The 54911-nt window shown below is 68.0% G+C and carries 66 protein-coding genes (2 of these 66 running past the window's edge); 10 read left to right on the top strand and 56 right to left on the bottom strand.

Features of this window, described 5'->3' with window-relative positions:
* Positions 1-1306 carry the 5' portion of a glutamine--fructose-6-phosphate transaminase (isomerizing) gene (gene glmS, locus ACLJPX_RS33875; protein WP_410604455.1) on the bottom strand. It extends 557 nt beyond the left edge of the window, so only the first 1306 of its 1863 coding nucleotides appear in the window; the start codon lies at positions 1304-1306; its stop codon lies off the left edge, out of view.
* 128 nt (positions 1307-1434) lie between these two features.
* Between glmS and ACLJPX_RS33870 the strand changes: the two genes are divergently transcribed.
* Positions 1435-2259, top strand: coding sequence for a dienelactone hydrolase family protein (locus ACLJPX_RS33870; RefSeq protein WP_410604454.1), 825 nt, complete (start codon positions 1435-1437; stop codon positions 2257-2259).
* Positions 2260-2551: 292 nt separating this feature from the next.
* Here the strand turns inward: ACLJPX_RS33870 and ACLJPX_RS33865 are convergent, their stop codons facing one another.
* The 5 genes from ACLJPX_RS33865 to ACLJPX_RS33845 form a co-directional block, all read right to left on the bottom strand.
* Entirely contained in the window at positions 2552-3094 is a 543-nt protein-coding gene (locus ACLJPX_RS33865) for a hypothetical protein (protein ID WP_410604453.1), read from the bottom strand.
* Between the two features lie 28 nt (positions 3095-3122).
* On the bottom strand, positions 3123-5528 hold the full coding sequence (locus ACLJPX_RS33860) for a hypothetical protein (RefSeq protein WP_410604452.1): 2406 nt from the start codon (positions 5526-5528) through the stop codon (positions 3123-3125).
* Positions 5528-5842, bottom strand: coding sequence for a hypothetical protein (locus ACLJPX_RS33855; protein WP_410604451.1), 315 nt, complete (start codon positions 5840-5842; stop codon positions 5528-5530). Before ACLJPX_RS33855 ends, ACLJPX_RS33860 begins: the two co-directional genes overlap by 1 nt.
* A 140-nt stretch (positions 5843-5982) precedes the next feature.
* Positions 5983-6288 (bottom strand): acyl carrier protein, encoded by a 306-nt coding sequence (locus tag ACLJPX_RS33850; protein WP_020633351.1) that lies wholly within the window; start codon positions 6286-6288, stop codon positions 5983-5985.
* Entirely contained in the window at positions 6278-8011 is a 1734-nt protein-coding gene (locus tag ACLJPX_RS33845) for a fatty acyl-AMP ligase (RefSeq protein WP_410604611.1), read from the bottom strand. Before ACLJPX_RS33845 ends, ACLJPX_RS33850 begins: the two co-directional genes overlap by 11 nt.
* Before the next feature lie 15 nt (positions 8012-8026).
* On the opposite strand from ACLJPX_RS33845, the gene ACLJPX_RS33840 reads away from it, so the two are divergent.
* Positions 8027-8959: a cytochrome P450 gene (locus ACLJPX_RS33840; protein ID WP_410604450.1), complete on the top strand. Its 933-nt coding sequence runs from the start codon at positions 8027-8029 to the stop codon at positions 8957-8959.
* A 4-nt stretch (positions 8960-8963) separates the two neighbouring features.
* Here ACLJPX_RS33840 and ACLJPX_RS33835 read toward each other — a convergent pair whose 3' ends face one another.
* The 6 genes from ACLJPX_RS33835 to rplM all read right to left on the bottom strand — a co-directional run bounded on the left by ACLJPX_RS33835 (position 8964) and on the right by rplM (position 14877).
* A complete protein-coding gene (locus ACLJPX_RS33835) occupies positions 8964-9443 on the bottom strand; it encodes a hypothetical protein (RefSeq protein ID WP_410604449.1) in 480 nt (159 codons plus the stop codon).
* 19 nt (positions 9444-9462) lie between these two features.
* Complete coding sequence (locus ACLJPX_RS33830; protein WP_410604448.1) at positions 9463-11919, bottom strand: hypothetical protein; 2457 nt, start codon at positions 11917-11919, stop codon at positions 9463-9465.
* Positions 11919-12227 carry a type VII secretion target gene (locus ACLJPX_RS33825; protein WP_101612197.1) on the bottom strand — a complete coding sequence of 103 codons (309 nt, stop codon included), beginning with the start codon at positions 12225-12227 and terminating at the stop codon, positions 11919-11921. The genes ACLJPX_RS33830 and ACLJPX_RS33825 overlap by 1 nt, the downstream gene beginning before the upstream one ends.
* Before the next feature lie 137 nt (positions 12228-12364).
* Positions 12365-13699 carry a phosphoglucosamine mutase gene (glmM, locus tag ACLJPX_RS33820; RefSeq protein WP_410604447.1) on the bottom strand — a complete coding sequence of 445 codons (1335 nt, stop codon included), beginning with the start codon at positions 13697-13699 and terminating at the stop codon, positions 12365-12367.
* Between the two features lie 198 nt (positions 13700-13897).
* Positions 13898-14410 (bottom strand): 30S ribosomal protein S9, encoded by a 513-nt coding sequence (rpsI, locus tag ACLJPX_RS33815; protein ID WP_409489769.1) that lies wholly within the window; start codon positions 14408-14410, stop codon positions 13898-13900.
* Between the two features lie 14 nt (positions 14411-14424).
* Positions 14425-14877 carry a 50S ribosomal protein L13 gene (rplM, locus tag ACLJPX_RS33810; protein ID WP_101612195.1) on the bottom strand — a complete coding sequence of 151 codons (453 nt, stop codon included), beginning with the start codon at positions 14875-14877 and terminating at the stop codon, positions 14425-14427.
* Between the two features lie 275 nt (positions 14878-15152).
* On the opposite strand from rplM, the gene ACLJPX_RS33805 reads away from it, so the two are divergent.
* Both ACLJPX_RS33805 and ACLJPX_RS33800 read left to right on the top strand, forming a co-directional pair.
* Positions 15153-16043: a hypothetical protein gene (locus ACLJPX_RS33805; RefSeq protein ID WP_410604446.1), complete on the top strand. Its 891-nt coding sequence runs from the start codon at positions 15153-15155 to the stop codon at positions 16041-16043.
* Positions 16044-16046: 3 nt separating this feature from the next.
* A complete protein-coding gene (locus tag ACLJPX_RS33800) occupies positions 16047-16805 on the top strand; it encodes a DUF4333 domain-containing protein (RefSeq protein ID WP_410604445.1) in 759 nt (252 codons plus the stop codon).
* 126 nt (positions 16806-16931) lie between these two features.
* Here ACLJPX_RS33800 and ACLJPX_RS33795 read toward each other — a convergent pair whose 3' ends face one another.
* The 5 genes from ACLJPX_RS33795 to eccCa form a co-directional block, all read right to left on the bottom strand.
* The gene (locus tag ACLJPX_RS33795; protein ID WP_410604444.1) at positions 16932-17216 is read right to left on the bottom strand and encodes a WXG100 family type VII secretion target; all 285 of its coding nucleotides are present in this window, start codon (positions 17214-17216) and stop codon (positions 16932-16934) included.
* A gap of 55 nt (positions 17217-17271) precedes the next feature.
* Positions 17272-17592, bottom strand: a complete 321-nt coding sequence (locus tag ACLJPX_RS33790; RefSeq protein ID WP_005166828.1) for a WXG100 family type VII secretion target — start codon at positions 17590-17592, stop codon at positions 17272-17274.
* Between the two features lie 231 nt (positions 17593-17823).
* Positions 17824-18186 carry a hypothetical protein gene (locus ACLJPX_RS33785; protein WP_101612191.1) on the bottom strand — a complete coding sequence of 121 codons (363 nt, stop codon included), beginning with the start codon at positions 18184-18186 and terminating at the stop codon, positions 17824-17826.
* Between the two features lie 12 nt (positions 18187-18198).
* Positions 18199-20139, bottom strand: coding sequence for a type VII secretion-associated protein (locus ACLJPX_RS33780; RefSeq protein ID WP_410604443.1), 1941 nt, complete (start codon positions 20137-20139; stop codon positions 18199-18201).
* Positions 20140-20207: 68 nt separating this feature from the next.
* Entirely contained in the window at positions 20208-24215 is a 4008-nt protein-coding gene (eccCa, locus tag ACLJPX_RS33775; protein WP_410604442.1) for a type VII secretion protein EccCa, read from the bottom strand.
* Between the two features lie 493 nt (positions 24216-24708).
* Here eccCa and eccD point away from each other — a divergent pair, with 493 nt between their 5' ends.
* Together eccD and mycP are read left to right on the top strand one after the other, a co-directional pair.
* A complete protein-coding gene (gene eccD / locus ACLJPX_RS33770; protein WP_410604441.1) occupies positions 24709-26073 on the top strand; it encodes a type VII secretion integral membrane protein EccD in 1365 nt (454 codons plus the stop codon).
* A 23-nt stretch (positions 26074-26096) separates the two neighbouring features.
* Positions 26097-27746 carry a type VII secretion-associated serine protease mycosin gene (mycP, locus tag ACLJPX_RS33765; protein WP_410604440.1) on the top strand — a complete coding sequence of 550 codons (1650 nt, stop codon included), beginning with the start codon at positions 26097-26099 and terminating at the stop codon, positions 27744-27746.
* Between the two features lie 99 nt (positions 27747-27845).
* On the opposite strand, the gene ACLJPX_RS33760 is transcribed toward mycP, so the two are convergent.
* The 3 genes from ACLJPX_RS33760 to eccB all read right to left on the bottom strand — a co-directional run bounded on the left by ACLJPX_RS33760 (position 27846) and on the right by eccB (position 31017).
* Positions 27846-29003 (bottom strand): WXG100 family type VII secretion target, encoded by a 1158-nt coding sequence (locus ACLJPX_RS33760; RefSeq protein WP_410604439.1) that lies wholly within the window; start codon positions 29001-29003, stop codon positions 27846-27848.
* A gap of 5 nt (positions 29004-29008) precedes the next feature.
* Entirely contained in the window at positions 29009-29323 is a 315-nt protein-coding gene (locus ACLJPX_RS33755) for a hypothetical protein (RefSeq protein ID WP_410604438.1), read from the bottom strand.
* A gap of 68 nt (positions 29324-29391) precedes the next feature.
* Complete coding sequence (gene eccB, locus ACLJPX_RS33750; RefSeq protein WP_410604437.1) at positions 29392-31017, bottom strand: type VII secretion protein EccB; 1626 nt, start codon at positions 31015-31017, stop codon at positions 29392-29394.
* A gap of 289 nt (positions 31018-31306) precedes the next feature.
* Here eccB and ACLJPX_RS33745 point away from each other — a divergent pair, with 289 nt between their 5' ends.
* The 4 genes from ACLJPX_RS33745 to ACLJPX_RS33730 all read left to right on the top strand — a co-directional run bounded on the left by ACLJPX_RS33745 (position 31307) and on the right by ACLJPX_RS33730 (position 34641).
* Positions 31307-31480, top strand: a complete 174-nt coding sequence (locus ACLJPX_RS33745; protein WP_410604436.1) for a hypothetical protein — start codon at positions 31307-31309, stop codon at positions 31478-31480.
* A 59-nt stretch (positions 31481-31539) separates the two neighbouring features.
* Positions 31540-32721 carry a type VII secretion protein EccE gene (gene eccE / locus ACLJPX_RS33740; RefSeq protein ID WP_410604610.1) on the top strand — a complete coding sequence of 394 codons (1182 nt, stop codon included), beginning with the start codon at positions 31540-31542 and terminating at the stop codon, positions 32719-32721.
* On the top strand, positions 32718-33440 hold the full coding sequence (locus ACLJPX_RS33735) for a hypothetical protein (RefSeq protein WP_076163018.1): 723 nt from the start codon (positions 32718-32720) through the stop codon (positions 33438-33440). The genes eccE and ACLJPX_RS33735 overlap by 4 nt, the downstream gene beginning before the upstream one ends.
* 241 nt (positions 33441-33681) lie before the next feature.
* Positions 33682-34641: an endonuclease domain-containing protein gene (locus ACLJPX_RS33730; RefSeq protein WP_410604435.1), complete on the top strand. Its 960-nt coding sequence runs from the start codon at positions 33682-33684 to the stop codon at positions 34639-34641.
* Here the strand turns inward: ACLJPX_RS33730 and truA are convergent.
* The 36 genes from truA to tuf all read right to left on the bottom strand — a co-directional run.
* Positions 34611-35444, bottom strand: a complete 834-nt coding sequence (gene truA, locus ACLJPX_RS33725; protein ID WP_410604609.1) for a tRNA pseudouridine(38-40) synthase TruA — start codon at positions 35442-35444, stop codon at positions 34611-34613. The genes ACLJPX_RS33730 and truA overlap by 31 nt on opposite strands.
* Positions 35445-35517: 73 nt before the next feature.
* The gene (gene rplQ / locus ACLJPX_RS33720) at positions 35518-36081 is read right to left on the bottom strand and encodes a 50S ribosomal protein L17 (protein WP_101612181.1); all 564 of its coding nucleotides are present in this window, start codon (positions 36079-36081) and stop codon (positions 35518-35520) included.
* Positions 36082-36156: 75 nt separating this feature from the next.
* Complete coding sequence (locus ACLJPX_RS33715; protein WP_005166811.1) at positions 36157-37230, bottom strand: DNA-directed RNA polymerase subunit alpha; 1074 nt, start codon at positions 37228-37230, stop codon at positions 36157-36159.
* A gap of 127 nt (positions 37231-37357) precedes the next feature.
* The gene (rpsD, locus tag ACLJPX_RS33710; RefSeq protein ID WP_101612180.1) at positions 37358-37963 is read right to left on the bottom strand and encodes a 30S ribosomal protein S4; all 606 of its coding nucleotides are present in this window, start codon (positions 37961-37963) and stop codon (positions 37358-37360) included.
* A 23-nt stretch (positions 37964-37986) separates the two neighbouring features.
* On the bottom strand, positions 37987-38394 hold the full coding sequence (gene rpsK / locus ACLJPX_RS33705; RefSeq protein WP_004558885.1) for a 30S ribosomal protein S11: 408 nt from the start codon (positions 38392-38394) through the stop codon (positions 37987-37989).
* An 18-nt stretch (positions 38395-38412) separates the two neighbouring features.
* Entirely contained in the window at positions 38413-38598 is a 186-nt protein-coding gene (locus ACLJPX_RS33700; RefSeq protein ID WP_034304268.1) for a hypothetical protein, read from the bottom strand.
* Positions 38595-38975 carry a 30S ribosomal protein S13 gene (gene rpsM / locus ACLJPX_RS33695; RefSeq protein ID WP_101612179.1) on the bottom strand — a complete coding sequence of 127 codons (381 nt, stop codon included), beginning with the start codon at positions 38973-38975 and terminating at the stop codon, positions 38595-38597. The genes ACLJPX_RS33700 and rpsM overlap by 4 nt, the downstream gene beginning before the upstream one ends.
* 205 nt (positions 38976-39180) lie before the next feature.
* Positions 39181-39294 (bottom strand): 50S ribosomal protein L36, encoded by a 114-nt coding sequence (gene rpmJ, locus ACLJPX_RS33690; protein WP_004558882.1) that lies wholly within the window; start codon positions 39292-39294, stop codon positions 39181-39183.
* A gap of 36 nt (positions 39295-39330) precedes the next feature.
* Positions 39331-39552, bottom strand: a complete 222-nt coding sequence (gene infA, locus ACLJPX_RS33685; RefSeq protein ID WP_005166804.1) for a translation initiation factor IF-1 — start codon at positions 39550-39552, stop codon at positions 39331-39333.
* Positions 39553-40020: 468 nt separating this feature from the next.
* The gene (map, locus tag ACLJPX_RS33680) at positions 40021-40797 is read right to left on the bottom strand and encodes a type I methionyl aminopeptidase (RefSeq protein WP_101612178.1); all 777 of its coding nucleotides are present in this window, start codon (positions 40795-40797) and stop codon (positions 40021-40023) included.
* 44 nt (positions 40798-40841) lie between these two features.
* Positions 40842-41396: an adenylate kinase gene (locus tag ACLJPX_RS33675; protein ID WP_101612177.1), complete on the bottom strand. Its 555-nt coding sequence runs from the start codon at positions 41394-41396 to the stop codon at positions 40842-40844.
* A complete protein-coding gene (secY, locus tag ACLJPX_RS33670; RefSeq protein WP_101612176.1) occupies positions 41393-42700 on the bottom strand; it encodes a preprotein translocase subunit SecY in 1308 nt (435 codons plus the stop codon). The genes ACLJPX_RS33675 and secY overlap by 4 nt, the downstream gene beginning before the upstream one ends.
* 322 nt (positions 42701-43022) lie before the next feature.
* Positions 43023-43655: a LysE family translocator gene (locus ACLJPX_RS33665; RefSeq protein ID WP_410604434.1), complete on the bottom strand. Its 633-nt coding sequence runs from the start codon at positions 43653-43655 to the stop codon at positions 43023-43025.
* 50 nt (positions 43656-43705) lie between these two features.
* Positions 43706-44479 (bottom strand): hypothetical protein, encoded by a 774-nt coding sequence (locus ACLJPX_RS33660; RefSeq protein WP_410604433.1) that lies wholly within the window; start codon positions 44477-44479, stop codon positions 43706-43708.
* 218 nt (positions 44480-44697) lie between these two features.
* Entirely contained in the window at positions 44698-45144 is a 447-nt protein-coding gene (gene rplO / locus ACLJPX_RS33655; RefSeq protein ID WP_005166797.1) for a 50S ribosomal protein L15, read from the bottom strand.
* Positions 45141-45326 carry a 50S ribosomal protein L30 gene (rpmD, locus tag ACLJPX_RS33650; RefSeq protein WP_076163011.1) on the bottom strand — a complete coding sequence of 62 codons (186 nt, stop codon included), beginning with the start codon at positions 45324-45326 and terminating at the stop codon, positions 45141-45143. The genes rplO and rpmD overlap by 4 nt, the downstream gene beginning before the upstream one ends.
* Before the next feature lies 1 nt (position 45327).
* Positions 45328-45975, bottom strand: coding sequence for a 30S ribosomal protein S5 (rpsE, locus tag ACLJPX_RS33645; RefSeq protein ID WP_076163010.1), 648 nt, complete (start codon positions 45973-45975; stop codon positions 45328-45330).
* 31 nt (positions 45976-46006) lie between these two features.
* The gene (gene rplR, locus ACLJPX_RS33640) at positions 46007-46405 is read right to left on the bottom strand and encodes a 50S ribosomal protein L18 (protein WP_076163415.1); all 399 of its coding nucleotides are present in this window, start codon (positions 46403-46405) and stop codon (positions 46007-46009) included.
* 2 nt (positions 46406-46407) lie between these two features.
* The gene (gene rplF / locus ACLJPX_RS33635; RefSeq protein WP_410604432.1) at positions 46408-46944 is read right to left on the bottom strand and encodes a 50S ribosomal protein L6; all 537 of its coding nucleotides are present in this window, start codon (positions 46942-46944) and stop codon (positions 46408-46410) included.
* A gap of 16 nt (positions 46945-46960) precedes the next feature.
* Positions 46961-47359: a 30S ribosomal protein S8 gene (rpsH, locus tag ACLJPX_RS33630; RefSeq protein WP_101612172.1), complete on the bottom strand. Its 399-nt coding sequence runs from the start codon at positions 47357-47359 to the stop codon at positions 46961-46963.
* A gap of 182 nt (positions 47360-47541) precedes the next feature.
* The gene (locus ACLJPX_RS33625; RefSeq protein WP_005166789.1) at positions 47542-47727 is read right to left on the bottom strand and encodes a type Z 30S ribosomal protein S14; all 186 of its coding nucleotides are present in this window, start codon (positions 47725-47727) and stop codon (positions 47542-47544) included.
* A 4-nt stretch (positions 47728-47731) separates the two neighbouring features.
* Entirely contained in the window at positions 47732-48295 is a 564-nt protein-coding gene (rplE, locus tag ACLJPX_RS33620) for a 50S ribosomal protein L5 (RefSeq protein ID WP_410604431.1), read from the bottom strand.
* A gap of 2 nt (positions 48296-48297) precedes the next feature.
* Entirely contained in the window at positions 48298-48612 is a 315-nt protein-coding gene (gene rplX, locus ACLJPX_RS33615; protein WP_076163007.1) for a 50S ribosomal protein L24, read from the bottom strand.
* Positions 48613-48615: 3 nt separating this feature from the next.
* Positions 48616-48984 carry a 50S ribosomal protein L14 gene (gene rplN / locus ACLJPX_RS33610; protein WP_005166785.1) on the bottom strand — a complete coding sequence of 123 codons (369 nt, stop codon included), beginning with the start codon at positions 48982-48984 and terminating at the stop codon, positions 48616-48618.
* Between the two features lie 79 nt (positions 48985-49063).
* Positions 49064-49342 (bottom strand): 30S ribosomal protein S17, encoded by a 279-nt coding sequence (gene rpsQ, locus ACLJPX_RS33605; RefSeq protein ID WP_101612170.1) that lies wholly within the window; start codon positions 49340-49342, stop codon positions 49064-49066.
* Entirely contained in the window at positions 49339-49587 is a 249-nt protein-coding gene (rpmC, locus tag ACLJPX_RS33600; RefSeq protein WP_076163005.1) for a 50S ribosomal protein L29, read from the bottom strand. Before rpmC ends, rpsQ begins: the two co-directional genes overlap by 4 nt.
* Positions 49587-50006: a 50S ribosomal protein L16 gene (gene rplP, locus ACLJPX_RS33595; RefSeq protein WP_004558864.1), complete on the bottom strand. Its 420-nt coding sequence runs from the start codon at positions 50004-50006 to the stop codon at positions 49587-49589. The genes rpmC and rplP overlap by 1 nt, the downstream gene beginning before the upstream one ends.
* A 3-nt stretch (positions 50007-50009) precedes the next feature.
* Positions 50010-50861 (bottom strand): 30S ribosomal protein S3, encoded by an 852-nt coding sequence (gene rpsC / locus ACLJPX_RS33590; protein ID WP_101612169.1) that lies wholly within the window; start codon positions 50859-50861, stop codon positions 50010-50012.
* A complete protein-coding gene (gene rplV / locus ACLJPX_RS33585) occupies positions 50861-51277 on the bottom strand; it encodes a 50S ribosomal protein L22 (RefSeq protein ID WP_005166780.1) in 417 nt (138 codons plus the stop codon). The genes rpsC and rplV overlap by 1 nt, the downstream gene beginning before the upstream one ends.
* A gap of 29 nt (positions 51278-51306) precedes the next feature.
* Positions 51307-51588, bottom strand: coding sequence for a 30S ribosomal protein S19 (rpsS, locus tag ACLJPX_RS33580; protein WP_026468892.1), 282 nt, complete (start codon positions 51586-51588; stop codon positions 51307-51309).
* A gap of 18 nt (positions 51589-51606) precedes the next feature.
* On the bottom strand, positions 51607-52440 hold the full coding sequence (gene rplB / locus ACLJPX_RS33575) for a 50S ribosomal protein L2 (protein WP_410604430.1): 834 nt from the start codon (positions 52438-52440) through the stop codon (positions 51607-51609).
* Between the two features lie 16 nt (positions 52441-52456).
* Positions 52457-52768 (bottom strand): 50S ribosomal protein L23, encoded by a 312-nt coding sequence (gene rplW / locus ACLJPX_RS33570; protein ID WP_101612167.1) that lies wholly within the window; start codon positions 52766-52768, stop codon positions 52457-52459.
* Positions 52765-53451 carry a 50S ribosomal protein L4 gene (rplD, locus tag ACLJPX_RS33565; protein WP_410604429.1) on the bottom strand — a complete coding sequence of 229 codons (687 nt, stop codon included), beginning with the start codon at positions 53449-53451 and terminating at the stop codon, positions 52765-52767. Before rplD ends, rplW begins: the two co-directional genes overlap by 4 nt.
* A 2-nt stretch (positions 53452-53453) precedes the next feature.
* Positions 53454-54104 carry a 50S ribosomal protein L3 gene (gene rplC, locus ACLJPX_RS33560; protein ID WP_061979959.1) on the bottom strand — a complete coding sequence of 217 codons (651 nt, stop codon included), beginning with the start codon at positions 54102-54104 and terminating at the stop codon, positions 53454-53456.
* A gap of 31 nt (positions 54105-54135) precedes the next feature.
* Positions 54136-54441, bottom strand: coding sequence for a 30S ribosomal protein S10 (rpsJ, locus tag ACLJPX_RS33555; protein ID WP_003102098.1), 306 nt, complete (start codon positions 54439-54441; stop codon positions 54136-54138).
* Positions 54442-54835: 394 nt separating this feature from the next.
* Positions 54836-54911: the 3' end of an elongation factor Tu gene (tuf, locus tag ACLJPX_RS33550; protein ID WP_101612165.1), read on the bottom strand. 1118 nt of this gene lie beyond the right edge of the window; only the last 76 of its 1194 coding nucleotides appear in the window; the start codon falls outside the window, past its right edge; its stop codon occupies positions 54836-54838.

Raw genomic sequence — 54911 nt, 5'->3', positions numbered from 1 at the left:
CCGGGTACTTCGTGCCACGGGCCTGCGCGAGCGCCAAGCCGACCAGGTAGTTGGCCGCGATCTGCGCGAGGAACGCCTTCGTCGAGGCGACACCGATCTCCGGACCGGCGTGCGTGTAGAGGACGGCGTCCGACTCACGCGGGATCTGCGCGCCGTTGGTGTTGCAGACGGCCAGCACTCGGGCCTTCTGCTCGCGGGCGTGGCGGACGGCTTCGAGGGTGTCCGCGGTCTCGCCCGACTGAGAGACTGCGACGACCAGCGTCGCGCGGTCCAGCACCGGGTCGCGGTAGCGGAACTCGCTGGCCAGCTCGACCTCGACGGGGAGGCGGGTCCAGTGCTCGATGGCGTACTTGGCGACGAGGCCGGAGTGGTACGCGGAACCACAGGCGACGACGAAGACCTTGTCGACGTCACGCAGGTCCTGGTCGGAGATGCGCTGCTCGTCGAGGATGATCCGGCCGCCGTCGAAGTGGCCGCGCAGCGTGTTCGCCAGCGCCTCGGGCTGCTCCTCGATCTCCTTGAGCATGAAGTACTCGTGGCCGCCCTTTTCCGCGGCCGAGAGGTCCCAGTCGACGGTGAACGGCTTGGCCTGCGCGGCGTCGCCGTGGAAGTCGGTGACCTCGTAGCCGTCGCGGGTGATCACGACCAGCTGGTCCTGGCCGAGCTCGACGGCCTCGCGGGTGTGCTCGATGAACGCGGCGACGTCGGAAGCGACGAAGTGCTCACCTTCGCCGACGCCGACGACCAGCGGCGAGGAGCGGCGGGCGGCGACGATGGTGTCCGGCTGGTCGGCGATGGTCACGACCAGGGTGAACGCGCCTTCGAGGCGACGGCAGACCGCGGCGACGCTGGCCGGGAAGTCGCCCTTCGTGTCGCCCTCGGTGTACGCGCGGGAGATGAGGTGCGCGGCGGTCTCGGAGTCGGTGTCGCTCGCCATCTCGACGCCGTCGGCCTCGAGCTCGGAGCGCAGGGCGGCGAAGTTCTCGATGATGCCGTTGTGCACGACGGCGACGCGCTGGGAGGCGTCGCGGTGCGGGTGCGAGTTGCGGTCCACCGGGGCGCCGTGGGTGGCCCAGCGGGTGTGGCCCATCCCGGCGGTGCCGGTGAAGGCGTCCCTGCCGACGGTTTCGAGCTGGGTCTCCAGGTTGGCCAGGCGGCCCGCCTTGCGCTCGACGTTCAGCGCACCGGCGCCGTCGAGAACCGCGACGCCTGCCGAGTCATAGCCGCGGTACTCCATCCTGCGCAGGCCGCCGATGACGACGTCCAGGGCCGGGCGGTGTCCTACGTATCCCACGATTCCACACACGGCCACCACCCTAACGACGGAAATCCGGCCGTTTCGCGCGGGCGCCCGCACTCGCGTTTAGCGGGCTAAACGCGATCCGCGGGGCGGCGCGCGGGCCGGACGGGGGTGCGGGCAGTAAGGTCACGAACATGGCCAGCAAGCCCAAACAGCTGCTCGCGGAGCTGTCCCACCCAGGTCCGCACGAGGTGCTGCGCGGCAACCTCGCCCTGGTCGGGCTCCCCGGCGTCGTGTTCACCCCCCGCTCGGGGCTCGGTCTGCCCGCCATCGCGTTCGGGCACGGATGGCTGCAGCCGACCGGGAGCTACCGGCATCTGCTCCGGCACCTCGCGAGCTGGGGCATCGTCGCGGCGGCTCCGGCCACCCAGCGCGGCCCGCTGCCGTCGCATCGGCTGCTGGCCGGAGACCTGCTGACCACGCTCGACCTGATCACGACGGTCCGCCTCGGACCGGACGGCATCAGCGTCGACCCGGCGAAGCTCGGCCTGGCCGGGCACTCGACCGGTGGCGGCTCGGCCATCCTCGCCGCCGCTCAGGCAGCCGAGAACGACGAGCGGCCCCGGATTCGCGCTGTCGCGACCATCACTCCCGCGCAGACGCTGCCTCCCGCGACGGTGTCGGCCCGGTCGGTGACCGTGCCCGGCCTGCATCTCGCGGCGAGCGAAGACCTGGTGGCGCCGCCTGTCGGGCATGCCGAGGCGATCGCGGACGCGTGGGGCGGGCCGGTGCAGTTGCGGACGCTCGGGAAGTCGTCGCACCTCGGGGTCACCGAGGGCAGGCACTGGAGCCAGCTGTTGCTGCACGGGAAGCCGCACCGCGGGACCCAGCAGTTGACGAGGGCCCTGTTCACCGCGTTCTTCCTCACTCACCTGACGGGGACGACGAAGTACCAGCCTCTCCTGGACGCCGACGTCAAACGCGCCCCCATCGAGACCCAGGACGAACCCGCCGCCTGACCCCGGCCGACCTGCGTTTCGCGGGCTAATCGCGATCCGGGCCCCGGCGCGCGCCTCGTTACTTAGCCTGCCTACGCGTCGCGGTTAGCCCGCGAAAGTCGACCCGGTCCCGGGAAGGCACCCCGTGCGGCCAGATCGCGGTTAGCCCGCGAAAGTCGACACGGTCCCGAGAGGGCACCCCGTGCGGCCAGATCGCGGTTAGCCCGCGAAAGTCGACGCGGTCCGGGCGAGCGGAGCGAGTAAAAGAAGGGCCCGGCTCTGGTGAGCCGGGCCCTGAAGTGCGGTGAGACGGTCAGTCGACCATCCACGAGTTGTTCGAGAAGTCGTCGTCGTCGAAACCCTTGTCGTCGCGAGCGTGACGACCTCGACGACGCGCGGGCGCGCCAGGCGCTTCGGGCGCCCCGGCACTCGCGGCGGGCGTCGGCGCCGCAGGCGGCGGGACGTCCACCGTCGCCGGCATTCCGGGCACCCCGGGCGCGACCGGAGGAGGCGGCGGGGGCGGAGGCGCCGGCCGCGACGCATCGGGCCGGCCACCGAACTCGGCGAACCGGGCGTCCGGTTTGTCGTCGTCCTCGAGGCCGAAGCCCATCGTGTGGCTGCGGTCGGCGGTCGTCTTGCCGGTCAGCCAGCCGCCCGCCTCCTTGCTCCGCTTCCCCAGTTCCTGCATGTGAGCCGCGTACTTGTCGTGGACGGCGGCGTCCTTCTGCATGGTTTCCATCGCCTGGGCCTTGGCGTCGGCGAGGTGCCGCTCCCGCAGTCCGCGCTGCTCCTGCTGCTCCGTGATGGCGGCGTCCTGCCTCGACATGGCGGCCGCCAGCCGGTCGACAGCGCTCATCGGTCCTCCCTCGTTCCCCGGTTACCGATCATCGCTCGTAGCTGATCGAACGGTCGCCGCCATCGTCGTCGAGCGACCCGCTGATCCGGCCGCCCGCGCCGCTGGTCTCGAAAATGCCACCCTCGACGCGGTACTGACTCGAGCCGCGTTGCGTGTCACCGCCGCCGCCACCACCGGCCGCGCCGCCCATGGCACCCATTCCACCCATCATGCCGCCCATTCCGGCGGACGAGCTTCCGGCACCGGCTCCCGCGGGCGCCGGGTCCATCCCGCCGGGCGCCATTCCGAGGCCGCCTTCGACGGCGGCCGGCTGCGCGCCGCCCCCGGTCTGGATGCCCGCTTCGAGCGAACCGGCCTCGTTCAGCGACCCCGCCGAACCACCTTCGCCGACGCCGCCGAGCGCTCCTTCGAAGCTGCCACCGCCTCCGCCGCCGCTAGCGGCCGGCGCGGTGCCCTCACCTCCCGAGCCCGACGCGGCGCCACCAGCGGCCTCGGCCTCCGCGGACACCGCGGCGGTCCCTTCGCCACCACCGACCGCAGCACCGACCTCGACACCACCCGGAGCGGCGAAACCGGCGCCGTCCGCCGGCGCGGGCATCGTGCGGATCTCGTGGACCCCGTCGACCTTGCCGGGCTGCGGATTGCCGGGATTCCGGTCGTCCAGGCCGTTCTTGACGTCGTCGGTGTCGATGACGTCGCCGGGCTTGAGTTCCTTCTTCTCACCCTTTTCGTCGAGGGTGTAAGTGGTCGGCTCGCCCTTGCCGTCGTCGACGGTCACCACGGTCGGGCCGTTCGGACCGTCCGGCTGCTCGGCCGTGATCTTGAGGTTGCCGTCCTGGATGTGGATCTTGCCGTCCGGGCCGGGCCGGTAGACGCCGTCCTTGCCGGGCTCGCCTTCCTTGACCGCGCCCTGCGGACCGAAGTCGCCGTCCTTGCCGTCCTTGGCCTTTTCGCCGTCCTTGCCCTCTTCGCCCTTGGGGTCGTCGAAGTCGAGCTTGTAGTCCTTCTCGTTGCCCTTGCCGTCGTCGACCTTGATGTCCATTTTGCCGTCTTTATCCGGCTCGGTCATCTCGATCTTGTTGTCGCCCTTTTGGACGGTCATGGTGTCCTGACCGTCGATGCCGTCCTTGATCGCCTCACCCGTCGCCGGGTCGATCGGGTACGGCTTGCCGGTCTCGGGGTCCAGTTCGAGCGGCTTCCCGGTGACCGGGTTCGTGCCCTCCGCGGGCTTGTCCTCCGGTTTCGGCGCCTCGGGGACCTCCGCCGCCGGAGGTGTGCTGCTGCCGCCTCCACCGCCAGGAGGCGTGCCGCCCCCGCCGCCGGGCGGGGTCCCGCCGCCACCACCGGGCGGGGTCCCGTTGCCCGGCGGCTTCTCGGTGCCCGGTGGCTTCTCGTTGCCCGGCGGCTTTTCGGACCCGGCCGCGGGGAACGGGTTCGTGTAGTCCTCCATGAACCGCGAAAGCTCGTGGTACTGCGTGTTGATCGTGTCGGTCGCGTTCTTGCAGAGCTTCTTGAAGTTCTCGTACCGCTCACCGAACTCGGTGGCGAAAGAACCCTTCAGCCACTGCTTCGCGGCCCCGATCGCGTAGTCCTTGTTCTCGTCGTTCAGCTTGCAGTCGTCGTGACGCAGCCGTTCGGCGAGGTTGTTGCCCGGACACGCGGAGTCGAGCCAGTACGCGACGTCCATGAGCTTTTCTTTGGAACCGACCTTGCCGTTCGCGATGTCGACGACCTGCTTCGCGATGTACAGAGGTGCCGTCGCGACCTTGTCGACCCGGAGCTTCAGCGTTTCGTCGACCTTCAGCTTGAGCGCGGTGTAGATCTTGTCGATGGTCGAGGGCACCAGTTTGATGGCGCCCTCCATCTGCGCGATGAGTTCCTTCGCGTCAGGCTGGATCCGCTGCTCGTACTTGACCTTCGCGGCCGTCGCGCCCTCGCCCTTCCAGTCGTGGAAGAGCGTGGTCAGCGCCGAAGTCGCGTCCTTCTGGGTCTGCTCGACGATCTTCTTGGCGTCGGTGAGATCCTCGACCTCGTCGAACATCTTCTGGAAATTGATCTCACGGTTCTCGTGGAACCGGTCCCAGATGTCGGTCTTGTAGCTGATTTCGCCCGACTTCTCCGGCATCTTGTTCCAGACCTGCTCGGCCCAATCGGAGAAGAAGTCCAGTGCCGGCTTTCCGAGGTCGAGCACCTGGTCGGATTTGGTGGTCGCGCCTCCGGCGGCAGGCCGGGACATGGAGTCGAGGTCCTTGTCGGCCTGTTTCGTCTCGGCCGCCTGCTTCTTGTCCCCCGCGGCGTTCGAATCACGTTCGGCGACGGCCTTCTTGTAGGCCGCTTCCCTGGCCCACGGCAACATCAAAGCGTCTTTCGTGCCCTGAGTGACGTAGGGGTCGTTCAGCATTTCCTTGATCTGTGCGGACGTCGGTTCACTCATTACTGGGTCCCCGCCTTGTTGGCAGCCGCGGCGTTCGCCTGGTCGGATGAGGTGTAGCGGGTCGACGCGGTGCTGACCCCGCCGGCGAGCTGGGTGAGCTGGCCCGCGTAGCCCTTCATCGCGTCGGAAATGGCGAGAATCCCGGTGGCATAGCCCTTTTGGTGGTCCTTGTGGACTCGGCCGAAGTTCTCGGGCCCGACCTGGGTCGGCCCCACCTTCCCCGCCTCGGACGTCGTTTTCTCAGCCGCGCGCTCCAACGACGTCGACGCCGTGAGCATCGCCTCTGAATCGGCTTTGTAGCCCCCGTCCGGCATGACCGGTGCCCCCTTCGTCCCGCTCTGTGTCCGCCTCGTTGTCCTACCTACGACGCACGCCGACGGCATCAGGTGCCGTCGCATATGCACACAGAATGTACCCACCGGTCACCGAGGCCGCAGGAACATTCACACCTTTGCTAACTCAAACGGTTCCGGCGCAAGAAGCCTGGTAGACCGCGTTTTCGCGGTTTCGCCCCCGCCTCGACGGCCTCGGCGAGAACGGTCGCCGCGCCCCGGATGTCGACCAGGCGATCCAGCTCGTCGAGGTCGATGTCGATCCCGAACTCCACCTCGACCGTCGCCAGGAGCCGGACCCGGCGGCGGGAGTCGACGCCCATTTCGGCGAAGGGCGTGTTCTCGTCGATGGTGTCCGGATCGACGTCGAAGGTCTCGCAGACGAGGGCCTTGATCTCGTCGACGTACTCGCTCCCGTCAGCTGCCATGGGGGGATTCTGTCCCATCCGCGAGCCAGTACCGCGTTCTGGCCGCGGAACGCGCGACCTTGCCGCTGGAGGTCCGCGGCAGCCCGCCGGGTTTCACCAGGAGGAAGGCCCGGAGGCGCACGTCGTGCCGTTCGGCGACGGCGCGGGTGGCCGCCCGCGCGATCTCGGGTTCGTCGAAGTCGGGGGCCTTCCGGGCACGCTCGGCGACCACGACGACGCCCTCGCCTTCGTCGCCGTCGACCGAGAACGCGGCGACCCGCTCGGCCCCGAGAAGGGGGTGGGCGTCGGCGACCGTCTCTTCGATGTCGTGGGGGCTGTGGTTACGGCCGTCGATGATGATCAGGTCCTTCAGGCGTCCGGTGACGGAGAGCCTGCCGTTCCGGATCGAGCCCAGGTCGCCGGTGCGGAGCCAGCCGCCCTCCCCGTCGAGCTCGGCGCCGAACACCTCGGCGGTCAACTCCGGACGCCGCCAGTACCCGGCCGCCACGTTGGGCCCCTTGACCCAGATCTCGCCCGCGTCGACTTTAGCGGGCAAATCGCGATCCGGTGGGCCGTCGACTTCAGCGGGCAAAACGCGATCCGCCTGCGCGACGACGCGGACCCGCTGCCCCCTCGGCCAGCCGATCTCGACGACCTCGCGGCCGTCCACTTCGGTCACCACCGGGCCGCCGGAATCGCCGCTGGCGACGTAGACCGTCGCCTCGGCCAGACCGTAGGACGGCCGGAACGCGCCCCGCGGGAAGCCATAGGGTTCGTACGCGGCGAGGAACCCCCGGACGGTCGCCGCCCGGACCGGTTCACTCCCGCTGAGCGCGATCGACACCGTCGAGAGGTCGTACTCGGCGCGCTTCGCCTCGGGCACGGCCTCGGTCACCAGGTCGTACGCGAAGTTCGGCGCCGCCGTGAGCGTGTTCGGATACGCCGACATCAGCAGCAGCCAGCGCTCCGGGCGCCGGATGAACTCCAGCGGCGCGATGAACACCGTCCGGCTGCCGGAGTGCATCGTCCCCGCGAGCAGTTGCGCCAGCCCCATGTCGTGGAAGAACGGGATCCAGCCGACGCACGTGGTGTGCTCGCCGACGTCGTAGGCGTCGCAGATCTGCCAGCACGCGGCCGACAGGGCTCGCTGCGTGATGATCACGCCGGCGGGCGATCGCGTCGTGCCGGACGTGTACTGCAGGTACGCGGGGTCATCGGGGGAAACCGGCGCCGGCCGGGACCGGTCCGCCGGGTCCAGCTGCAGGGTGTCGACGGCGATGATCTCGCGGGGCGACGGCACCGGCTCGGCCTCGGTGAACTCCGTAAGTCGTTCGACCAGGGCTTCCGACGTGAGCCAGATGTCGGCGTCGCAGTCGTTGAGGACCCCGACGAGCCGCTCGCGGTGAGCGCGGACATCCGGCGCGGACAGCGGCACCGCGACGGCACCGGCGTACAGCGCGCCGAAGAAGGCGACGACGTAGGAAAGATCCTGTCGAGCCGTGATCGCGACGCGGTCTCCCGGCTGGATCACCTCACGCAGCTTCGCCGCGACAGCGCGGACGTGGACAAGAAGGTCGGCCCAGGTCAGCGTGTCCTCGACGGGCTCGTGCCGGTTCGAGCAGTCGAGGTGCGTGTACGCCGGGCGCTCGACGTCGGCGCGTTCGAGCAGGCGGAGCACGAGCGGGGTCCGCAACACTTCTTCCGGCACTTCTTCGGGCACTGGCACATCCTCCGGCCGCGGCATGGGCATCATACGAGCGTGGACGACTTCTTCGTGCTGGACGATCCGGCGGACCGCATCAAGGCCCTGCGCGACCGCGAGCTCAGCTCGAACCCGGGCGGTGCCGCCGCCGAGACCCCGAATCTCCTGCTGATGGACGGCGCGGACCACCGTCGGCTGCGCGCGGTCGTCAAAGAGGTCATCGCCCTGGTGGAGCCCCTGCCAAACGCCCTGGTCACCGACCTGCGCGTCGCGATTAGCCCGCTAAAGTCGCGCGCCCGGTTCGACCTGGTGACCGACTTCGCCAGGCCTGCGGCGGCCAGGGTGACCGAAGCGGTACTCGGCACTGTCGAGCCGCTCGGCGAGAAGCTGCTGACGAAGCTTTCGGAGACCGCCGCGAATCTGGACGTCTGGTCGGGCGGACCGGCCGGAGCCGACATGGCCGCGCTCAGGGTCGCGATGTTCTTCCTGAAGGCGACGGCCGTCGAAGGGGGCGGGCTGGCCCTGCTCCGCGAAGCGCACGAAGCGGGCCGGATCACCGAAGACGAGCTGATGATCACGCCGGTGATGCTCGCCCACGCGGCGTACGAGAACTCCATGAACTTCCTCGCCCTCGCCGGCCTCGAACTCCTCCGCCGCCCAGATGTCCTCAACGACGTACGCGGCCTGATCCACGAAGTCGCCCCGACCCGCTTCGCCGCCCGCCGCGTGACAGCGCCGTTCTCCTTGGGAGACAAGGACTTCACCGCAGGCGACAAACTGGCCATCCCGCTGGGCCCCGGCACCGAACTCGCGTTCGGCCTCGGCCGCCACACCTGCCCCGGCTCGCGCATCGCGGTCACCGAGGGCGAAGTGGCACTTCGCGCCCTGGCCGAAGTCCTGACTCCCGACCACGTCGTGGAAGACGTCCGATACAAGACGCACGCCGTCTTCCACGGCGTGGAGCGGGCCATCGTGACGCTGCGGACCTGACGGCTCAGGTCGCCAGCCAGTCGGTGTTGGCGAAATCGTCGTCGTCGCCCCTCGCGGCCGCCCGCCGATGACGTCCGGCCGGACGTTCCTCCGGCACCGGAGCCGGGTGCGGCGGCGGAACCTGGGGCGCGGGAACCGCGGGCGGCGGCCGGAACGAGATCGGCGGCTCGTCGGCCGTCCGGTAGCCGGCACGGCGCTCGTTCTCGGTCTCGTCTTCCTCGAACCCGAAGTCGCCGTCGTCTTCGACCTTGTCGCCCAGGGTCGACTCGGTCTCCCAGCCTCCCGCGGCCTCCGCCCGCCGCTTCTGCTCGAGACGCGCGGTCAGCGCCGCGCTCGTCTCCTGCTTGAGCTTTTCGCCCGCGGCCTGGGTCTCCTCGACCGCCTTGGCCGCCCGGTTGTCGACCAGGTACATCCGGTCGCCGTTCTCGCGCTCCAGCCCGGCCAGCTTGTGCCGGAGTCTGGCGAGATCCTCCTCAGGATTCACTGATCCCCTCCCCTGACCGCTAGCGGAAGCCGATGACGCCGTCGTCGTCGAGCGAACCGCTGATCCGGCTGCCCGTCGTCGTCGCGGTGTCGAACAGGCCGCCGTCGACCCGGTATCCGCTGGACGCGCGCTGCTGGTCTTCACCGGACCCCTGCCCGCCTCCGGCCGCTCCGCCGCCCATCATGCCCATGCCGCCCATCATCCCCGCACCGGCCGCGGCCGGATCCTGGGCGCCCCCGCCCGGCGTGGCCCCGAGCCCGGACGGCGCCGCGGGAGCGGACGCGCCACCACCGGCTCCGGCGGGATCCGACGCCTCGCCGAGATCACTGCCGAACGGGTCGCTCAGCGACTGGGCCGTGGTCGATTCGGAATCGGCCGCCGCGGCCACCGGCACCGGTTCGGCCGGGTGACCGGGCGCCGGGGCGGGTGCTCCACCGCCGTCGCCGCCGGACGTCGCGTCGTGCGGACGAACGCCCTGCTCGGCCTGCTGGCGAGCGACGTCTTCGACCGGCCGGGCCGCGACGCCTTCCGCGGCGTGCCTTCCGGCGGGCTGCGGCGTGGAGTCCGGACTCGCGTGACGGCCGCCCGCGGGTTCGTCTTCACCCAAGGTGTACTTCGACGGGTGCCCGGACCCGTCGTCGACGGTCACCAGCGTCGGCCCGTCGGGACCGCCGGGCCGTTCCGCGGTGATCTTGAGCCCGCCGTCCTCGATGTGGATCTTGCCGTCGGGGCCCGGCTGATGGACCTGTCCGGGATTCGCGGCGGGACGTGACGCCGACTGCTGGTCCAGCCGCTCGGCGGTGTCCCGGTGCACGGGCCCGCCCGCCGCGTCCCCGGTCCCCGGCGTGGCCTTGCCGTCGCCGAAATCGAGGTTGTAGTCCTTGACCTGACCGGTGCCGTCCTGAACGGAGATGCCCATCTTCCCGTCGGCGCCGGGCTCGGCCATGGAGATCTTGCGGTCGCCCTGCTCGACCGTCACAGTCTCAGGCCGGGTGCCGTCGGTCTCGCTCTTGATCGCCTCGCCCGTGCGGGGATCGATCGGATACGGCTCCCCGGTGGCCGGGTCGACGTCGAGAGGCTTGTCCGTGACCGGGTTCTTCTCCTGTCCCGGCACTTCCGGTGGTTCCGGCTGCTTGTATTCGACGGCGCTCGGCGGCGGCATCTGCCCGCCGCCACCCGAAGACTTCCCACCGCCGCCGGAGGAGGGGCCACCGCCACCGGTGTCCTTGCCTCCGCCGCCCTTCTCGACGGGCTTCTCGCCACCCGTCTCCGGGGTCTTGCCCAGGTCTCCATAGGGGTTCTCGACCACCTGACCGAGTGAATCGAAGTAGGCCTTCCACGCGCCGTTGATCGCGTCGCGCGTGTTCTTGCACACCAGCTGGAAGTTCTCGATGTGCTTGCCGAACCAGCCGACGAAGACCTTCCCGAGCCATTCCACCGCTTGAGGCTTGAGGACCTCGTCGATGGTGCTCTGGTCGATGTCACCGCCGTCGTCGTTGAACGCGTTCTTGGCTTCGATGCTCAGGAACTTGATGCAGTGGATGATGTCGTTCTGGCTGCACGAACCGTCGGCGATGCGGATGATCCGCTCGATGTCCTGCGTCGTGGCACCATCGATGTTGTCGGTGTACCACTTCTGCAGCCAATCGACCTTCTCGCGACAGAACTTGCCCACCGAGGCATTGGTGCGCAGCAGCCCGTCACCGGCGGCTTTGAAAGCCTCGGCGACCAGACCGGTCTTGTCCGAATAGGCCTTTTGATAGGCACGAGCCTGATCGGCCGCCGCGCCGTCCCAGGTGCCGAGCGAGTTCCCGAGTTTCCCGGAGACGTCCTGCGCCGAACCCGCGATGGCCGTGCTGACCGCGGTCAGTTCGTCCGCGCTCGCCTTGAACAGGTTGAACGGGATGTTGTCCTGCTCGTGGTAGGCGGTTCGCAGGGTCTCGATCGCCACGACGGCGCCGACGGCCTTGGACAGGCTCACGGCACGGACGTAGAGCGGATGGAAGTTTTCGTAGACCTTGAACCCCGAAAGGCCGGGGACCATGATGTCGTTCGAATTCGCGCAGCCCGGATCGGTTTCGGTGGCGCGCCCGGCGATCTCCTGGTTTTTCGCCGCGTCCTTGTTCAGCGCGTCGCGATCGCCTTGCCGTCCCGCGGCCTGGCTCGCGTCATACTTTTCCTGCGCGGTCTTGTAGGCCGCCTGGACGTCTTCGAGGTAACCGTCATTGTCGCCGATGTCGCTTTCGGTGATCCAGTCACCGTTCATCGACTTGATGTAGTCCCGGAAGCCGTTCCGCTCGGCTTCGCTGGCGAAACCGCAGCTTTCCGGCGACTCGTCCTCGATGTAGTCGATGTAGTTGAGGGCGAGCTCGCGTTTGGTGTCGCGGTCGATGTTCGGGTCGTTGAGGATCTTCTCGACCTCGGCCCGGCTGGGAATGTCGTGCCCGGTGTCGCCACCGACGTCCGCGAGAGGCATCAGTGCTTCCTCATCTCGGCCGCGTTGGCGTCCTCATTGGACTGGTAGAGGTCCTTGGACGCCGCGAGTTTGCGGCCGAACTCGTCCGACGCCGCGAGATAGCTGCGCGCGCATTTCGCGAGACGCTGGATGCTCGCGGAGTACCCGGTGAAGCAGTCACCGTGCGCCGGCCCGAAGCTCGCCGCGCTCAGGTTGATCTGCTCGACCGCTCCGATCGGCCCTTCGCAGGCCTGCTTGGGCAGATCCTGCAGGACCTTGGCGGCCTCGTTCAGCTGCGCCGGATCGACCTTGTGCCCTTTGCCCGTCACTCTTCACCCTCCCCTGAGTGCTCACGTCCAGTCCATGATCGGACGCGCGCGGCACCGTTTCGGTGCCGGTGACCCGCACACGGAATGTACCGGCCCGGTAACCCGGGCGCAGCGACTTGGGAAGATCGTGAGTGGGCTTACGAGGCGGAGGAGACGACTCCCGCGAGCCTGTCGGCGGCCGCCTGTGCGGTGTCGTGCGCGGGGGCTTCGACCATGACGCGGACCAGTTGCTCGGTGCCCGACGGGCGCAGCAGGACACGGCCTTCGTCGCCGAGTTCGGCCTCGACGGCGCCGACGGCGTCGCGCACCGCGGCCGAGACGGCGACCGCCGCCTTGTCCGCAACGGGGACGTTCACCAGCACCTGCGGCAGGCGGTTCATGACGGCGGCGAGGTCGGCGAGCGACTTGCCGGTGGACGCCATGCGGCTCATCACCCGCAGCGCGGTGAGGAGACCGTCGCCGGTGGTCGCGAACGCGGGGAGGACGACGTGGCCGGACTGCTCGCCACCGAGGGCGAGCCCGCTCGCGCGGAGCTCCTCGAGGACGTAGCGGTCTCCGACGGCGGTGGTGACCAGGTTGATTTCGTGCGCGCGCATCGCCAGGTGCAGGCCGAGGTTGCTCATCACGGTCGCGACCAGGGTGTTCTTGGTGAGCTCGCCGGTCTCGGCGAGGGCGAGCGCGAGGACGGCCATGATCTGGTCGCCATCGATGAGTTCGCCCGCGGCGTCGACGGCGACGCAGCGATCCGCGTCACCGTCGTGCGCGATCCCGAGGTCGGCGCTGTGCTCGACGACGGCCGCGCGCAACGCGTCCGGGTGATTCGACCCACAGTGCTCGTTGATGTTCACGCCGTCCGGGTCGGCGTGGATCGCGATGACCTCGGCGCCGGCCTTGCGGTAGACCTCGGGGGCGGCGAAGGACGACGCGCCGTTGGCGCAGTCGACGACGACGCGCAGGCCCGCGAGCGGGTGCGGGGTGGCCGAAAGCAGGTGCTGGATGTAGCGCTCACCCGCGTCGGGGACGTCCTTGACGCGGCCGACGCCGATCCCGGTCGGACGGGCGACGGGAGCGGCGAGACCGGCCTCGATCTCGTCCTCGATCCCGTCCGGAAGCTTGTGGCCACCCGCCGCGAAGAGCTTGATGCCGTTGTCGGGCATGGGGTTGTGGGAGGCGGAGATCATCACGCCGAGGTCGGCTTCGAGCGCGCCCACCAGATAGGCGACGGCGGGCGTCGGCAGGACGCCGAGACGGAGGACGTCGGCACCGGCGGAGGTGAGGCCCGCCACTACGGCGGCTTCGAGCATCTCGCCGCTGGCACGCGGGTCACGGCCGACGACCGCGACCGGGCGGTGCGAACGGTCGTGGGCGGCGAGGACGCGCGCGGCGCTGGCGGCGAGCGAGAGCGCCAGCTCCGGGGTCAGCTCCTCGTTGGCGAGGCCACGTACGCCGTCGGTACCGAATAGACGAGCCATCTGTCGACCTCCTTGAAAAACCACCACGACAACCTAGCGAGCCCCGAAAAAGTGCGTTTAGCGGGCTAAACGCGATACGCCTGAGGCGCATGGGACAGGTGGGACCACCGGGAAAACGGGACCGAAAGACCCCGGAAACACGGAAGCGCCCATCCGAGAGACGGATGGGCGCTTCCGCGGGTTGCGCCAGAGGCGCGATCAGCGCTTGCTGTACTGCGGAGCCTTACGGGCCTTCTTGAGGCCGTACTTCTTCCGCTCCGTGGCGCGGGCGTCACGGGTGAGGAAGCCGGCCTTCTTCAGGGCCGGGCGGTCGTCGGCGTCGACCTCGACGAGCGCACGGGCGATCGCGAGACGGAGCGCACCGGCCTGGCCCGAGATCCCGCCACCGTGCAGGTTGGCGAAGATGTCGAACGAGTCGGGCTTGTCGACCGTCACCAGCGGCTCACGGATGAGCTGCTGGTGCACCTTGTTCGGGAAGTACTCTTCGAGCGTGCGGCCGTTGAGCTTGAACTCACCGGTACCGGGGACGACGCGGACCCGGACGACGGCTTCCTTGCGGCGGCCGACGGTCTGGGCGTTGCCACCGGCGGCACGCGACGGGCGCGGGGAGGCCGGGGTCTCGCTGGTCGCGACAGCGTCGCCGACTGCGGGGGTCTCCGTGGTCGCGACGGCCTCAACGGCCTCGGTCGCGGTCTCCTCGGTGCTGGTCACAGACTGTTCCTCACTCACTGCGCGACCTGCGCGATCTTGGTGATCTCGCGCGCCTGCGGCTGCTGCGCGGCGTGCGGGTGCTCAGGGCCGGCGTAGACCTTGAGCTTCTTACCCTGGGCGCGGCCGAGCTTGTTCTTCGGGAGCATGCCCTTGACGACCTTCTCGAGCAGGTGCTCGGGCTTGGTGTCGAGCAGCTCGCCGAAGGAACGCTTACGCAGACCGCCGGGGTAACCGCTGTGCCGGTAGGCGAACTTCTGCTCGCGCTTGTTTCCGGTGAGCGCGACCTTCTCGGCGTTGACGATGATGACGAAGTCACCGGTGTCCACGTGCGGGGCGAAGGTCGGCTTGTGCTTGCCGCGCAGCAGCGTGGCGACCTCGGTCGCGAGCCGGCCGAGCACGACATCCTCGGCGTCGATCACGTGCCAGGCACGAGTGACGTCGCCGGGCTTGGGGCTGTACGTGGGCAAGGGTCTACCTCGTCGTCAACATTGCGTGTGGGTTCTGTGCGGGCCTAGCGCTTACGCGCCGCAGCGCACAACGACATATGAAGATACCCCCACGCCCGACCCTACTGCGAAGCGGGGGTCGGTCCGGGGTCCCATACTAGGACCGGCGCCCGGCGGGCGCCCCGCAACTGTACCTCGCCGGTGTGGCGGAACCGCCCACGGCATCGTCCTTCGCGGGAGAGGATGAGACGATCCGGACGCGCACCGCGCGCGGGGACTCGATCAGGGGAACGGCGATGAACAAACGGCCAACGACCATCTTGTGCGTGCTGGGCGCCGTGCTGGCGCTCACCACCGCCTGCGGCCAGGCGCGTGCGGGCACTGCCGTGCCGAAGGGCGACGACGCGGCGACCTACGTCGGGACGAAGTTCGAAGCGGCGATGAACAAGCTGCAGGACACCATCGGCGACCAGCGCGACGTCATCAGCGAATCGGGCGCCTACTTCCGCTTCGACGAGAAGTACATCCGCAGCACGATCTCTTCGGCCCGCACCGGTTCCCCGGAAGGCCGGGTCAGCCGCCAGCGCTCGCAGAAGAACCCGGACGACAGCATCGACTGGTACACCCCGGGCGACGGTGCCGTCGAGTACGTCTACCTCGGGCCCGTCTACAAGAGCCTCGCCCCGACGCCGTGGGTTTCGATGCCGAAGTCCGAGGCCGGGCTCGCCATCCCCTGCGCGTGGGTCGGGATCATCCACGCCTGCAAGATGGCCGACACGATCGCCGTGGCCTACAACGCGGACAAGAAGATCGTGAAGGGCGCCAAAAGCCTTCCGGAGAAACGGATCGAGCTGACCGCCGACGTCCCGTTCGGCAAGTTCCTCGAGCGGCGGGTGGAGATCCTGCCGACGTCGATCAGTGACGCGATCACGGACGAGATGAAGAAGGCCCCGGTTCGGACCACCGTCTCCCTCAAGCCGGACGGGACGCTGGACCAGATCGTGATGGACGCCAAGATCGAGGGCGGTGGGCACAAGATCGAGCTGCGCTACGACTTCCGCTTCACCGGCAAGGCGTCCGCACAGGACCTGCCGAAGCTGCCGGACGCCTCGCAGATCACCGTGCTGCCGGACAAGGCGGCCAAGGACGATTTCAACCGCCGGTTCAACGAGCTGAAAGGCGTCTGAGGCATGACCGAACAACAGCCGCAGCAGCCACAACAGCCGCAGCAGCCGCAGCAGTGGTGGCAGCCACCGGCGAATCCGGGGAACCAGCAGCAGGGCTGGCAGCAGGAGGGGCAGGCCACCGGACCGCATGCCGGGCAGTGGCAGCAGAACGACGCGGGCGCGGCGGCCACCGGCTCCTACACGGGGCAGTGGCAGCAGGCTCCCCAGCCCGGTGTCACCGGCTCGTTTTCCGGGCCCTGGCAGCAAACCGGCGCCCCGGCTCCGGGCCAGGCGTGGCAACCGCAACAGCACCCGCAGCAGCCGATGCCGCAGCAGCAGGATTGGCAGGCGCCGCACCAGGTTCCGGGCACTCCCCCGCAGGGGCAGTACGGCGGCGGGTTCCAGCCCGCGCAGTCGTCCCAGTACGGCGGACTCGGCGCTTTCGGTGCGGAGCCGGAAAAGAAGCCGAAGGTTTCGAAGAAGACGTTGCTGATCGGCGGGATCGCCGCGGTTGTCCTGCTCGGGGGTGGCGTCGGGGCCTGGCTGCTCGGCGCGTTCGCGGGTGACAGTCTCGATCAGAAGTCGGTCCAGGACGGTGTCGTCCGGGTGCTCAACGAGCACTACGGGGAACCGGACGTGAAGAACGCGGAATGTCCTTCCGGGCAACCGGTGGTGAACGGCACCACTTTCGATTGCTCGATCGACCTTTCGGGACAGCGGAAGAAGGTCACCGTCCGGGTGCTGAACACCACCCCGGAATTCGAGATCGGCGCCCCGCACTGACCGCCACTCGATACGACAAAGCCGCGACGGGAACGCCCGTCGCGGCTTTTTTCTTTCACCCAAACGAAACGGCGGGCTCGGCATCCGAAGATGCCTGCCCGCCGTTGCTCGTTCGGAGCGTGAGACTCAGAACAGGCCGGTGACGCCCTGCTCCGTGCTCTGGTAACCGTCGGCCAGCTGCGGCAGCACGCCGGCGACCTGCGCGAGGAGCTGCTTGAGCTCGTCGAACTTGTTGTCCCACTCCTGCTGAGCGGCCAGGTACGCGGTCTGCGCGTCACCCTGCCAGGTGTTGACCAGCGGGGCGAGGTCGCTCTTCAGCTGACCGAAGAGGGACTCCAGTTCGCCGCCGGTGCTCGAGCAGTCGTCCGCCGCCGCGTGGATCGTGGCGTAATCGACCTTCATCTCGGCCATGATTTCCTCCAGTGGTTAAGAAAGACTTGGGTTTGGAAAAGGGTGGAACAGAAGATCAGCCGAGGACGCCGAAGCCCTTGTTGACCGAGTTGATGAGTTCCTGCTGCTGCTGCTCGGAAGCGTTGTACTTCGAGCCCGCCTGCTCCAGCAGTTCACCGATGTTCTGGAGAGCCTGGTTCAGCCCCCGGCCCGCTTCGTCGAAGCGCTTCATCACGTTGTTGAACGCAAGAGCCGCGTCACCGGTCCACCCCGCGCGGGTGGCCTCGATGTTGTCGCGAAGCTTGCTCAGGTTCTGGTCCATCGAGACGCGAACCTCGGTCACCCGCTTCTCGGACTGGGTGAACTGTTCGACGCTTCCTTGAAAACCAGCAGCCATGGGAGCTACCCCCTTCGTTCGTGGTTATCCGCACTTGGTGTGTTCGTTTCGTACGGACCTACGACGGAGACCCTGCCACGTCTGGTTCCCCCTTGTCGCTGTTTGGTTTCAAGTAGTTGCTTGCGTGAACGCTCCCCATGGGAACCGGGCCCCGATGAGCCGTCCACACCTTGCGAATCGTCCGCGGAAATGGGCTTTCACCACGGGATTTCGCAAACGCACAGCGATCGATCATTCCACCCGGCGCATGATTCGCGACTGCGAAAAGTCCTCGTCGTCGTCACCCACACGTGGCCGTCTGGCCGCGGGTTCTGGCCGAAAGGGAACCAAGTCTGCCGCCGAGGGCAAAGCGGGAACCGGAAGACCGGCGCCCGCGCGGAACCGTTTCGCGGCGTTCCGGACGACAGCGGGGGTCGGCGCGGTCTCGCCGCCCGCGAGCCGTCCCTTGCCGAATTGCTTCGCCAGTTCGGCGTTCTCACCCCGGCGGCGTTCGAACCGCGCTTTGGCGGTGCGGGCGACCTGCCGGGCATAGGTGACCGCGTCGCGCCCTGTGCGCGCGAAATGCTCCGCGGCGGTCTCGGGTTCGGGTGGCATGTGCCTCCCCCTTCAGTTGACGACCACCATCGTTTTGACGACCTGCTCGCAGGCCGCGCTCACCCGCGGTTCGAGCGGTGAGCCGGTGCCGTACTGGCAACCGATGTGGACGCGGATCTTTCCCTGAGCGACGACGTACCAGTCGACGCGTGCCTTCGGCTTGGTCTCGCGGTAGTAGATGACGGTCTTGCCGGCGTAGTTCGCGGAACCGTTGAAGCCACTGTACTTCTCGGGCTCTCGCCCGGCCTCGGCGCTGAGATCGTCGACGAGTTTCTGTCTGTCGGCCGTCGCGTCGTAGTTCATCACGTACTCCTGGGCGACCACGAGGTCGTCCCCGGCGAGGGAGTCGTTCGGATGGATCACCACCTGGCGCTTGGCGACGCGGTCGTCGGTCTGCGTCCAGTCCATCGGCGCGATGAAGCGGTAGTCGTACTGGGCGAGGGGCCGTCCTTCCGGCTCGGCTTCCCCGCTGTTGATCGCGAAGAGGACGCCACCGACGACAGCCGCCACGGCCACGACCGCCGCCGCGATGATCCAGGGCGTCTTCTTGCTCTTTCCGCCGCGCTCGGCGGGCTTGGTCTCGCGGGAGGGCTCAGCGGGCCGCCACGGCGGCGGTGTCGCGATCCCCTGCTGTCCCATCGGAGGCGACGGTGGCCCCTGCCGCGTCGCGTTTAGCGGGCTAAACGCGCTCTGTGGGGGCGGGCCGGGCTGGTGGGGGCCGGGCGGGAACTGGGGGCGACGGTCGGAGGGGGCCGGGGTGGGGGCGCCGCCGACGCGGGAGACCGCGGAGCCCGCCAGCGATCCCGTCCGGTCCGGGTCGATCAGCACCGCGCGCAGGGCGCCGCGGGCGACCACGGTCTCCGGCTGGTCCAGGGTCGTGGGCACGACGCCGGTCCGCTCGTGCACGAGCCGCGACACCATCGGGATCCGGCTCGACCCGCCCACGAGGAAGATCGCCGTCAGCTGCTTCGGCCGCAGCCCGGAATCGCCGATCGCGGCCACGGTCAGCTCGACCGCGCGCCCGAGCGGGCCCGCGATGAGCCGCTCGAGGTCTTCCCGGGTCACGTGGGCGTCGGCGAAGGGCGGCGGCATCGGCACGTCGGTGTACGCGTGCCGCGACAACGTCTCCTTCGCGCCGCGCACGTCCTGCCGCAGGACGCGGCGACGGCGCCTGTCGGTGAGCTCGCGGCCCTCGACCAGCTTCCGCCATTCCGGCGGATCGACGGACGACACCAGCGAACCCACGTGTTCCAGGAGCGCCTGATCGACGTCCGCGCCCCCGAAGCTCGGGTCTCCCCGGGTGGCCAGGACCTGGAACCCGGCGCGTTTAGCGGGCAAACTGCGATCCGCCGGGCTCCCGGGCATGCGCTGGACCACGGAGACGTCGACGGTGCCGCCGCCGAGGTCGAGCACCGCGAGGGCGTCCCCCGGCCTGCCGCTGAACTCGACGGTGCGCTCGGAGTTGAGATCGGCCGGCGCGAACGTCGCCGCGTGATAGACCGCCGCGGCGACCGGCTCCGGCACGAGGGCGACCTGACGCGCGAGCCCGCCCGCCGCCTGCCGGAGCAGACGGGTCCGTGTCGCGCCCCAATCGGCCGGGTGGGTCAGGACGAGCAGCTCGACCTCGGCGTCACCGGCGAGCCGGCGCGCCTCCGTCACCGCGCGTTTCAGCACGGCGTGGACGACGTCGGTGACGCGGAGGACGTTGTCGCCCAGCAGCAGGTCGCCTTCGTCGATCCGGCGCTTCGGGTTCGGCTCGTAGCGCGACGGATCCACCGCCGCCTGCCGTTCCGCCTCCTGGCCGACGAACAGCGTCCCGTCCGGCGCGGCGTAGACCGCCGACGACATCAGGGGCTGCCCGTCCACCACGACGACCTGCGGTTCGCGGCCGTTGATCGAAGCGACTACGCAGGTGCTCGATGTCCCGAAGTCCACCGCTACCCGCACAGTCACTAGCCACTCCCGCAGATCGTCGTCGTCACCCCAAGCCCGGCCCGTACCTCACCTGGTTCCGCGGGAGGTCAGTCCGGCTGGATCCACGAGACCTGCATGAGCTGCTTGCCGTGCTTCCGGGTCACGAGGTTTCCCCGGCCCGGCGGCATCTGGCTCGGCTTCACGTTGGAGACGAGGTTGCCCTCGTCCCGCGAGCCGTTCATGACCATACCGGGCGCCGCGATCTCCCTGAGCTTGCCGAGGATCGGGTCGAACATCGCCCGGCTCGCGCCACCACTGCGGCGCACCACGATGATGTGCAGACCGACGTCCTTCGCCTGCGCGAGGAACTCGGCGAGCGGCTTCAGCGGGTTGCTCGTCTGCGTGGCGACCAGGTCGTAGTCGTCGACGATGACGAACAGCTCCGGACCGGTCCACCAGGAGCGGGTCTTCAGCTGTTCCTGCGTCACGTCCGGACCGGGGAGCCGCCGGGTCATCGACCCGTGGACGTCCTTGACCATGCTGTCCAGCTGCGCGGCGGACACCGCGTAACCGAGCAGCTGGTCTCCGCCGACGAAGCCGAGCATCGTGCGCCGGTAGTCGACGAGGATGATTACCGCTTCCTGCGTCGTGTACCGCTCGGTGATGCCCCGGGTGATCTGGCGCAGCAGGTTCGTCTTGCCCGACTCGCCGTCCGCGAACGCGTAGAAGTGCGAATCGGCGGCGAAGTCGAGGTAGATCGGCTGGAGGTCTTCCTCGTTGACGCCGATCGGCACCAGCTTCGTGTTGCGCTTGGTGTCGATGCTGAGGACCTCGTCGTAGGTGACCATCTCGGGCAGCAGGCGGACCTGCGGCGCCGGGCGGCCCCGCCACGCGGCCTTGATCTTCGCCACCGCGTCGGCGACACCGGCGGCGACGTCGTCCGGGTTGCTCGATCCGTCGATCCGGGGAAGACCGGTCAGCAGGTGCAGCTTGTCCCTGGTCAGACCGCGGCCGGGACGGCCGGACGGGACGTTCACCGCGACCCGGCGGTCGATGTCCGACTCGCTCGGGTCACCGAGGCGCAGCTCGAACCGGGTGCCGATCATGTCCTTGATCGCCGGGCGGATGTCCGCCCACCGGTTCGCCGCGATGATGACGTGCACGCCGTAGGAAAGACCCTGGGTGGCGAGCTTCGTGATCGAGGTTTCCAGCTCGTCGAAGTCGTCCCGCAGCGCTTTCCAGTTGTCGACGATCAGGAAGGCGTCACCGAATGCGTCTTCCTCGGGCTTGATCTCGCCCCGCCGCTTGCGGTTGCGGAACTCGTTCATGGAGTCGACGCCCATCGCACCGAACCGGCCTTCCCGCTCGGTGAGCAGGGTGGTCAGCTCGGCCACGATCCGGCGGGCCTTGTCCGGCTCGCGCCGGGCGACGGCGACCCCACCGACGTGCGGCAGGCCCTGGAGACCGGCCAACGTACCGCCACCGAGGTCGAGCGCGTAGAACTGCGCTTCCTCGGGAGTGTGGGTCAGCGCCATCGACATGATCAGCGTCCGGAGCATCGTCGACTTGCCCGACTGCGGGCCGCCGACGATCACGCCGTGTCCGGCGGCACCGGAGAAGTCGGCCCAGAGCAGGTCACGACGCTGCTCGTACGGACGGTCGACGATGCCCATCGGCACCTGCAGCCGTCCGTTGCCGAAGAACCCGACCGGGGACAGACCGCGGTCGTCGGTGGGGTTCAGGTTCGGCAGCAGGGTGTCGAGCGAGTTCGGTTCCTTCAGCGGCGGCAGCCACACCTCGTGCGCCGGCGGGCCCTGGCCGATCAGCCGGGACACGATCACGTCGAGCTCACTGGGCTCGACGGCCTCCTCGGGCTTGGCCTGCTCGACCGGCGCGGCCTCGATCTGCTGCGGCTCCGGTTCCTTCGGCAGTTCGACGAAGTCCGGGACGAACAGCTGCGGGCGCTTGTCCGCGCGCACCACGGTCGCGACCGGGCCCGCCGCCTTGATACCGGCGGGCCGGTACAGGCCCGAGACGTACGAAGCCTTGAAGCGGACCAGCGTCGAGGTGTCGTACTTGAGGTAACCGCCACCGGGCACGGACGGCAGCTCGAACGCGTCGGGCACGCCGATCGCGGCACGGGATTCCGCGGCGGAGAAGGTCTTCAGGCCGATGCGGTAGGAAAGGTGCGAGTCGAGACCGCGCAGCTTGCCCTCTTCCAGCCGCTGCGACGCGAGGAGCATGTGCATCTGCAGCGACCGGCCCAGCCGTCCGATGGCGACGAACAGGTCGATGAAGTCCGGCTTCGCGGCCAGCAGCTCGGAGAACTCGTCACAGACGATGAAGAGCGCGGGCAGCGGGTCGAGGTCGGCGCCGTTCTCGCGGGCTTTCTCGTACTCCCAGACGTTCTTGAAGTTACCGCCGTTCTTCAGCGCCTCCTGGCGCCTGTTCATCTCACCGGCGAGCGCGTCCTTCATACGGTCGACCAGCGTGACTTCGTCCGCGAGGTTGGTGATGACCGCGGAGACGTGCGGCGCGGCGTCCAGACCCATGAACGTCGCACCACCCTTGAAGTCGACGAGGACGAAGTTCAGCGTGCTCGACGAGTGCGTGGCGAGCATGCCCAGCACCAGGGTGCGGAGGAACTCGGACTTACCGGAACCGGTCGCCCCGATGCACAGGCCGTGCGGGCCCATGCCCTCCATCGCGGCTTCCTTGATGTCCAGCTCGACCGGCTGGCCGTATTCGCCGACGCCGAACGGGACGCGATAGCGGTCTCGCACCGGGCGCGGGCGCCAGGCCTGCTGGACGTCGAAGGTCATCGGGTCGCCGGGGATGCCCAGCAGTTCGAGCAGGCCGGGGTTGGACAGCAGCGGCTCTTCCTCGGCGGCGTCCTGCGCGGCGGTGCCGACGCGGTACGGGGCGAGAAGCCGTGCCAGCGCTTCGGATTCGACCACGCTGAGGGTGTCCGGACGGCCGAACCACTCGACGCCGCCGGCGCTGCGCGCGCCGAGGCGGTCTTCCTCGACGACCAGCCGCAGGCCACGACGGGCCGCGAGGTTGCCGATGGAGTCGGAAAGGTCGATCAGGGTGACGCCGACCAGACCCTCTTCGAGGATGATCTGCTCCTCGCGGGTGACCTCGGCGTCGTCGACGATGATGACGACGTGCGGCTGGTCCGGGGCGGGCGTCGCGTTGCGGGAGAACCGCTGGCGGTCACGGAGTTCTTCGTCGAGCCACTGCTCGATCTGCGCGAGCGAGCCCGCCATCATCCGCAGCTGGCCGATGCCGTCGGCGAGCGCCGGGTGCTGGGCGTGCGGCAGCCACTTCGCCCACTCCCACTCCTCCTTGGCGCGGCCCGCCGTCGCGACCGCGATGAGGACGTCGTCCGGGCTGTGGAAGGTGACCAGCTGGGCCAGCATCGCCCGGGTGAGACCGCGCGTGAGGCCGCGGTCGCCCTGCATGCTGACCGCGGCGAACCCGCGGAGGGTGATCTGGGTCGGCAGGTCCGGGACGATCGAGTGCGCGCGGACGAACCGGCGCAGCGCCAGCGTGGCGATCGGCTCGAGTTCGTCGACGGGGCCGGTCTGCGGCGGCACGAGCCGCGTCGCGAGCCGGTGCGAACTGCGGCCGACGCGGAGGTGGAGGAAGTCCTGGTCGTTCTGGCGGCGTTCCCACATGCGGCGGCTCGCGGCCAGCGACCACAGCGTCTGCGGGTCGGGGTGGACCCACTCGAGCGCGGCGCGCTGGTCGACCATGGCCTCGCGGGCCCTGTCACGCATCTGACCGAGGTAGCGCAGGTAGTCCTTGCGGTCCTCGTCCATCTCGGCCTTTTTGGCGCCGCCGCCCTTGCCCGCGCCGCCGGCCATCATGCCGACGGTGCTGAGCACCATCATCCCGCCCATCATCATCATCATGGGATTGCGTCCACCCGTGGTGAACATGAAGACCATCATCCCGAGGGACGCGACGATCATCACCGCGGGAAGCAGCTTCATGACGATGTTGCCCGGGATGGTGCGCGGCACCTCAGGCGGCGGTTCGAGATGCACCTCGCCACCCGGCGGCCGCGGTGCCGCCAGGCGCGGTGACTTCTTGAACTGCAGCGTGCTCATCGAAGGACCCCTCTTCAAACTCGACGATGGCGGCCACCGTTGGTGCGCGTACTGGTGCGCGAGACAACCTATCGAACGTGGCCGGTGAAATCCGGACAACGCCGAGAACGACCCCGACCGGGGACCGTACGCATGTCGGGAGTGTAGGGCTCCGGACCGACAGTCCCCAACGAACCCGCAGGCCTCCGGCCAGGGCGCGGCGACTTTAGCGGGCAAAGTGCGATCCGGCGCCCGTCGACTTTCGCGGGCTAAGTGCGATCCGGTGGCCGTGAGACCTCCGGGATACTTAGGGCCGCTAAGCGTCGCAGTTTGCCCGCTAAAGTCGACGCGCCGGCCGCTGGCGAGAGGACCGAGGAGGGCGCCTGCCTACTTTTGCCGGTCTTTTTCCGACAGTCGATGATGTGGGCACCCGGGTTCGGTATAGGTTCCCCGGGGACCAGACTTTCAGGGCAGGGGGAAGGCAGTGGCAACGGGCACGACGGTATTCAGCAGGGTGACGGTGGTCGCGCCACGCACCCGGATCGACGTGGCTTTGCCGGCTGACGTCGCGGTGGCGGACCTGCTGCCCATGCTGTTGGAGATGGCGAAGGAGGCGACGCCCGACGGCGGCGCCCGCCACGGCGGCTGGGCGCTGGCGAAGCTGGGCGACGCGCCGCTCGATCCGAGCCGGACCCTCGCGTCCCTCGGCGTCGTCGACGGCGAACTCCTGCAGCTGCGCAAACGCAACGAGAACCCGCCGCCTCCGCTGTACGACGACGTCGTCGACGCGATCGCCGAGTCCTCCCCGGACAGCTTCCGTCCGTGGACCAAGGAGACGGCGCGCCGCTTCGGGCACATCGCGGGCGGCCTGGCGCTGTTCTTCGCGGCCCTCGCGCTCTTCACCAGCGGGTCGTTCTACGGCGGCAACGCCCTCGCCGCCGCGATCGCGGGCGGCGTCGGCGCGATCGCGTGCGTCGCCGTCGGCGCGACACTGGCCAAGGCATACAAGGCCGAGGCGACCGGCGTGCTGATCGCCGCGGCAGGCGGTCTTCCGCTGGCCTTCGTCAGCGGGTTCTACATCGTGCCGGGGCTGTCCCTGTGGGCGAACCTGCTGCTCGCGAGCACCCTCGTGATCATCGTGGCGGCCGTCTGCATCCTCGTCATCGGGCACGGGATCACCACCTTCATCGCGGCCGCGACGACGGCGACGATCTCGGCGCTGACGTTCCTGGCCGCGACGCTCATCGACACCCCGATCGCCGGTGTCGCCGCCGGCGCGGTCGCGTTCTCGCTGGCCTGCATCTCGATCCTGCCGCGCGCGACGATCAAGCTCGCGGCCCTCCCGACGCCGCACGTTCCCGGCAGTGCCGAAGAACTCAAGGAAGACTCGGGCTTCCCGGACTACCGAGCCATCGAGCGCCGTACCGCGGTCGCCCACGAGTACATGACCGGTCTGCTGACCGGCTGCGGCGCGGCCACGGCGCTGTTCGCGATCATCGCCTCGACGTCTCCGTCGGTCTTCGGCCCGATCCTCGGCGTGATCGCCACGCTGGTCCTGCTCCTCCGGGCGCGGGCGTACGCGAACGGCGCGCAGGCCATCGCGCTGCTGACCACCGGAATGGTGTCCGGCGCGGGCATCCTGCTCGGCTGGATGTGGTCGGCGAGCCCGCTGAACCGCGTCCTGTTCGTGTTCGGCGCGCTGCTGCTGATCGGCGCCGGCGCGCTCGTGGTCGGCGTGATCTTCCCGAACCAGCGCTTCTCGCCGCCGTTGCGGCGGACCGTGGAGATCTTCGAGGCCGTCTTCATCGCGACGGTGCTCCCGCTGGCGCTCGGCGTCATGGATCTCTACACGACGCTGCGCCACCTCAACTTCAAGTGACGACCCGATCGGATGATGCTCTGATGGCTGTAGCGCGGAAGTCCAGGGGGACGCGCGTCCGCCACCTCGGCTTCGCCGGACGTACCGGAACGGTGCTGCTGGCGGCCGGTATCGGTGTTCTTTCACCGGCGTCGGTGGCGCTTCCCGCGTGGGCGCAGCAAAGCAGCGTCGCGCCGGACGCCGGCGGCTACTACTCGACCCCGCCTCCGGTGGACAAGTCCAAGAAACCCGCGGATGAAGGCAAGCCGGACAAGAACTACGAGCAGAAGACGCAGTGCGTGCAGCGCAGCAAGCTCGGCGGCGACCAGGTCGACATCAAGAACCGCCCCTGGGGCCAGGAGTACCTGCAGATCGAAAAGGTGCACCAGCTGATGCGCGGCGCCACCCAGTCGGTCGGCGGGGGCATCAAGGTCGCCGTGATCGACACCGGCGTCACCGCGCACCCGTACTTCAACGGCCGTGTCGAATCGGGGGGCGACTACGTCGCGACTCCCAACGGCGGCAAGGCCCCGGGACTCGAAGACTGCGACGGCCACGGCACCGAGGTGGCGGGGATCATCGCGGCGAACCCACCCGACGCGAGCATCGGGTTCCGGGGGGTCGCGCCGGATGCCACGATCCTGTCGATCCGTCAGTCCAGCCAGAACTACGAGGAAGCGGAGAAGAAGGCCGAGCCGCCGCCCGCGTCGAGCTCCGGTCCGCCCGCTTCGTCGAACAATCCGGGTTCACAGCTTCCGCCGTCCTCGCAGGGGAACGGCGCTGTCGGCGGCGCGGCGGACGGGACGGCGCCCGGTCAGGACAAGGGCGGCCGTCAGCAGGAGCAGGGCAAGACCGCGGGAACGTTGAAGACCCTCGCGCAGGCCGTGGTCCGGTCCGTCGACAAGGGCGCCCAGGTGATCAACATGTCGGTCGACAACTGTCGCCGGGCGGACGGGAGCATCACCCTCGGCGAGCAGCAGCTTCAGGCGGCGGTGAACTACGCCGTGGAGCGCGACGTGGTCGTCGTCGCGGCGGCGGGCAACGTCGGCGACAAATGCCCGCAGAACGATCAGCCGGACCCCAAGTCCCCCAGGATGATCGTCACTCCGCCTTGGTTCGCCGACGACGTCCTCTCGGTCGCGGCGATCGACGACACCGGCGGTGTCGCGGATTTCAGCGTCAACGGGCCGTGGGTCAGCGTCGCCGCGCCCGGCACCAAGATCATTTCGCTGGACCCGGCGGAAGGGTCGAGCAGCCTGGCCAACCTGACCATCGAGGGCAACGGGGAACCCGGTGCCATCCAGGGGACCAGCTTCGCCGCGCCGTACGTCGCCGGTGTGGCCGCACTCGTGCGCGCGAAGTTCAGAGGTCTGAGCGCGCGTGAGGTGATGAACCGGATCAAGGCGACGGCGCAGCACCCGGCGGCGCCGGGCGGGCGTGACAACTTCGTCGGCTTCGGGGTCATCGACCCGATCGCGGCGCTGACGGCGATCGTGCCGTCGGAGGCGGACAAGGCCAAGCCGGTTCAGCTGCCCACGGATCTGCCGCCCCCGAACGACCGCGACTCCGCCCCGATGATCGTCGCCCTCGCCGGAACCGGCGGAGGCCTGGTGGCGCTGCTCGTCACGCTGTTCGTGGTGCACTCGGTCCGCCGCAACCGGCCGGCCACCTCACCCGGCCGCAAAACCCCGTAGGACTTGCGTTTCGCGGGCTAATCGCGATCTGTCCGGGACTCGCTTCCGAGCCGCCCAGATCGCGATTAGCCCGCGAAAGTCGCGCTGCCCTTGGGGCACTTACTTGGCGGGCTTGGGCTTCTGTGCGGGTTTCGCGGGGGTGTCGTCTTCGCCGATCACGGGCGGGACGACCTGGCCCGGCTCGCCGACCACGTCGGACGGCTTCGACGCCGGCCGCGTCTTCGACTGGTGAGCCGTCTGGCCGCCCCCGCCTCCGCCCATCCCCATCATGGGCGCCATCCCCATCGGCATCATGGCCGAGCTCGCCCCCGTGGCCTGCCCCTGAACCGGAGCGGCCTGCACGGGTGCGACCTCGGGGACCAGCGCCTGCCCTTGCTCGATCAGCGGTTCCTGCGACCCGGTCTTGCGGCCGTCGCCGGGATCGGCTGCGGACGGCGACGTCGACTGCTCGTCGGACGCGGCACCGGAATCCGCTTCGACTGCTGCGGTCTTTCCCTGCTGCGCCGGCGCATCCGCCGCAGCGGACTCGTCGTGGAGCTTGAACTCGTCCTGCGGGAACCGGTGAGCGATCTCGATGCTCCGCGAAGCGGCGTCAGGGTCGTCGACACCATCGCAAAGCCGCACGAAGCCCTCGAGGACGTTGCGAGCGGCTTCGAAAAGCGCTTTGGCCGACTCCTGCGCTTCCTCCAGCTGAGTCCGCGCCCGCCGGACGCCGCCGACCGGCAGCATCGCGGTCTCGGAAGTCAGCTCAGCTGTATCGACCAGGACCTCGACGAGATCGGTCAGGATACGACGGACCGAAAGCACCAGCTCGTCGAGCGAGCCCGCCAGCGTGGTGAGGGCGTCTTCGACGTCATTGCCCGCGACGTTGATGTCCGCGATGTACGCGACGAACGCATCAGCGTCCTTGCCGGACCACCCGGCGTCGAGGCGGCCGAGGTCCTGCGAAAGTTCCTTCGAAACCGTGCCCGCGGTCGCCGCGGCTTTCCGGAGCCTGTCCGCCTCGTCCTTCAAGTCCTCCCAGCGCCCCGCCAGCGGGGTCAGGTAGGCCTCGACCGGATCGATCAGCCCCAGATGGCCGGACAGCTCCGAAACGAAGTCGAGATGGGGCTTTGCCGCCTCGACCAGGTCTTCTCCGCCCGCGCCGGTCGCGTTTAGCGGGCTAAACGCGACCGGGGCCGCCTCGGGAGCGGCAGGACGGGCGGCCGCCATCGGGTGCGGGATGGAATCCGTCGGGTTCTCCGACTCGGCGATCATGCGGTTCAGAGCTCCACGGCGCGTTTGATGATCTGGGCGGCCTCATCGTCGTGCCCGGCGTGCCGCGCGGTCACCGTGTGCAAGGCCTCCGACGCCGACCGTAGCGCGGCCGCGCCTTCCACCAGCTGACGCCGGATGGCCTCGGCCGCACGTCCGTAAGACGCACCGAGGCCCAGTTCCTCCCCCAGCGCGCCGTGGGACTCGACGGTGACGCCGTCCCCGGTCACGTCGGCGGCCGCCAGCTCGAGCTCTCCGGCGGCCGCGTCCACCCGCTTCGCGTAATCACCGACGACGACGCCGTCGATCTTCAGGCCGGCCACTGCACCCTCCACTCACCCGATACTGCTTGGGCGTTGAGACGCTCGCGCCGTCCTAAGGGTTCCCGCGATCAGTTACCCGCCGGAGCCTGCTGCGACTGCGGCGTGACCGAACCGGCCCGGTCGTCGATCGGCACGGTGTCGAACGCGCGAAGCACGTCCTGCGTGTTCAGTGAAGCACCGGTCGGCAGGATCCGGACGATCGACTCGGGTGCGGGCACCCGCTTGTTGAGCCCGATCGAGTCGGCCGTGACCGCGTCGGGGACGCCGTACCGGATTCCGCGATCGGAGATCAGCTGGATCGGTCCCTTGTCGAAGGTCTCCTTGCCCGTCGCCGACTGGACGACGGCCGCGTAACCGGGCTCCATGAAGAAGCTGTTGATCGGCGCGCCGACCGGACCGGGGGTGCCGATCTTGACACCGGGCGCCGAACCGTCGGCGTTCCTGCCCTTCGGCAGCTTGTCGTCGACGAACACCGCGGTGTGCCCGTCCCTGCTGGCGCCTTCACCGGTGATGGACCAGCTCAGGCAGGAAACCCGCGAACCCTGGGTCACGTTGAGCACCGTCGGCACGGCCTGCGGGTAGGCGTCGAGCTCGACGAAGCCCTGCTGTCCCGCGGTCACCCGCGTGATGTTGCGGATCTTGCCCTGCGCCACGGACATCACCGAGGTGCTGCCGTCGTTCTTTCCGGTCTGGACGATGTCGGCGACCGCCGGGGAAACGGGCTGGATCCCTTCCCGCAGGATGAGGTGGAAGTCCTTTCGCCCCTCTGCTTGCTCGGTGGAGAAGACGTCACCGACCCGCAATCCTTCGATCTGGAAGTTGGGGTTCTCCCCCTTGCCCGTAACCTCCGGCAGCTTCAGCTCCGGCACCTCGGGAATCGCGTCCAGCAAACCCTGCGAAATCCCGCGAGGCTGGTCGGGCAGCTTCAACGCGGAAAGGACCGCGCTCGCGTCAGGCTTGATCTCGGCCTTGACGGCGTTCGCGTTCGGGAGGTTGGGGTTCGCCGCCAGCCGGTAGATCAGATAGGTCCTGCCGTTGGCCCCCTTGGCCAGCAGGGCCTCGTTCTGACCGAGCTCACGGTTTCCGAGTTGCTTCACACCGGCGTAGACGGTCGTTTCCGTCTTCGTCAGATCGGGCTTCGGCACCGACTGGTCGTAGATGACCTCGTCGCACACGCCCCAGTCCGCGCTGACGCGCTGGCCTTCCGTCGGCATCAGCTGCGGGCCGTTGGGAATGCCCATGAGCTGGCCGCGGGGAATGTTCTTCAGCTGTTCGTCCGAAACGACTGTGGGGTTCTTCACTTCGGAAGCCTGAGTGGGCCCGGAAGGCTTGGTTCCCGCCTGCTGCGCGCCCTGTTTCGACTGCGCGATGATCAGCAGCCGCGCGGAGGCGAGGTTGAAGGTCGGGATCAGTTTCTTCGGGTTCCCGGCCACGACGTAGACCGTCCCGGACTGTTCGCCGATGACGATGTTGCCCGCTTCCGGAACGGAGGGCTTCGGGCTCAGCAGTCCCCAGATCACGAAGACCAGGACGCCCAGCGCGGCCAGCACGACACCCACGATGGTGGCGCGCGTGTGCGTGCGCATCGGGTCGTGGAGCATGACTGCGTCGCGACGGACCAGCGCGGATTGCATCCGGCGCAGAACGAACTGATAAGCCTGAACTTGAGACTTAGTAGTCGGTGTTGATGGCATTCTCGACCTACAGTCCTCCCCGTCGCGGTACGGTTCCGCAGGATAGCCGTACGGGGACCGTCTGGTGTGGGGTTTCTACCAACTCCAGCTAGTGTCAAGTTCCTCGGGACCGGCTTTCCGGGTACGCAGCACGCACGAGGGGAAGAGAAAGCGCGGATGTCCGTCACCACTCCTCCACGTCCGCCCGGCCCTCCGGGGTCGCAACCTCCGGGCCGTCCTCCGGGACCGCCGCCAAGGCCAGGCAGACCAGGTGGTCCGGGTGGCCCGGCCGGAGGCCCGGGAGGCCCCGGTGTTCCTCGTGGCCCTGGCGGACCGCAGGGTCCTGGTGGACCCGGTGGCCCGGGAGGGCCTGGGGGTCCCGGTGGACCTGGTGGCCCGGGAGGCCCCGGTGGGCCAGGCGGCCCTGGCGGTCCTCCGTCCGGTGGCCCCGGCCCGCAGTCAGGTCCTCCTCCCGCTCCGGTGACCCGGATCGCGGCGCCCTCGCGGCGCCGGACCGGTGGGATCAACCTCGGTCCGCTGCCCGTGGCGAATCTGGTCGTGCTCGAACTCGGGCTCGCGATCGGCCTCGTCCTGCTCGCGATCGAAATAAAGCTGAAGTACGTCGCGATCGGCGTGCTCGGGGTCGCGATCATCATCGCTTTCCTGCGCTGGGGCGGCCGCTGGTTCACCCAATGGGCTGGACTCACCCTGCGGTACATGCTCCGTTCGCACGATCGGGTGGCGAACCCGCTTCCGCCGAGCAGCATCGAGACGCTCGCCGCCGAAGAGGACGCCGTCACCGGCCCCGACGACGCCCGGGTGAATCTGCTGCGCCTCGCCGTTCCCGACCTCGTCGTCGCGCACGGTGTGGACCACGAACGCCAGCAGGTCGGTCTCGCGTGGAACGACGGGACGTGGACCGCGGTCCTGCTCGTCGAACCCGCGCCCGCGCTGATCACCCAGGCAGGCGGTGCGCCGAGCCTGCCGCTGTCCGCGCTCGCGCCGTGCCTCGAAGACCGCGGTGTGGTCCTCGACTCGATCCAGATGATCTGGCATTGCTACCCGGGTAGCGCGGCGCTTCCGTCGGACTCGCCGGCGCTCAGCTCCTACATGGAGGTGCTCGGCCCGCTTCCCGCGGCGGCGCGGCGCACGACGTGGGTCGCCATCCGGCTCGACCCGCGCCGGTGCCCGGCCGCCATCCGCGAACGCGGCGGCGGCGTCGTCGGTGCGCATCGCGCGCTGATCGGCGCGCTGTCCCGGGTGCGCAACGCGTTGGAGTCGCAGGGTGTGCCGACCCGGCCGCTCGATCCGGACGAGCTGCTGCGCTCCAGCATTTCGGCCGCGGAACTGACCGCGGTCGCCGGTTCGCCCGCGAAGGTCGGTCTGCAGGAACGCTGGACCGGCGTCACCGCGGCGGGCATCGGGCACGCGAGCTACGCGATCACCAGCTGGCCGAAGGGCAAGATCAGCGGCAGCCTGAACGCGCTGACCAGTGTCCGCGCGCTGTCGGCGACCGTGGCGATGTCGATCTCGCCGTCCGCGGACGAAGGCAAGATCGGCCTGCGGGGCATCGTGCGCCTGAGCGCGCGGAACCCGCGTGAACTGGACGCGGCCGACCAGCGGCTGCAGGGCGTCTCGGACCGGCTGGGGGTGGCGCTGACTCCGTTGCGCGGCCTGCAGATCTCCGGGTTCTCCGCGACTTTGCCGATCGGAGGCACGGCATGAGCACCCGTATGCGTGACGCCGGGCAGAACGCCGGTATCGCCCCGGAATTCACCGTCGACCCGGCGATGCTCGACGCGATCAGCCCGTCCGGCGACCGGGGCGGGATCGTCCTCGGCTCCGGGCTCAAGGGTGAGCCGCTGACGATCTCCGCGCTGCGCTCGACGCCGACCCGGATCGTGCTCGTCGGCGGCCTGTACCTGGCCCGCCAGGTGGCGCTGCGGGCGATGGCGGTCGGGGCGTGGGTCGTCGTGGCGACCGGTCGTCCGGCCGCGTGGCAGGTTCTCCCGCAGGCGGCGGGAAATCAGCCCAACGGCAGGCCTTCGCCACTGGTGCAGATCCGGCGGCTGTCGCCGGTGGATCTCCCGCGCCCGTCCGAGGACGCGCCGCTGCTGGTGGTGACCGACGGCGGCCCGACGCCGCAGGATCTGTTCCCGCCGCGGTCTCCGTGGCAGACGACGGTCTACGTGCTGCCGTACCTGCACCCGCAGGCCGGGGCGACCGCGAACGCGGCCGATCTGGTGCTGATGCAGCGGCTCCCGCCGGGTCAGGCCGAACTGGCCGCGCGGATCTGGCGGCTCCCGCCGCAGATGATGAAGCAGCTCACGACGTTGAAGGACGACCAGGTCGTCGCGCTGGGCCGCAACCTTTGGCGTCCCCTTCGCCTGGTCACCACCGCGAAAGAACAGCAACTCCTGGGCCCGGTCCGGCGAGGCGACTAACCCAGACGCAGCGACTTTCGCGGGCTAATCGTGACGCGGGGGCATTTGTCCACATCGGACAGTGCCCCCGCTTTGCGTTCCGGCCGCGTCACGATTAGCCCGCGAAAGTCGACCTGTGGCGCGAGATTGGCTGTCAAGGGGCAATCGCGCTGGCTGTGGATAAGCGGGGGCTTGTGGATAAACAGCCCTCGTAGACCGGTGATGGGCATGTGTTGTCGGTCTTGCAGATCATCGTGTTCGCATGACCAAGCCATTCGATTCATCTCATCTCCCCGAAATCTTCCGCGGCTCCGAGGCGCGCAAAGCGGGGCTCATCACGGCGAGCCGGCTGCGCGGTCCCAGCGTCCGGAGGCTGTTTCAGGACGTCTACACGCGCACAGACGTCGAGGTCACGCACGAACTGCGTTGCCGGGGCGCCGCGTTGCTGGCGCCTCCGGAAGCCGTGCTGACCGGACGATCGGCCGCGACCGTTCATGGTGTCGCGCTCGCCAATCCCGGCGATCCGGTCGAGATGGTGGTACCCGAAAAGCACCGCTTCGGCCCGATAGACGGCATCAAGATTCGGCGTACCGAGGTCAAACCCGAGGAATCGAAGCCGTGGAACGGTATTCGTATCGCGCGCAGGAGCCGGATCGCACTGGATCTGCTGCTCCGGCTTTCCCCGCGCAAATCCGGGTGGGTCCGACGGCTCCGCATCGGCGTCCCGGATCTGGACCAGTTCATGAGGGCCACGAAGCTGACCGATCTGCATCTCAACGGGGAGTTCTACGGTCGCCGCAATCGGGGAATCCGCTTGGCCAGACATGCTTTGCGGCTGTCCGACCCTCGTGCGGAGTCACCCCCGGAATCGGAGGTCCGCATCGTGCTGGCCGCCGCAGGCATCACGGCGACGCCTCAACTCGAGGTCTTCTCCCGAACCGGTCATTTCATCGCTCGCCTCGACCTCGGGGACGAGAAGTTCCAAGTCGCCATCGAGTACGACGGCCGATGGCACAACACACCGAAACAACAGGCGTACGACCGCAAACGCCGAAGACGGGCAGAAGCCGAAGGGTGGCGCTTCGTCATCGTCACCGCAGAGGACCTCGCGAACGACCTCAGAGACGTCGTCGAGGCCGTCTGGCGCGCCCGACGCGGCGCGTTTAGCCCGCTAACTGTGCCGCGGCCGGGTCAGGAGGAAGTGCGCATGGCGCGCGTTTGATCGGCACGGGAGGCGAGTTCGCTGTCCGGCGGGTAGTCGACGGCCATCAGCGTCAGACCGTGTGCGGGAGCGACCGCGCTGTCGCGCGTGCGGCTCTCCAAGACATCGCCGGGCCAATCCAGCGGACGACGGCCGTCGCCGACCAGGAGCAGTGCCCCGACCAGGCTGCGCACCATCGAATGGCAGAACGCGTCGGCGGAGACGTCGACCTCGACCGCGTGCGGTCCGGTCCGGCGCCAGACAAGCCGCTGCAGCTCTCGAATAGTCGTCCCGCCTTCGCGCTGCTTACAGAAAGCCGCGAAGTCCTGGAGCCCCATCAGAGACGCCGAAGCCTCGTTCATCGCGTCGACCGAGAGCGGCCGTCCCCAAGCGAGCGTGTCGTGACGCCGCAAGGGATCCACGCCCCAAGGCGCATCCGAGACGCGGTAGAGATAGTGCCGCCGCACGGCGGAAAACCGTGCGTCGAACCCGGGCGCGGCAACCCGGGCACCCAGCACCCGCACGTCACCCGGCAGGTACCGGTTCCAGCGGTGCCGCATCCGCCCCAGGTCAGGAATGCCCTGGTCGTCCAGTTCCAGGCGACCGGATCGCGTTTTGCCCGCTAAAGGCGACACGTCGACGTGGACCACCTGGCCGGCCGCGTGCACACCGGCATCGGTGCGGCCGGCGACGACGACGGACTTCGGGACCGAGGCCCCTGGAGGCTGTTTCGCGAGTGCCTCTTCGAGGACTCCCTGGACCGTGCGCCGACCGGGCTGCCTGGCCCAGCCGGAGAAGTCGGTGCCGTCGTAGGAAACATCCAGACGCAGACGAACGAGCCCGCCCTCCGCAGTGGGAGTGGCGGGCTCGTCCGGGGTGTTCAGTGCTGTCAGGACGTCAGTCCTTCTTGCTGTCCGCGTCCGCGGCGGGGGCCTCAGCGGCCTCGTCGGCGGCGGGAGCCTCGGTGGCCTCCGGAGCCTCGGTGGCGGCCTTGTCGGCAGCCTCAGGGGCGTCGGTGGTCTCCTCGGCGGCCGGGGCGGCAGCCTTCGGCTCGTCCTTGGCGAACTTCGTCTTGCGCGCGGCCTCGGCCTCGGCGGTGACGGTCTTCTCGGCCACCAGCTCGATGACCGCCATGGGGGCGTTGTCGCCCTTGCGCGCCATCGTCTTGGTGATCCGGGTGTAGCCACCCGGACGCTCCGCGAAGAACGGGCCGATCTCGGCGATCAGCTTGTGCACGACATCCTTGTCGCGCACGATGCGCTGGATCTGACGACGGTTGTGCAGGTCGCCCCGCTTCGCCTTCGTGATCAGCTTCTCGGCCAGCGGGCGCACCCGCCGGGCCTTCGCCTCGGTCGTCGTGATCTTGCCGTGCTCGAACAGCTGGGTGGCCAGGTTGGCCAGGATCAGCCGTTCGTGCGCGGGCGACCCGCCGAGACGGGGTCCCTTTGTGGGGGTGGGCATCGGTTCTCCTCGTTCAGCTCACAGCTGGAGGCCGGGGCTCCCCCACCCCTACCGGTGAGGGAGCCGAAGCTGGCCTTACAGCTGCTCCGTCTCTGCGTAGTCCTGGCCATCGTCGTGGCCGTTGTCCGAAATTCCGTCCGTGATGCTGTCGACGCCCTCGGACCAGCCTTCACCGTCGTAGCTGGCCGCGGCCGCGGTCGGGTCGAACCCGGGCGGGCTGTCCTTCAGCGCGAGGCCGAGACCGACGAGCTTGAGCTTGACCTCGTCGATCGACTTCGCACCGAAGTTGCGGATGTCCAGCAGGTCGGCCTCGCTGCGCGAGACCAGTTCGCCGACGGTGTGGATACCCTCGCGCTTGAGGCAGTTGTACGACCGGACGGTGAGGTCCAGGTCCTCGATCGGCATCGCGTAGGCGGCGATGGTGTCCGCCTCCTGCGGCGACGGGCCGATCTCGATGCCTTCGGCGTCGACGTTCAGCTCGCGCGCGAGACCGAACAGTTCCACCAGCGTCTTACCGGCCGACGCGACAGCGTCCCGCGGCGTGATCGACGGCTTCGTCTCCACGTCCAGGATCAGCTTGTCGAAGTCGGTGCGCTGCTCGACACGGGTGGCCTCGACCTTGTAGGTCACCTTCAGCACCGGGGAGTAGATGGAGTCGACCGGGATCCGGCCGATCTCCGCGCCCGCCTGCTTGTTCTGCAGGGCCGGAACGTAACCGCGGCCGCGCTCGACGACGAGCTCGATCTCGAGCTTGCCCTTGCCGTTCAGCGACGCGATGTGCAGATCCGGGTTGTGCACGGTGACACCGGCCGGGGGCACGATGTCGGCAGCGGTGACCTCACCGGGGCCCTGCTTGCGCAGGTACATGGTGACCGGCTCGTCCTCTTCCGAGGAGACCACGAGCTCCTTGAGGTTCAGGATGATGTCGGTGACGTCTTCCTTCACCCCGGGAACGGTGGTGAACTCGTGCAGCACGCCGTCGATGCGGATGCTCGTCACGGCCGCGCCCGGAATGGACGACAGCAGCGTACGACGCAGCGAGTTGCCGAGCGTGTAGCCGAAGCCGGGCTCCAGCGGTTCGATGGTGAACCGGGAGCGGGTCTCGTTGACCGTCTCTTCGCCGAGAGCCGGTCGCTGGGAAATCAGCATCTTTCCTATTTCCTTTCCAAACGGCGCCCGCCATATGACACCGAAAGGGATGGCGACGCGGCGGCGCATTCCGAGCGCCGCCGCGCGAACCCATACCGGGCCGGAGGATCTCCGGCCCGGTGATGGATCACTTCGAGTAGAGCTCGACGATCAGCTGTTCCTGAACCGGAACGTCGATCTGAGCGCGCTCCGGGAGCTGGTGGACCAGCACACGGAGGTTGGACGGAACAACCTGGAGCCACGCGGGAACGGGACGTTCGCCGAACGACTCCTTGGCAGCGACGAAGGGCAGCATCGCGAACGACTTCGGCCGCACGTCGATGATGTCCCACTTGCTGACCTGGAACGAGGGCACGTTGACCTTGATGCCGTTGACCACGAAGTGACCGTGGCTCACCAGCTGACGCGCCTGACGGCGGGTGCGGGCGATACCGGCGCGGTAGATCACGTTGTCCAGACGGGACTCGAGGATCTGCAGCAGGTTCTCACCGGTCTTACCCGGACGCCGGACGGCTTCCTTGTAGTACCGGACGAACTGACGCTCGAGAACGCCATAGGTGTAACGAGCCTTCTGCTTCTCCTGCGACTGCAGGAGGTACTCGGACTCCTTGATGCGCCCGCGGCCGTGCTGGCCCGGCGGGTAGGGGCGACGCTCGAAAGCCTGGTCGCCGCCGATGAGGTCAACCTTGAGGCGACGCGAAATACGCGTCGCGGGGCCGGTGTAACGAGCCATTTCTTCTTACTCCTCCCCGTTCCTCAGACCCGGCGCCGCTTGGGCGGGCGGCAGCCGTTGTGAGGCTGCGGGGTCACGTCCTGGATGGTGCCGACCTCGAGGCCGGCCGCCTGCAGCGAGCGGATCGCCGTCTCGCGGCCCGAACCCGGGCCCTTCACGAAAACGTCGACCTTCTTCATGCCGTGTTCGGCAGCCTTGCGGGCGGCGTTCTCGGCGGCCATCTGCGCGGCGAACGGGGTGGACTTACGCGAGCCCTTGAAGCCCACGTGACCACTCGACGCCCACGCGATCACGGCACCGGTGGGGTCCGTGATCGAGACGATGGTGTTGTTGAAGGTGCTCTTGATGTGCGCGTGGCCATGCGCGACATTCTTCTTTTCCTTGCGGCGGACCTTCTTGGCCCCCGCCGCAGTACGAGACTTCGGTGGCATGTTCTGAGGGTTCTCCTGTTAGCGCGCGTTCTCTTGGTGAGCGGCGACCGCTTCGGCCTGGCCGCGACGGATGATCGATCCGGCGTCGGTGTACAGGTTGCGGAGCGCCATCGGGCGGGCGTAGAGCGCCTTGGGCGAGACACAAGCCGAGCCGCGACGGCGGACGCCGCCCATCTGCACGACCTTCTTGCCCTGGACGCTCACTTCTTGCCAGCCTTCTTCTTGCCGGCGACCGTCTTCTTCGGACCCTTGCGGGTGCGGGCGTTGGTCTTGGTGCGCTGACCACGGACGGGCAGTCCGCGACGCCAGCGAAGGCCCTCGTAGCACCCGATCTCGATCTTCCGACGGATGTCGGCGTTCACCTCACGGCGAAGGTCACCCTCGACCTTGAAGTTCTCTTCGATGTAGACCCGCAGCTTGGCGAGGTCGTCATCGCTCAGATCCTTGACGCGAGTGTCCGCGTTGAGCTCGGCAGCCGCGACGAGCTGCTTCGAGCGGGTACGGCCGATGCCGTAGATGTAAGTCAGCGCGATCTCCAACCGCTTTTCGCGGGGGAGGTCTACGCCAGCGAGTCGTGCCATTGGCGTTGATGCTCCTTCATAGAATTCGTCTTCAGGTCTGCTCCCCGTCCGGTCCCGGGACCGACTCGCCTGTCGTGCCCTTGGCTTGCGCTTCGGGTGTCCCGGCCCCGGCCTGAAGTCCGGGGGTGAACCGGGCCGTTCGCACGGCCCGGCAGGTGCGGGGAGATTGTGTAGCCGTCAATCCACTCTGAACGAGTGCGAGTGATCAGCCCTGCCGCTGCTTGTGCCGCAGGTTTTCGCAGATCACCATGATCCGGCCGTGACGGCGGATCACCTTGCACTTGTCGCAGATCTTCTTGACGCTCGGCTGGACCTTCACGTCTCCTGCTCTCCTGCTTGTGCTAACTCGTCGTGATCACTTGTAGCGGTAGACGATGCGACCACGAGACAAGTCGTAGGGCGAGAGCTCCACGACAACCCTGTCCTCGGGCAGGATGCGGATGTAGTGCTGCCGCATCTTGCCGCTGATGTGTGCAAGGACCTTGTGGCCGTTCTCCAACTCGACGCGGAACATCGCGTTGGGGAGCGGCTCGACTACGCGGCCTTCGACCTCGATGGCCCCGTCTTTCTTGCCCATGTCCTCCGCATTTCCTGTCGCTACGCTGTGTTATCAGTCAGAGCTTGAGTGCTTGGCTGGGTGGTGCTTCGGCACACTCCTCCCCGGGTCCAATGTCCGTTCGCGAGAATTCACGAGCGCGCAGGATCCGGGCGCGATGAGTACACCGACTTGACAGTGTACGCAACCCGTGTCGTGAGCCCCAAACGGGGGGTAACCGTGTTAGGTGACCCGAGAGCCCACCGGTGGCGACCTCAACCATCGTACGCCTCCGCCGACCTGCGTTTAGCGGGCTAATCGCGCTCCGGCGGGGCTGTGACCTGGTGCGCTCGGCTGGCGAGGTGCACCCGATGGGGCCAACGCCCGGGCGTCTCATCGGCGGGTCTCGGCATTGCGCCGACCAGCGGGCGGACTTGCGTTTAGCGGGCTAATCGCGATCCGGGGGCCACTTGCGTTTAGCGGGCTAAACGCGATCCGGGGCCAGAGGGATCAGGCGTCTTCGGGGGCAGTCAGCACCCACGGGCCGTCATCGGTGATGGCGACGGTGTGTTCCCAGTGCGAGGCCCGCGAGCCGTCAGCGGTCACGACGGTCCAGCCGTCCTCGAGTTCGACGGTCTCACCGCCGCCGCCGGTCAGCATGGGCTCGATCGCGAGCGCCATCCCGGTCTTGAGCCGCGGGCCCTTGCCCGGTTTGCCCAGGTTCGGCAGGAAGGGATCCATGTGCATCTGGCGCCCGATCCCATGACCGCCGTATTCGACGATCATCCCGTACTCGACGCCGTCGTCCCGGCCCGCCTTCTCGGCCGCTGTCTGCACGGCGTACGAAATGTCCGTGAGCCGGCCGCCCGCCGCCACCGCGGCGATCCCCGCCCACATCGCGGCCTCGGTGGCCGCCGAAAGCGCCAGATCCGCCTTCGACACCTCACCGATCGCGAGGGTGACCGCGGAGTCGCCGTGCCAGCCGTCGAGGATCGCGCCGCAGTCGACGGAGATGATGTCGCCGTCGTTCAGGACCTGCGTCTTCGAGGGGATGCCGTGGACGATCTGCTCGTTCACCGAAGCGCAGATCGACGCCGGGAAGCCGTGGTAGCCCTTGAACGAGGGCACCGCGCCGGCGTCGCGGATCGTCTGCTCGGCGAGCTCGTCGAGATCGGCCGTGGTCGCCCCCGGCTTCGCGATCTCGCGCACCGCGGTGAGGGTGCGCCAGACGACCAGGCCGGCGGCCCGCATCGCCTGGATCTCACCCGGGGTCTTGATTTCGATCATGCGCCCACGACGAAGCCGTTGCAGTACACGCAGTCCTCCGAGGTTCACGTGCGGTCGCGCAGCGCTTCCAGCACGCGGGCGGAGATCTCGTCGACCGAGCCGACGCCGTCGACCGTGACGAGGATTTCCGCGTAGTACTCGAGCAGCGGAGCCGTCTCGGACACGTAGATCTGCTGACGCCGGCGGATGACCTCTTCGGTGTCGTCCGAGCGGCCGCGGGACAGCAGCCGCTCGACGACGACGTCTTCGGAGACCTGAAGCTGGATGACCGCGTTCAGCTCGGTGTCGACCTCGCCGAGGATCTCGCCGAGGACGTCCGCCTGCTTCGTGTTCCGGGGGAACCCGTCCAGCAGGAAGCCGACCTTGGCGTCGGGCTCGGCAAGCCGCTCCCGGACCATCTCGTTCGTGACCGAGTCGGGCACGAGTTCACCGGAATCCAGGTAGCGCTTGGCCTCCTGGCCCAGCGGCGTCTGCTCGCCCACGTGGGCGCGGAACAGATCGCCGGTCGAGATGTGCGGGATCCGGAGCTTCTCCGACAGTGCTACCGCCTGAGTACCTTTGCCCGCGCCAGGAGGGCCAACGAGAACCAGGCGCGTCACTTCAAGAACCCTTCGTAGTTACGTTGCATCAGCTGGCTTTCGATCTGCTTCACGGTGTCGAGACCGACACCGACCATGATCAGCACAGCCGTGCCACCGAACGGGAAGTTCTGGTTGTTCCCGCTACCGGTAACGGACAAGAAGAAGTTCGGAAGGATCGCGATGATGCCCAGGTACAGCGAGCCCGGCAGGGTGATCCGGCCGAGGACGTAGCTGAGGTATTCCGCGGTGGGACGCCCCGGTCGGATACCCGGGATGAAGCCACCGAACTTCTTCATTTCTTCCGCACGCTCGTCCACGTTGAACGTGATCGTGATGTAGAAGTACGTGAAGAAGATGATCAACGCGAAGTACAGCAGGACGTGCGCCCAGCTGGACTGGTTGACGATGTAGTTCTGGATGAAGACCTGCCAGCCGGAGTTGCTGTTGGCGTCGCCGACAAGGCGGGCGATCAGGTCCGGCAGGTAGAGCAGCGACGAGGCGAAGATGACCGGGATGACACCGGCCTGGTTCACCTTGATCGGCAGGTAGGTCGAGGTCCCGCCGTACATGCGGCGGCCGATCATGCGCTTGGCGTACTGCACCGGGATCCGGCGCTGGCCCTGCTCGACGAAGATGACGCTGGCGATGATCACCAGGCCGAACACGCAGATCAAGGTGAAGACCACCGGACCGGCACTGCTGAGGATGTTGCCACCCTCGATCGGGATCCGGGCCGCGATGTTCAGGAAGATCAGGACGGACATGCCGTTGCCGACGCCGCGCTCGGTGATCAGCTCACCCAGCCACATCATGACGGCGGTACCGGCGGTCATCGTGACGACGATGATGGCCAGCGTGTAGACGCTGTTGTCCGGGATGATCGCGGTCTCGCACTGCGGGAAGAGCTGCTTGCGGTCGGCGAGCGCCACCACACCGGTGGCCTGCAGGATCGCGAGCGCGATCGTCAGGTACCGGGTGTACTGGGTCAGCTTGCCCTGGCCGGCCTGGCCTTCCTTCTTCAGCTCCTCGAACCGCGGGATGACCACGGTGAGAAGCTGGACGATGATGCTCGCCGTGATGTACGGCATGATGCCGGTCGAGAACAGCGAGAGCTGCAGCAGCGCACCGCCGCTGAACAGGTTCAGCAGCTGATAGACGCCCTCCTGCGACCCGGTTTCCGTACATTGCTGGACGGCGGAGTACGAAATGCCCGGGGCCGGGATGGTGGCACCGATTCGGTAGACCGCGACGATGGCTAGCGTGAACAGGATCTTCTTACGTAGATCCGGCGTCGCGAGAGCCGAGCGGAAGGCGCTGAGCACGCGGGGGACCTCCTCGGCGTCGTCGGCTGTCTTACCGACGATCGGCTTGGCCGACCTGGGGCCGGCGGGAACACACAGCTTTCTGGCACAAGCCAGGAACGCTTCGGGGCACACTCGTCCCGAAGTGTGTCGCCGACTCTAACAGCTTCACAGGGCGTGTCCGCAGTGCGTGTGGGTTTTCCGAACGAAGGTTGGTCCGCAGGGTTGATCGACTTCCGCATCTTGCTCCGGAACCTTGACAGAACGCCCTGTCGTACCTTGCTTTCCGGGTCCCATCAGATCGCGATTAGGGGGCTAAACGCACCGTGATCAGGGAGCGGGTTCAGGAGCTCGAAGCGGCGAGGGCGCCCGCCATACCGAGGAGCACGACTCCGGTGCCGCGGTCGACGTTGCGGGTGGCCCGGCGGGACAACCGGAGCGACTTCACGAGCGTGCCGGCGCCGATGTAGGTCGCGCCCGCGACGAATTCGGCGAGCAGGTAGACGGCGCCAAGGATCGCGATCTGGGCAGGAAAGGAGCCGTGAGCTGCGTCGATGAACTGGGGCACGAACGCGGTGAAGATGAGGATCGCCTTCGGGTTCGTGATCGCGACGACGAATTCCTTCCTCGCTATCCGCAGGGCCGGTACGGATTCGGTGCCCCGGGGCTCCTGGAGCAGCGCGGTCCGGTCGCCGCGGAACGTCGACCACAACAGCCGTCCGCCGATCCAAAGCAGGTAGGCGACACCTGCCCATTTGATCACCGTGAGTGCAAGTTCAGAGGCGGCGAGGAGCTGTCCGAGCCCTGCGGCGACGGCCGTGATCAACACGGTGAACGCGGCCAATCGGCCTAACAGCCCGGCGAGCCCTTTCCATGCCCCTTGGGTCATGCCGTGGTGCAGGCCGAGCAGATTGTTCGCCCCTGGCGTAAAAGCCACGAGCACCGCCGCCCCGAAAAAGACCATCACCCAAGTCATCGGCCACCTCCTCCCCCACCGTATCGGCCGAGGCGAGCGCGTTTAGCGGGCTAATCGCGCTCTTTCGGGCCGGGCTCCGGCGGAGGGGCGAAGGCCGAGTAGTCCGGCGGCGGCTCGGGCCGCGGCTCCGGCGGGAGCACCGTGATGGAGATGCCGTCTTTCGGCGTGGGCATATCCGCGAGACCCGGATCCTCGGCCAGCGAGAGCTCGGGCTCCTCGACGCGGTGACTCATGACCGCCGCGCCCGCCGCGGCGACGACAGCGGCGAAAAGAGCCCAGATACCCGCGTCGAACGTCAGCGTACCGTCGGTGGGTTCACCCAGTTGGTGTCCGAAGCCCTGCATGGCGGCGGTGACGACGACCCCGGCGAGGAACACCGCCGCGCAGGTGTTGAGCCATCGGTCCAGGCTGCCCGGCCGTCGCAACCGGGCGGCGCGAGCGCTGACGATCGCGGCCGCCAGGAGGATCGCCGCAGCGATCAGCAAGGGAGCACCGACAGGCGACGCTGCTGTGACGAGGGAGGGACCACCATCCTGGATGACCTTCGTTTCCCACGCGCCTTGCACGACCACGATCACGATCTTGTCGGCGCGATCGAAGCCGAGCCGATGCTCCGTGGTGAAGAACGGGAAGAAACAGCCCACGAGGGTCATGACCAGTGCGAGGGTGGCCAGCCCCGCGGCGACGAGCCTGCGGGGCTCGGGCTTGCCGGTTCGAGCGGGCTCTGCCACCGGATCCAGGGGACCCGCCACCGAGACGACCGTCGGCGGCGCGTCCGTCTGCTGCTGGAAGGGCTGCGGATCCTGCCCAGGAGGTGTGTCCACCTCGTGATCCTTCCAGCTCGCTCCCCCGCCCGCCACGCTCGCGACCCAGGTCCGACCTGCGTTTAGCCCCCTAATCGCGATTCGGAGGCCGCCTGACCTCCCCGAGCCCAGATCGCGATTAGGGGGCTAAACGCACGTCGGCGGAGCGTGGCGAGCGCAAGCGAAAGGCCCGCCGGGCGGAGCCGGGCGGGCCTTTCGGTGAAGCGAGCGAAGAAAGCTCAGAGCGTGGTGGCGGAGCCACCGGCGGCGGAGAGCTTCTCCTTGGCGGAGCCGGAGAAAGCATCGGCGGTGACGTCCAGCTTGACGCCGTTCAGGTCACCGTTGCCGAGCACCTTCACGAGCTTGTTCTTGCGAACAAGACCCTTCGCGACGAGCTCCTCGTTGCCGACCTTGCCACCGTCCGGGAAAACGCGGGCGATGTCGCCCAGGTTCACCGGCTGGTACTCGGTGCGGAAGCGGTTCTTGAAGCCGCGAAGCTTCGGGAGCCGCATGTGGATGGGCATCTGCCCACCCTCGAAACCGGCGGGCACGTTCTTCCGGGCCTTGGTGCCCTTGGTACCGCGACCGGCGGTCTTGCCCTTCGAGCCCTCACCACGGCCGACGCGGATCTTGTCGCGCTTGGCGCCCGGAGCCGGACGAAGGTGGTGGATCTTGATGGCAGTCATGCCTTGACCTCCTCGACCTCCACCAGGTGGCGGACCGTGTGGATGAGGCCGCGAACCTGGGGGGTGTCTTCACGCACGACACTCTGCCGGATCTTGCGCAGCCCGAGGGTGCGCAGCGATTCACGGTGGTTGTGCTTCGTGCCGATCTTGCTCTTGACCTGGGTCACCTTGAGCTGAGTCATGTCAGACCCCCTGGCCCGCACGCTGACGCAGCATCCGAGCGGGAGCGACGTCCTCGAGCGGGAGACCGCGGCGAGCCGCGACCTCTTCGGGACGCTGCAGACCCTTCAGGGCCGCCACGGTCGCGTGCACGATGTTGATCGCGTTGTCGGAGCCGAGCGACTTCGACAGCACGTCGTGGACACCCGCGCACTCCAGCACCGCGCGGACCGGACCACCGGCGATGACACCGGTACCGGCGGAAGCCGGACGCAGCAGCACGACACCGGCGGCTTCCTCACCCTGGATCGGGTGGGGAATGGTGCCACCGACGCGGGGAACGCGGAAGAAGTTCTTCTTCGCTTCCTCGACGCCCTTGGCGATGGCCGCGGGAACTTCCTTGGCCTTGCCGTAGCCGACGCCGACCTGACCGTCGCCGTCACCGACGACCACCAGGGCGGTGAAGCTGAAGCGACGACCACCCTTGACGACCTTGGCGACGCGGTTGATCGTCACGACCTTCTCGAGGTGCGGGGTCTTGTCCTGGCCGGCCCCGCCACGACCGCTGTCGCGACGATCCCGGCCGCCACCACGACGTTCATTGCGGTCGTTGCCGCCCTGCCCGCCGGGTCCGCCCTGGCCGCCGCCGAATTGCCGTGTACGTCCCGGCATCAGGCTTTCCTTCCATTCACGAGCATCTGCATCAGAATTCCAACCCCGCTTCACGCGCGGCGTCGGCGAGCGCGGCGATGCGGCCGTGGTAGGCGTTGCCACCACGGTCGAACACCACGGTCGAGACACCGGCGTTCTTGGCGCGGGCGGCGACGAGTTCCCCGACCTTGGCGGCCTTGGCCTTCTTGTCGCCGTCCAGGGCGCGGACGTCCGCCTCGAGGGTGGACGCCGACGCCAGGGTCTTGCCGGCGAGGTCGTCGATCAGCTGCACGGCGATGTGCCGCGACGAACGCTTGACGACCAGGCGCGGACGCTGGTCCGTGCCGTTGATCTTCTTGCGAAGGCGGAAGTGCCGACGGGCCTTCGCGACGCGGCGGCGGGTCGAAATGTCCTTGCCGACCGGCTTGCGCTTCGTAGTCGTGTCGCTCATGATCACTTACCCGTCTTTCCGACCTTGCGGCGGATCTTCTCACCCTCGTAGCGCAGGCCCTTGCCCTTGTACGGGTCCGGGCGGCGCAGCTTGCGGATGACCGCGGCGATCTGGCCGACCTTCTGCTTGTCGATGCCCGAAACCGAGAACCGGGTGGGGGTCTCGACCTTGAAGGTGATTCCTTCCGGGGCCTCGATCTTCACCGGGTGGCTGTAGCCGAGGGCGAACTCGAGGTCCGAGCCCTTGGCCTGCACGCGGTAACCGACACCGTGGATTTCGAGCTTCTTCTCGTAGCCCTCGGTCACACCGACGACGAGGTTGTTGACCAGCGTCCGGGTGAGACCGTGCAGGGCACGGCTGTTGCGCTCCTCGTCGGGACGCTTCACCTGGAGCGTGCCGTCGGCGTGCTCCACGGTGATCGGCTCGGCGATGACGTGTTCAAGAGTGCCCTTGGGCCCCTTGACCTTGATCTGCTGACCTTCGATGGTCACCTCGACCCCGGAGGGGACGGCGACCGGCAGCTTTCCAATGCGTGACATGTCTGTGCCCCCTTCCTTACCAGACGTAGGCGAGGACTTCGCCGCCCACGCTGTTTCGCTTGGCCTGACGATCGGTCTGGAGCCCGGAAGACGTCGAGATGATCGCGACGCCGAGGCCACCGAGAACGTTCGGCAGTTCGGTCGATTTTGCGTAGACCCGCAGGCCGGGCTTGGACACGCGGCGGAGGCCGGCGATGCTGCGCTCACGGTTGGGGCCGTACTTCAGCTCCACGATGAGGTTCTTGTGCTTCTCGCCCGGCTCGTCGCGGTAGCTCGCGATGTAGCCCTCGCGCTTGAGGATCTCGGCGATGTTCGCCTTGATCTTCGAGTGGGGAAGCACGACCTCGTCGTGGTAAGCCGAGTTCGCGTTACGCAGACGGGTCAAGAAGTCTGCGATGGGGTCGGTCATCGTCATGGTGACCTGTCAACCTTTCTCGCCCTGGTTCCCTGCACAACTGCGGGGCCTGTGGCGAAGTGGGAGTTCTGTATCCGATTGTTTGCCAATCCGACCGGCAGTCACGGCGGAAAGGGTCCGGATGAGCCGGTCGGCTCGGACCGTATCCGCCTGCTTTCGGGCCGGATTGGCAAAGGAGACTCTTACCAGCTGGACTTGCGGACGCCGGGCAGCTCGCCCGCGTGTGCCATCTCGCGAAGGCAGATCCGGCAGAGCCCGAACTTGCGGAACACCGAGTGCGGGCGACCGCACCGCTGGCAGCGCGTGTAACCGCGCACCTTGAACTTCGGCGTCTTCGCGGCCTTGTGGACCAGTGCTTTCTTGGCCATCGACTCAGTTCTCCTTGAACGGGAAGCCGAGCTTGCGAAGCAGCGCGCGACCCTCGTCGTCGGTGTTGGCGGTGGTGACGACAGTGACGTCCATACCGCGCGGGCGGTCGATGGCGTCCGGATCGATCTCGTGGAACATCGACTGCTCGTTGAGACCGAACGTGTAGTTGCCGTTGCCGTCGAACTGCTTCGGCGAAAGCCCGCGGAAGTCACGGATACGCGGCAGCGCGATGGTCAGCAGCCGGTCGAGGAACTCCCACATCCGGTCGCCGCGCAGCGTGACGCGCGCACCGATCGGCTGGCCCTCACGCAGCTTGAACTGCGCGATGGACTTGCGAGCCTTGCGAACCTCGGGCTTCTGCCCGGTGATCGCGGCCAGGTCCTTGATGGCGCCTTCGATCAGCTTGCTGTCACGGGCGGCGTCACCGACACCCATGTTCACGACGACCTTGACGACGCCCGGGATCTGGTGGACGTTCTCGAAGGAGAACTCCTCCTGGAGCTGTCCCTTGATCTCCTCGCGGTACCGCACCTTGAGGCGCGGGGCGATCTTCTCTGCGGTGGTCATGATCAGATGTCCTTACCGTTACGGCGCGAGACCCGGACCTTCTTGCCGTCCTCGCCGATGCGGTAGCCCACCCGGGTCGGCTTGCCGTCGGAGTCGACGACCATCACGTTCGACACGTGGATGGGCGCCTCCTGGGTGACGATGCCACCGGACTGCGCGCCACGCTGGGTCTGGGAGATCCGGGTGTGCTTCTTGATCCGGTTCACGCCCTCGACCAGCACACGCTCGCGCTCGGGGTAGGCCTGAATGACCTTGCCCTTGGCGCCCTTGTCCTTGCCGGCGACGACGACGACCGTGTCGCCCTTCTTCACCTTCATGCTCTACAACACCTCCGGCGCGAGCGAAATGATCTTCATGAACTTTCGGTCGCGCAGCTCGCGGCCCACCGGGCCGAAGATGCGGGTGCCGCGGGGCTCATTGTCGTTCTTGATGAGCACAGCAGCGTTCTCGTCGAAGCGGATGTAAGAACCGTCCGGACGACGGCGCTCCTTGCGCGTGCGAACGATGACCGCCTTGACGACGTCACCCTTCTTCACGCCGGCAGCCGGCATGGCGTCCTTCACGGTGGCGACGATGATGTCGCCGATACCCGCGTAGCGCCGCCCCGAACCGCCGAGAACGCGGATGCAAAGGATTTCCTTCGCGCCCGTGTTGTCGGCAACCCGAAGCCGCGACTCCTGCTGGATCACGTCAACTCCTGTATGTCGCGCTGGTTCTCGCGTGCGAACGCGAGCCTTGCGGAACTAAGGGACTCAAAAAGAGCCCTACTTACTTGGCCTTCTCCACGATCTGCACCAGGCGCCAGCGCTTGGTCGCCGACAGCGGGCGGGTCTCCATCAAGGTGACCTTGTCGCCCGTCCCCGCCTCGTTGTTCTCGTCGTGCACCTTGACCTTCTTGGTGCTGCGGAGAACCTTGGCGTAACGACGGTGCTTCTTGCGGTCCTCGAGCTCGACCACGATCGTCTTGTTCATCTTGTCCGAGACGACATAGCCCTCACGGACCTTGCGGTCGTTGCGGCCGGCCGCCTCGGTGGGCTGCTCGCTCATGCGGCACCTTCACTCTCGGCGTCAGGGGAAACGGACAGGCCGAGTTCACGCTCGCGCATGACCGTGTAGATCCGCGCGATGTCCGTGCGGACGGTGCGCAGACGGCGGTTGTTGTCGAGCTGTCCGGTCGCCATCTGGAAGCGGAGGTTGAAGAGCTCCTCCTTGTATTCCTTCAGACGCAGGACAAGCTCTTCCGCGGTGAGCTCACGAAGCTCCGACGTCTGGGCGATACCAGCCTTCGCCATCAGAACTCACCACCTTCACGGGTAACGATGCGGCACTTCATGGGCAGCTTGTGGATCGCGCGACGGAGCGCCTCACGGGCGGTCTCCTCGTTCGGGAACGAGATCTCGAACATGACGCGGCCCGGCTTCACGTTGGCGATCCACCACTCGGGCGAACCCTTACCGGAACCCATGCGGGTTTCCGCCGGCTTCTTGGTCAGCGGGCGGTCCGGGTAGATGGTCGTCCACACCTTGCCGCCACGCTTGATGTGACGCGTCATGGCGATACGAGCGGACTCGATCTGCCTGTTGGTCACGTAGCTGTGCTCAAGCGCCTGGATGCCGTACTCGCCGAAGCTGACCTTCGTACCGCCCTTGGCGGCACCGTGGCGTTTCGGGGAGTGCTGCTTCCGGTGCTTGACCCTGCGCGGGATGAGCACGTGTCAGCCCTCCGTCTTTTCTGCAGTCTCAGCAGCCGGGGCCTCGGTGGCCGCGGGGGCGGTGTCGTCGCTCTTGGCGGCGGCAGCGGCCCGACCGGCTTCGGTCGAGGTCGGCGTCGTACCCGACGCACCGGAACGGCGCGGGCGGGTCGGGCGGTCACCACGGTCACGGCGCGGGGCGCGCTCGGCGGCCGCGGCGGCGTCGCGCGCCTCACGGGCCTTGAGTCCACCCACGAGCTCGCCCTTGTAGATCCACACCTTCACGCCGATGCGACCGAACGTCGTCTTGGCCTCGAAGAAGCCGTAGTCGATGTCGGCACGCAGCGTGTGCAGCGGGACGCGGCCATCGCGGTAGTGCTCGGAGCGGGACATCTCGGCACCGCCGAGACGACCGCCGCACTGCACGCGGATGCCCTTGACCTGCGGCGAACGCATGGAGGTCTGGATCGCCTTGCGCATCGCGCGGCGGAACGCCACACGGTTGCTCAGCTGCTCCGCGACACCCTGAGCGACGAGCTGGGCGTCGGCCTCGGGGTTCTTGACCTCGAGGATGTTCAGCTGGACCTGCTTGGCGGTCAGCTTCTCCAGCGCGCCGCGGATCCGGTCGGCTTCCGCACCACGACGGCCGATGACGATGCCCGGCCGGGCGGTGTGGATGTCGACGCGGACACGGTCACGGGTGCGCTCGATCTCGACCTTGGAGATCCCGGCGCGCTCCATGCCCGTGGACAGCAGCTTCCGGATCTTGACGTCCTCGGCCACGTACTCCGCGTACTGCTTGTCGGCGTACCAACGCGACTTCCAGTCCGTGGTGATACCCAGGCGGAAGCCGTGCGGGTTGATCTTCTGGCCCACTACCGGCCACCTGCCTTCTTCTTGCCCTGTGCCTTCTTGGCCTCGGCCTTGGGACGCGACTCCACCTCGACGGTGATGTGACTGGTCCGCTTGCGGATCCGGTACGCGCGGCCCTGGGCCCGCGGACGGATGCGCTTGAGGGTCGGGCCCTCGTCGGCGTAGGCGTTCTTGACCCAGAGGGTGTCCGGGTCGAGATCGAGGTTGTTCTCGGCGTTGGCCACGGCGCTGGCGAGCACCTTCGCGACCGGCTCGCTTGCCGCCTGCGGGGCGAACTGGAGCACGGCCAAGGCGTCGGCGGCGCTACGTCCCTTGATCAGCTCGATCACCCGGCGCACCTTGGTAGGTGAGTCCCGGACGAAGCGAGCCCGCGCGTAAGCCGTCGGCAATGCCTCGGCCACGTCGTTCTGGGCGTTCATCGCTAGCTTCCTTGTTCTCTCGTGCCCGCTCAGCGGCGGCGCGACTTGCGGTCGTCCTTGATGTGGCCCTTGAAGGTCCGAGTCGGGGCGAATTCGCCCAACTTGTGACCCACCATCGCCTCGGTGACGAACACCGGGACGTGCTTGCGACCGTCGTGCACCGCGATCGTGTGACCCAGGAAGTCCGGGATGATCGTGGAGCGTCGCGACCAGGTCTTGATGACGGTCTTCTTGCCCGACTCGTTGAGAACGTCCACCTTCTTGAGCAGGTGGTCGTCCACGAAGGGGCCCTTTTTGAGGCTACGTGGCATGTTCTTCTACCTCCCTGCTCAGCGCTTCTTGCCGGTACGCCGGCGGCGGACGATCATGGCGTCGGAGGCCTTGCGGCGGCGGGTGCGGCCTTCGGGCTTTCCGTTCGGGTTCACCGGGTGGCGACCACCGGAGGTCTTACCCTCACCACCACCGTGCGGGTGGTCGACCGGGTTCATGACGACACCACGGACGGTGGGGCGCTTGCCGCGCCAGCGGTTACGACCCGCCTTGCCCCAGTTGATGTTGGAGTGCTCGGAGTTGCCGACCTCGCCGATGGTGGCGCGGTTGCGCACGTCGACGTTCCGGATCTCGCCCGACGGGAGACGAAGCTGGGCGTAAGGCCCGTCCTTCGCCACCAGCTGCACCTTGGCACCGGCGGACCGCGCCATCTTCGCGCCGCCACCGGGGCGGAGCTCGATCGCGTGGATCACGGTGCCGACCGGGATGTTGCGCAGCGGCAGGTTGTTACCCGGCTTGATGTCGGCGCGGGGGCCGTTCTCAACCGTGTCACCCTGCTTGAGCTTCTCCGGGGCGATGATGTAGCGCTTCTCGCCGTCGGCGTAGTGCAGGAGCGCGATACGAGCGGACCGGTTGGGGTCGTACTCGATGTGCGCGACCTTGGCGGGAACGCCGTCCTTGTCGTTCCGGCGGAAGTCGATCAGCCGGTACGCACGCTTGTGGCCACCACCCTTGTGACGGGTGGTGATCTTGCCGCTGGAGTTACGGCCGCCGGTCTTGCTCAGCGGACGCAGCAGCGACTTCTCCGGGGTGGACCGAGTGATCTCGGCGAAGTCGGAGACGCTGGAACCGCGACGACCCGGGGTCGTCGGCTTGTACTTGCGGATGCCCATGTGTCAGCTCAGTCCTTTACGCGGTGGGTCCGCCGAAGATCTCGATCGGCTTGCTCTCAGCCGAAAGAGTCACGATGGCGCGCTTGGTGTCCTTGCGCTTGCCGAAGCCGGCGCGAGTCCGCTTACGCTTGCCCTGGCGGTTGAGGGTGTTGACACTGACCACCTTGACGCCGAACACCTTCTCGACCGCGATCTTGATCTGGGTCTTGTTGGCGTCCGGGCGAACCACGAACGTGTACTTGTGGTCTTCAAGCAGTCCGTAGGACTTCTCGGAGATCACCGGCGCGAGCAAGATGTCGCGGGGATCGGGGATGGCGATCGCACTCACTGCTCGTCACTCCCTTCAACCTCGCTCGACCGCGCGCTGGCCTTCGCGCCCTTGCCCCTGACGGGACCGGCGACGAACACGTCGTAAGCGGCCTTGGTGAACACCACGTCGTCGTTGACCAACACGTCGTAGGTGTTGAGCTGATCGGGCGTGATGATGTGGACCTCGGCCAGGTTCCGCAGCGAGTTCCAGCTCAGCTCGTCGTCGCGGTGCAGGACCACGAGAACGCGCTTGGCCTGGGTCACCGCGGCGATGACGGCCTTGGCGGATTTGGTGGACGGCTTCTCGCCGGTCACCAGTTCGGTGACGACGTGCAGCTGTCCGGCACGGGCCCGGTCGGAGAGGGCGCCACGGAGAGCGGCGGCCTTCATCTTCTTCGGGGTCCGCTGGGTGTAGTCACGCGGCGTGGGGCCGTGGACGACGCCACCACCGGTGAACTGCGGTGCCCGGGTCGAACCCTGGCGGGCGCGGCCGGTGCCCTTCTGACGGTACGGCTTCTTGCCACCACCGCGGACTTCACCGCGGGTCTTGGTGTCATGCGTGCCCTGGCGCGCGGCGGCCAGCTGGCCCACCACGACCTGGTGCATCAGGGGCACGTTGGCCTGCACGTCGAAGATCTCCGAGGGGAGGTCGACCGTGCCGTCGGCTTTACCGGCCGGGGTCTTCAGCTCGACGCTGCTCATCTTCAGTTACCACCCTTCGCGGCGCTGCGAACGAACAGCAGGCCGCCCTTGGGACCGGGCACGGCGCCCTTGATCAGCAGCAGGCCGTCTTCGGCACGCACCGCGTGCACGGTCAGGTTCTGCGTGGTGACCCGGTCGTTGCCCATCCGGCCCGCCATGCGCAGACCCTTGAAGACGCGACCCGGGGTGGCACAGCCACCGATCGAGCCGGGCTTGCGGTGCACGGCCTGGGCACCGTGGCTCGCGCCCTGGCCCTTGAAGCCGTGACGCTTCATGACACCGGCGTAGCCCTTGCCCTTGCTGGTACCGGTCACGTCGACCTCGATACCGGCCTCGAACACCTCGGCGGTGATCTCCTGGCCGACCTCGTAGGTCTCGGCGTCGGTGGTACGCAGCTCCGCAAGGAAACGACGCGGGGTCACGCTCGCCTTGTCGAAGTGGCCGGTGCGCGGCTTGTTCACCCGGCGCGGGTCGACCGCACCGAAAGCCAGCTGCACGGCCTTGTAGCCGTCGGTTTCCTGGGTCCGAACCTGGGTCACCACGTTCGGGCCGGCCTGCACGACGGTCACCGGGACGACCCGGTTGTTCTCGTCGAAGACCTGGGTCATGCCGAGCTTGGTGCCCAGGATGCCCTTCACTTGCCTGTCAGACATGAGTCTCTTACTCTCCGCCGCTCGCCAGCCGCTACTGGATGTTGACGTCGACGCTCGCCGGCAGGTCGATGCGCATGAGCGCGTCGACCGTCTTCGGCGTCGGGTCGAGGATGTCGATCAGACGCTTGTGCGTGCGCATCTCGAAGTGCTCGCGCGAGTCCTTGTACTTGTGCGGCGAGCGGATGACGCAGTAAACGTTCTTCTCGGTGGGCAGCGGCACCGGCCCGACAACACGGGCGCCGGTGCGCGTGACCGTCTCGACGATCTTGCGCGCCGAGGTGTCGATCGCCTCGTGGTCGTAGGCCTTGAGCCGGATGCGGATCTTCTGTCCCGCCATGGTGGCTGCGTTCCTTGTCGTCTCGTGCCGCTTTGTCTCTTCAAACCTCGGTCGTGCCTGAGGTTTTCCCAGTTCAACGGCCCTGTCTCCGGTCCACGCGGTCGGGCGTGTCGTGCCCGACGCACAGACGGATCCCGTGGGATCTTCGTCTTCCTGGTCTTCCTCATGTGAGGAGGCAGTGATCCGGCCGTGCCGTCTCAACCGCCGCGCCCGCTGGCCTCACCCGAAGGAAGAGCTCCACGGACCATGGCTACTCATACCAGGGCGGCCGGAACCCGTGTTCGGAAAGAACCGCGGATTCGGCCGCCCCAGGACGAGCAACCTGAATAGTGTCGCACACGTGATTTGACGCCCCTTACCCGGGGGTGTAATGCCCCCGGGCGGGGCGTCTAAATCACTTGGTGATCTTGGTGACCTGGCCGGCGCCGACGGTCCGTCCACCCTCACGGATGGCGAAACGCAGGCCCTCG

The sequence above is a fragment of the Amycolatopsis sp. lyj-90 genome (assembly GCF_046549035.1).
GTDB lineage: Bacteria > Actinomycetota > Actinomycetes > Mycobacteriales > Pseudonocardiaceae > Amycolatopsis.
Note: the sequence above shows the minus strand (reverse complement) of the source record. Positions and strands in the feature narration are given on the sequence as shown.

Coding starts and splice junctions, on each gene's coding strand:
- ACLJPX_RS33870 (WP_410604454.1), top strand. CDS start 1,435: ATGGCCAGCAAGCCCAAACAGCTGCTCGCGGAGCTGTCCCACCCAGGT.
- ACLJPX_RS33865 (WP_410604453.1), bottom strand. CDS start 3,094: ATGAGCGCTGTCGACCGGCTGGCGGCCGCCATGTCGAGGCAGGACGCC.
- ACLJPX_RS33860 (WP_410604452.1), bottom strand. CDS start 5,528: ATGAGTGAACCGACGTCCGCACAGATCAAGGAAATGCTGAACGACCCC.
- ACLJPX_RS33855 (WP_410604451.1), bottom strand. CDS start 5,842: ATGCCGGACGGGGGCTACAAAGCCGATTCAGAGGCGATGCTCACGGCG.
- ACLJPX_RS33850 (WP_020633351.1), bottom strand. CDS start 6,288: ATGGCAGCTGACGGGAGCGAGTACGTCGACGAGATCAAGGCCCTCGTC.
- ACLJPX_RS33845 (WP_410604611.1), bottom strand. CDS start 8,011: ATGCCGCGGCCGGAGGATGTGCCAGTGCCCGAAGAAGTGCCGGAAGAA.
- ACLJPX_RS33830 (WP_410604448.1), bottom strand. CDS start 11,919: ATGCCTCTCGCGGACGTCGGTGGCGACACCGGGCACGACATTCCCAGC.
- glmM (WP_410604447.1), bottom strand. CDS start 13,699: ATGGCTCGTCTATTCGGTACCGACGGCGTACGTGGCCTCGCCAACGAG.
- ACLJPX_RS33805 (WP_410604446.1), top strand. CDS start 15,153: ATGAACAAACGGCCAACGACCATCTTGTGCGTGCTGGGCGCCGTGCTG.
- ACLJPX_RS33800 (WP_410604445.1), top strand. CDS start 16,047: ATGACCGAACAACAGCCGCAGCAGCCACAACAGCCGCAGCAGCCGCAG.
- ACLJPX_RS33795 (WP_410604444.1), bottom strand. CDS start 17,216: ATGGCCGAGATGAAGGTCGATTACGCCACGATCCACGCGGCGGCGGAC.
- ACLJPX_RS33790 (WP_005166828.1), bottom strand. CDS start 17,592: ATGGCTGCTGGTTTTCAAGGAAGCGTCGAACAGTTCACCCAGTCCGAG.
- ACLJPX_RS33785 (WP_101612191.1), bottom strand. CDS start 18,186: ATGCCACCCGAACCCGAGACCGCCGCGGAGCATTTCGCGCGCACAGGG.
- eccCa (WP_410604442.1), bottom strand. CDS start 24,215: ATGAGCACGCTGCAGTTCAAGAAGTCACCGCGCCTGGCGGCACCGCGG.
- mycP (WP_410604440.1), top strand. CDS start 26,097: ATGGCTGTAGCGCGGAAGTCCAGGGGGACGCGCGTCCGCCACCTCGGC.
- ACLJPX_RS33760 (WP_410604439.1), bottom strand. CDS start 29,003: ATGATCGCCGAGTCGGAGAACCCGACGGATTCCATCCCGCACCCGATG.
- eccB (WP_410604437.1), bottom strand. CDS start 31,017: ATGCCATCAACACCGACTACTAAGTCTCAAGTTCAGGCTTATCAGTTC.
- ACLJPX_RS33735 (WP_076163018.1), top strand. CDS start 32,718: ATGAGCACCCGTATGCGTGACGCCGGGCAGAACGCCGGTATCGCCCCG.
- ACLJPX_RS33730 (WP_410604435.1), top strand. CDS start 33,682: ATGACCAAGCCATTCGATTCATCTCATCTCCCCGAAATCTTCCGCGGC.
- rplQ (WP_101612181.1), bottom strand. CDS start 36,081: ATGCCCACCCCCACAAAGGGACCCCGTCTCGGCGGGTCGCCCGCGCAC.
- ACLJPX_RS33715 (WP_005166811.1), bottom strand. CDS start 37,230: ATGCTGATTTCCCAGCGACCGGCTCTCGGCGAAGAGACGGTCAACGAG.
- rpsD (WP_101612180.1), bottom strand. CDS start 37,963: ATGGCTCGTTACACCGGCCCCGCGACGCGTATTTCGCGTCGCCTCAAG.
- rpsK (WP_004558885.1), bottom strand. CDS start 38,394: ATGCCACCGAAGTCTCGTACTGCGGCGGGGGCCAAGAAGGTCCGCCGC.
- rpsM (WP_101612179.1), bottom strand. CDS start 38,975: ATGGCACGACTCGCTGGCGTAGACCTCCCCCGCGAAAAGCGGTTGGAG.
- infA (WP_005166804.1), bottom strand. CDS start 39,552: ATGGGCAAGAAAGACGGGGCCATCGAGGTCGAAGGCCGCGTAGTCGAG.
- map (WP_101612178.1), bottom strand. CDS start 40,797: ATGATCGAAATCAAGACCCCGGGTGAGATCCAGGCGATGCGGGCCGCC.
- ACLJPX_RS33665 (WP_410604434.1), bottom strand. CDS start 43,655: ATGACTTGGGTGATGGTCTTTTTCGGGGCGGCGGTGCTCGTGGCTTTT.
- rplO (WP_005166797.1), bottom strand. CDS start 45,144: ATGACTGCCATCAAGATCCACCACCTTCGTCCGGCTCCGGGCGCCAAG.
- rpmD (WP_076163011.1), bottom strand. CDS start 45,326: ATGACTCAGCTCAAGGTGACCCAGGTCAAGAGCAAGATCGGCACGAAG.
- rpsE (WP_076163010.1), bottom strand. CDS start 45,975: ATGCCGGGACGTACACGGCAATTCGGCGGCGGCCAGGGCGGACCCGGC.
- rplR (WP_076163415.1), bottom strand. CDS start 46,405: ATGAGCGACACGACTACGAAGCGCAAGCCGGTCGGCAAGGACATTTCG.
- rplF (WP_410604432.1), bottom strand. CDS start 46,944: ATGTCACGCATTGGAAAGCTGCCGGTCGCCGTCCCCTCCGGGGTCGAG.
- rpsH (WP_101612172.1), bottom strand. CDS start 47,359: ATGACGATGACCGACCCCATCGCAGACTTCTTGACCCGTCTGCGTAAC.
- ACLJPX_RS33625 (WP_005166789.1), bottom strand. CDS start 47,727: ATGGCCAAGAAAGCACTGGTCCACAAGGCCGCGAAGACGCCGAAGTTC.
- rplE (WP_410604431.1), bottom strand. CDS start 48,295: ATGACCACCGCAGAGAAGATCGCCCCGCGCCTCAAGGTGCGGTACCGC.
- rplX (WP_076163007.1), bottom strand. CDS start 48,612: ATGAAGGTGAAGAAGGGCGACACGGTCGTCGTCGTCGCCGGCAAGGAC.
- rpsQ (WP_101612170.1), bottom strand. CDS start 49,342: ATGAGCGAGCAGCCCACCGAGGCGGCCGGCCGCAACGACCGCAAGGTC.
- rpmC (WP_076163005.1), bottom strand. CDS start 49,587: ATGGCGAAGGCTGGTATCGCCCAGACGTCGGAGCTTCGTGAGCTCACC.
- rplV (WP_005166780.1), bottom strand. CDS start 51,277: ATGAACGCCCAGAACGACGTGGCCGAGGCATTGCCGACGGCTTACGCG.
- rpsS (WP_026468892.1), bottom strand. CDS start 51,588: ATGCCACGTAGCCTCAAAAAGGGCCCCTTCGTGGACGACCACCTGCTC.
- rplB (WP_410604430.1), bottom strand. CDS start 52,440: ATGGGCATCCGCAAGTACAAGCCGACGACCCCGGGTCGTCGCGGTTCC.
- rplD (WP_410604429.1), bottom strand. CDS start 53,451: ATGAGCAGCGTCGAGCTGAAGACCCCGGCCGGTAAAGCCGACGGCACG.
- rplC (WP_061979959.1), bottom strand. CDS start 54,104: ATGTCTGACAGGCAAGTGAAGGGCATCCTGGGCACCAAGCTCGGCATG.
- rpsJ (WP_003102098.1), bottom strand. CDS start 54,441: ATGGCGGGACAGAAGATCCGCATCCGGCTCAAGGCCTACGACCACGAG.